Origin of the sequence: Amycolatopsis sp. NPDC004625, assembly GCF_040609695.1 — a bacterium.
In the GTDB taxonomy this organism is placed as follows: Bacteria; Actinomycetota; Actinomycetes; order Mycobacteriales; family Pseudonocardiaceae; genus Amycolatopsis.
Genome location: NZ_JBEXKX010000032.1, coordinates 1 through 57671, shown reverse-complemented (window position 1 = coordinate 57671; position 57671 = coordinate 1). Strand labels below are relative to the sequence as shown.

At 73.5% G+C, this 57671-nt stretch carries 45 protein-coding genes and 1 tRNA gene (1 of these 46 running past the window's edge); 28 read left to right on the top strand and 18 right to left on the bottom strand.

The features are described from left to right. The 6 genes from ABZW17_RS31030 to ABZW17_RS31005 form a co-directional block, all read left to right on the top strand. Window positions 1-1370, top strand: the 3' portion of a protein-coding gene (locus ABZW17_RS31030; RefSeq protein WP_354822181.1) for an MFS transporter. It extends 16 nt beyond the left edge of the window; the window shows 1370 of its 1386 coding nt (coding positions 17-1386); the start codon falls outside the window, past its left edge; it ends in the stop codon at window positions 1368-1370. A 92-nt stretch (window positions 1371-1462) separates the two neighbouring features. Then, entirely contained in the window at window positions 1463-3193 is a 1731-nt protein-coding gene (locus ABZW17_RS31025; RefSeq protein WP_354822178.1) for a fatty acyl-AMP ligase, read from the top strand. Next, window positions 3190-9411, top strand: a complete 6222-nt coding sequence (locus tag ABZW17_RS31020) for an SDR family NAD(P)-dependent oxidoreductase (protein WP_354822175.1) — start codon at window positions 3190-3192, stop codon at window positions 9409-9411. Before ABZW17_RS31025 ends, ABZW17_RS31020 begins: the two co-directional genes overlap by 4 nt. After that, window positions 9411-10988 (top strand): acyl-CoA carboxylase subunit beta, encoded by a 1578-nt coding sequence (locus tag ABZW17_RS31015; protein ID WP_354822172.1) that lies wholly within the window; start codon window positions 9411-9413, stop codon window positions 10986-10988. The genes ABZW17_RS31020 and ABZW17_RS31015 overlap by 1 nt, the downstream gene beginning before the upstream one ends. A gap of 9 nt (window positions 10989-10997) precedes the next feature. Then, complete coding sequence (locus tag ABZW17_RS31010; RefSeq protein ID WP_354822169.1) at window positions 10998-11972, top strand: alpha/beta hydrolase family protein; 975 nt, start codon at window positions 10998-11000, stop codon at window positions 11970-11972. A gap of 30 nt (window positions 11973-12002) precedes the next feature. Beyond that, a complete protein-coding gene (locus ABZW17_RS31005) occupies window positions 12003-13211 on the top strand; it encodes a lipase family protein (protein WP_354822166.1) in 1209 nt (402 codons plus the stop codon). A 52-nt stretch (window positions 13212-13263) separates the two neighbouring features. Here ABZW17_RS31005 and ABZW17_RS31000 read toward each other — a convergent pair whose 3' ends face one another. Both ABZW17_RS31000 and ABZW17_RS30995 read right to left on the bottom strand, forming a co-directional pair. Continuing rightward, window positions 13264-13923, bottom strand: coding sequence for a cutinase family protein (locus tag ABZW17_RS31000; RefSeq protein ID WP_354822163.1), 660 nt, complete (start codon window positions 13921-13923; stop codon window positions 13264-13266). Between the two features lie 178 nt (window positions 13924-14101). Next, window positions 14102-14779 carry a TetR/AcrR family transcriptional regulator gene (locus tag ABZW17_RS30995; protein WP_354822160.1) on the bottom strand — a complete coding sequence of 226 codons (678 nt, stop codon included), beginning with the start codon at window positions 14777-14779 and terminating at the stop codon, window positions 14102-14104. Window positions 14780-14920: 141 nt separating this feature from the next. Here ABZW17_RS30995 and ABZW17_RS30990 point away from each other — a divergent pair, with 141 nt between their 5' ends. The 8 genes from ABZW17_RS30990 to fgd all read left to right on the top strand — a co-directional run bounded on the left by ABZW17_RS30990 (window position 14921) and on the right by fgd (window position 22184). Next, window positions 14921-16114, top strand: coding sequence for a helix-turn-helix domain-containing protein (locus tag ABZW17_RS30990; protein WP_354822157.1), 1194 nt, complete (start codon window positions 14921-14923; stop codon window positions 16112-16114). Window positions 16115-16176: 62 nt separating this feature from the next. Next, the gene (locus ABZW17_RS30985; RefSeq protein WP_354822154.1) at window positions 16177-16941 is read left to right on the top strand and encodes an SDR family oxidoreductase; all 765 of its coding nucleotides are present in this window, start codon (window positions 16177-16179) and stop codon (window positions 16939-16941) included. After that, entirely contained in the window at window positions 16938-17807 is an 870-nt protein-coding gene (locus ABZW17_RS30980; protein WP_354822151.1) for an SDR family oxidoreductase, read from the top strand. The genes ABZW17_RS30985 and ABZW17_RS30980 overlap by 4 nt, the downstream gene beginning before the upstream one ends. After that, the gene (locus ABZW17_RS30975; protein WP_354822148.1) at window positions 17807-18547 is read left to right on the top strand and encodes an enoyl-CoA hydratase family protein; all 741 of its coding nucleotides are present in this window, start codon (window positions 17807-17809) and stop codon (window positions 18545-18547) included. The genes ABZW17_RS30980 and ABZW17_RS30975 overlap by 1 nt, the downstream gene beginning before the upstream one ends. Beyond that, window positions 18537-19400 (top strand): CoA-transferase, encoded by an 864-nt coding sequence (locus ABZW17_RS30970; RefSeq protein WP_354822145.1) that lies wholly within the window; start codon window positions 18537-18539, stop codon window positions 19398-19400. The genes ABZW17_RS30975 and ABZW17_RS30970 overlap by 11 nt, the downstream gene beginning before the upstream one ends. Beyond that, complete coding sequence (locus ABZW17_RS30965) at window positions 19397-20128, top strand: CoA-transferase (RefSeq protein WP_354822142.1); 732 nt, start codon at window positions 19397-19399, stop codon at window positions 20126-20128. Before ABZW17_RS30970 ends, ABZW17_RS30965 begins: the two co-directional genes overlap by 4 nt. Next, on the top strand, window positions 20125-21180 hold the full coding sequence (locus ABZW17_RS30960; protein ID WP_354822139.1) for a nitronate monooxygenase: 1056 nt from the start codon (window positions 20125-20127) through the stop codon (window positions 21178-21180). The genes ABZW17_RS30965 and ABZW17_RS30960 overlap by 4 nt, the downstream gene beginning before the upstream one ends. Continuing rightward, a complete protein-coding gene (gene fgd / locus ABZW17_RS30955) occupies window positions 21177-22184 on the top strand; it encodes a glucose-6-phosphate dehydrogenase (coenzyme-F420) (protein ID WP_354822136.1) in 1008 nt (335 codons plus the stop codon). Before ABZW17_RS30960 ends, fgd begins: the two co-directional genes overlap by 4 nt. A gap of 53 nt (window positions 22185-22237) precedes the next feature. On the opposite strand, the gene ABZW17_RS30950 is transcribed toward fgd, so the two are convergent. From ABZW17_RS30950 to ABZW17_RS30940, 3 genes are read right to left on the bottom strand one after another with little or no spacing between them, the layout of a single operon-like run. Next, a complete protein-coding gene (locus ABZW17_RS30950; protein ID WP_354822133.1) occupies window positions 22238-23392 on the bottom strand; it encodes an acetyl-CoA C-acetyltransferase in 1155 nt (384 codons plus the stop codon). A gap of 9 nt (window positions 23393-23401) precedes the next feature. Then, the gene (locus tag ABZW17_RS30945) at window positions 23402-24163 is read right to left on the bottom strand and encodes an SDR family oxidoreductase (protein ID WP_354822130.1); all 762 of its coding nucleotides are present in this window, start codon (window positions 24161-24163) and stop codon (window positions 23402-23404) included. After that, window positions 24160-25305 (bottom strand): acyl-CoA dehydrogenase family protein, encoded by a 1146-nt coding sequence (locus tag ABZW17_RS30940; RefSeq protein ID WP_354822127.1) that lies wholly within the window; start codon window positions 25303-25305, stop codon window positions 24160-24162. Before ABZW17_RS30940 ends, ABZW17_RS30945 begins: the two co-directional genes overlap by 4 nt. Window positions 25306-25387: 82 nt before the next feature. Here ABZW17_RS30940 and ABZW17_RS30935 point away from each other — a divergent pair, with 82 nt between their 5' ends. Genes ABZW17_RS30935 through ABZW17_RS30915 form a run of 5 tightly spaced genes read left to right on the top strand, consistent with a single transcriptional unit; the run spans window position 25388 to window position 30840 of the window. Then, window positions 25388-26920: a FadD3 family acyl-CoA ligase gene (locus tag ABZW17_RS30935; RefSeq protein ID WP_354822124.1), complete on the top strand. Its 1533-nt coding sequence runs from the start codon at window positions 25388-25390 to the stop codon at window positions 26918-26920. Further along, window positions 26917-27762: an enoyl-CoA hydratase gene (locus tag ABZW17_RS30930; protein WP_354822121.1), complete on the top strand. Its 846-nt coding sequence runs from the start codon at window positions 26917-26919 to the stop codon at window positions 27760-27762. The genes ABZW17_RS30935 and ABZW17_RS30930 overlap by 4 nt, the downstream gene beginning before the upstream one ends. Beyond that, on the top strand, window positions 27762-28892 hold the full coding sequence (locus tag ABZW17_RS30925; protein ID WP_354822118.1) for an acyl-CoA dehydrogenase family protein: 1131 nt from the start codon (window positions 27762-27764) through the stop codon (window positions 28890-28892). The genes ABZW17_RS30930 and ABZW17_RS30925 overlap by 1 nt, the downstream gene beginning before the upstream one ends. Further along, window positions 28889-29800 carry an acyl-CoA dehydrogenase family protein gene (locus ABZW17_RS30920; RefSeq protein WP_354822115.1) on the top strand — a complete coding sequence of 304 codons (912 nt, stop codon included), beginning with the start codon at window positions 28889-28891 and terminating at the stop codon, window positions 29798-29800. Before ABZW17_RS30925 ends, ABZW17_RS30920 begins: the two co-directional genes overlap by 4 nt. Then, window positions 29797-30840 (top strand): acyl-CoA dehydrogenase family protein, encoded by a 1044-nt coding sequence (locus ABZW17_RS30915; protein WP_354822112.1) that lies wholly within the window; start codon window positions 29797-29799, stop codon window positions 30838-30840. Before ABZW17_RS30920 ends, ABZW17_RS30915 begins: the two co-directional genes overlap by 4 nt. Window positions 30841-30892: 52 nt before the next feature. On the opposite strand, the gene ABZW17_RS30910 is transcribed toward ABZW17_RS30915, so the two are convergent. Further along, complete coding sequence (locus ABZW17_RS30910) at window positions 30893-31642, bottom strand: sigma-70 family RNA polymerase sigma factor (RefSeq protein WP_354822109.1); 750 nt, start codon at window positions 31640-31642, stop codon at window positions 30893-30895. 302 nt (window positions 31643-31944) lie between these two features. Between ABZW17_RS30910 and ABZW17_RS30905 the strand changes: the two genes are divergently transcribed. Together ABZW17_RS30905 and ABZW17_RS30900 are read left to right on the top strand one after the other, a co-directional pair. Next, complete coding sequence (locus tag ABZW17_RS30905) at window positions 31945-38256, top strand: PA14 domain-containing protein (protein ID WP_354822106.1); 6312 nt, start codon at window positions 31945-31947, stop codon at window positions 38254-38256. Continuing rightward, entirely contained in the window at window positions 38253-38567 is a 315-nt protein-coding gene (locus tag ABZW17_RS30900; protein ID WP_354822103.1) for a hypothetical protein, read from the top strand. Before ABZW17_RS30905 ends, ABZW17_RS30900 begins: the two co-directional genes overlap by 4 nt. Here the strand turns inward: ABZW17_RS30900 and ABZW17_RS30895 are convergent. Next, window positions 38547-38966 (bottom strand): VOC family protein, encoded by a 420-nt coding sequence (locus ABZW17_RS30895; protein ID WP_354822100.1) that lies wholly within the window; start codon window positions 38964-38966, stop codon window positions 38547-38549. The genes ABZW17_RS30900 and ABZW17_RS30895 overlap by 21 nt on opposite strands. A gap of 46 nt (window positions 38967-39012) precedes the next feature. Here ABZW17_RS30895 and ABZW17_RS30890 point away from each other — a divergent pair, with 46 nt between their 5' ends. Next, on the top strand, window positions 39013-39666 hold the full coding sequence (locus ABZW17_RS30890; protein ID WP_354822097.1) for a GntR family transcriptional regulator: 654 nt from the start codon (window positions 39013-39015) through the stop codon (window positions 39664-39666). On the opposite strand, the gene ABZW17_RS30885 is transcribed toward ABZW17_RS30890, so the two are convergent. Further along, the gene (locus ABZW17_RS30885; RefSeq protein ID WP_354822094.1) at window positions 39647-41275 is read right to left on the bottom strand and encodes a CocE/NonD family hydrolase; all 1629 of its coding nucleotides are present in this window, start codon (window positions 41273-41275) and stop codon (window positions 39647-39649) included. The genes ABZW17_RS30890 and ABZW17_RS30885 overlap by 20 nt on opposite strands. After that, window positions 41272-41880: a helix-turn-helix domain-containing protein gene (locus tag ABZW17_RS30880; RefSeq protein WP_354822091.1), complete on the bottom strand. Its 609-nt coding sequence runs from the start codon at window positions 41878-41880 to the stop codon at window positions 41272-41274. The genes ABZW17_RS30885 and ABZW17_RS30880 overlap by 4 nt, the downstream gene beginning before the upstream one ends. A 71-nt stretch (window positions 41881-41951) precedes the next feature. Between ABZW17_RS30880 and ABZW17_RS30875 the strand changes: the two genes are divergently transcribed. Continuing rightward, entirely contained in the window at window positions 41952-42965 is a 1014-nt protein-coding gene (locus tag ABZW17_RS30875) for an alcohol dehydrogenase catalytic domain-containing protein (RefSeq protein WP_354822088.1), read from the top strand. A gap of 4 nt (window positions 42966-42969) precedes the next feature. Here ABZW17_RS30875 and ABZW17_RS30870 read toward each other — a convergent pair whose 3' ends face one another. Then, window positions 42970-44517, bottom strand: coding sequence for an adenylate/guanylate cyclase domain-containing protein (locus ABZW17_RS30870; RefSeq protein WP_354822085.1), 1548 nt, complete (start codon window positions 44515-44517; stop codon window positions 42970-42972). A 106-nt stretch (window positions 44518-44623) separates the two neighbouring features. On the opposite strand from ABZW17_RS30870, the gene ABZW17_RS30865 reads away from it, so the two are divergent. Then, window positions 44624-45526 carry a diiron oxygenase gene (locus tag ABZW17_RS30865; RefSeq protein ID WP_354822082.1) on the top strand — a complete coding sequence of 301 codons (903 nt, stop codon included), beginning with the start codon at window positions 44624-44626 and terminating at the stop codon, window positions 45524-45526. A gap of 1 nt (window position 45527) precedes the next feature. Next, window positions 45528-46988: an FAD-dependent oxidoreductase gene (locus tag ABZW17_RS30860; RefSeq protein ID WP_354822079.1), complete on the top strand. Its 1461-nt coding sequence runs from the start codon at window positions 45528-45530 to the stop codon at window positions 46986-46988. 55 nt (window positions 46989-47043) lie between these two features. On the opposite strand, the gene ABZW17_RS30855 is transcribed toward ABZW17_RS30860, so the two are convergent. The 4 genes from ABZW17_RS30855 to ABZW17_RS30840 all read right to left on the bottom strand — a co-directional run bounded on the left by ABZW17_RS30855 (window position 47044) and on the right by ABZW17_RS30840 (window position 51019). Then, window positions 47044-49263, bottom strand: a complete 2220-nt coding sequence (locus ABZW17_RS30855; RefSeq protein WP_354822076.1) for a hypothetical protein — start codon at window positions 49261-49263, stop codon at window positions 47044-47046. A 29-nt stretch (window positions 49264-49292) separates the two neighbouring features. After that, window positions 49293-49364 (bottom strand) — tRNA-OTHER (locus ABZW17_RS30850). 72 nt (window positions 49365-49436) lie between these two features. After that, window positions 49437-50372: a sugar kinase gene (locus ABZW17_RS30845; protein WP_354822073.1), complete on the bottom strand. Its 936-nt coding sequence runs from the start codon at window positions 50370-50372 to the stop codon at window positions 49437-49439. Further along, window positions 50369-51019: a class II aldolase/adducin family protein gene (locus tag ABZW17_RS30840; protein ID WP_354822070.1), complete on the bottom strand. Its 651-nt coding sequence runs from the start codon at window positions 51017-51019 to the stop codon at window positions 50369-50371. Before ABZW17_RS30840 ends, ABZW17_RS30845 begins: the two co-directional genes overlap by 4 nt. Window positions 51020-51073: 54 nt before the next feature. On the opposite strand from ABZW17_RS30840, the gene ABZW17_RS30835 reads away from it, so the two are divergent. Continuing rightward, window positions 51074-51682: a TetR/AcrR family transcriptional regulator gene (locus tag ABZW17_RS30835; RefSeq protein ID WP_354822067.1), complete on the top strand. Its 609-nt coding sequence runs from the start codon at window positions 51074-51076 to the stop codon at window positions 51680-51682. Here the strand turns inward: ABZW17_RS30835 and ABZW17_RS30830 are convergent. The 3 genes from ABZW17_RS30830 to ABZW17_RS30820 are packed head-to-tail and all read right to left on the bottom strand — an operon-like array spanning window position 51636 to window position 53011. Beyond that, window positions 51636-52511 carry a class I SAM-dependent methyltransferase gene (locus ABZW17_RS30830; RefSeq protein WP_354822064.1) on the bottom strand — a complete coding sequence of 292 codons (876 nt, stop codon included), beginning with the start codon at window positions 52509-52511 and terminating at the stop codon, window positions 51636-51638. The two genes, ABZW17_RS30835 and ABZW17_RS30830, sit on opposite strands and share 47 nt — an antisense overlap. Window position 52512: 1 nt before the next feature. Then, window positions 52513-52857 carry a VOC family protein gene (locus ABZW17_RS30825; protein WP_354822061.1) on the bottom strand — a complete coding sequence of 115 codons (345 nt, stop codon included), beginning with the start codon at window positions 52855-52857 and terminating at the stop codon, window positions 52513-52515. A 1-nt stretch (window position 52858) separates the two neighbouring features. Continuing rightward, the gene (locus ABZW17_RS30820) at window positions 52859-53011 is read right to left on the bottom strand and encodes a CopG family transcriptional regulator (protein WP_354822058.1); all 153 of its coding nucleotides are present in this window, start codon (window positions 53009-53011) and stop codon (window positions 52859-52861) included. A 137-nt stretch (window positions 53012-53148) separates the two neighbouring features. Here ABZW17_RS30820 and ABZW17_RS30815 point away from each other — a divergent pair, with 137 nt between their 5' ends. Next, on the top strand, window positions 53149-55032 hold the full coding sequence (locus ABZW17_RS30815) for a ricin-type beta-trefoil lectin domain protein (RefSeq protein ID WP_354822055.1): 1884 nt from the start codon (window positions 53149-53151) through the stop codon (window positions 55030-55032). Here the strand turns inward: ABZW17_RS30815 and ABZW17_RS30810 are convergent. Then, window positions 55029-56060, bottom strand: coding sequence for a LacI family DNA-binding transcriptional regulator (locus ABZW17_RS30810; RefSeq protein WP_354822052.1), 1032 nt, complete (start codon window positions 56058-56060; stop codon window positions 55029-55031). The genes ABZW17_RS30815 and ABZW17_RS30810 overlap by 4 nt on opposite strands. A gap of 176 nt (window positions 56061-56236) precedes the next feature. Here ABZW17_RS30810 and ABZW17_RS30805 point away from each other — a divergent pair, with 176 nt between their 5' ends. After that, complete coding sequence (locus tag ABZW17_RS30805; RefSeq protein ID WP_354822049.1) at window positions 56237-57544, top strand: sugar ABC transporter substrate-binding protein; 1308 nt, start codon at window positions 56237-56239, stop codon at window positions 57542-57544. Window positions 57545-57671 lie beyond the last annotated feature (127 nt).

Genomic DNA, 57671 nt, shown 5'->3' with positions numbered 1-57671 from the left:
TGACCGTGCTCGCGCTCGGCGCGTTCGTGACGACGCTGGACAACACGATCGTCGCGGCGGGCGCGCCGTCGATCGGCCGCGACCTCGCCCTCGATCTCGGGGCGCTGCAGTGGGTCGCGCTCGGCTACATGCTGCCGTTCGCCGGGTTGCTGCTGGTCGCGGGCGCCCTGGTGGACCGCTGGGGCCGGCGCCGGACGCTGACGGCCGCGCTGCTCGCGTTCGGCGCCGGCGCCGCGGCCGGCGGCTTGGCCGGGACGCTGTGGCTGCTGGTCGCCGCCCGCGTGCTGCAGGGTGTCGCGGCCGCGTTCCTCGTGCCGGGCCTGCTGAGCCTGCTGCGCACGAACCTCGACGCGCGGGGCCGGACGCTCGGCGCGGCGGTGTGGACGGCGTGCCTGGCGGCGGCCCTGGCCCTCGGCCCGGCGCTCGGCGGGGCGCTGAGCGAATACCTCGGCTGGGGCTGGATCTTCTTCGTCAACCTGCCGTTCGTGGCGGCGATGCTCGTGCTGCTGCCTTCGACGGTCCCGCCCGGCCGGGCCGGCGGCACGCGCGCGCCGCCGCTCGGGGCGATGGCCCTGGTGACGGCGAGCCTGGTGCTGCTCACCACCGCACTGGCCGAACCGCGGTGGGCCCAGCCGTTGCTCGCCGCGGGTGCGCTGCTCGGCGCCGGGTTCGTCGTAAGGGAACGGCGGGCGCGGGAACGGCTGATCCCGGCCGCCCTGACCGGTAACAGGGTGTTCGCGGGCTCCCTCGGCCTGCAGCTGCTGTGGGGGCTGGGGATTTCCGGGATCTTCTTCTTCACGCCGTTGCTGCACCAGGAGTTCCTCGGGCTCGGGCCGGTCGGCGCCGGGCTGCCGCTGGTGCTGGTCGCGGTCGCGGTGGTGGCCGCGACACCGCTGGTCCCGGTGGCCGCCGCCCGGGCCGGTCCACACCGGACGGTCGCGGCCGGGCTTGCGGTGGTCGGCGCCGGGCTGCTCGCCCTCGCCGCGGTGAACCACCTGCCGCAACTGGGGCCGCGTGTGCCGGGCATGGTCCTGATCGGGGCGGGCTCGGCGTTCACCGTCCCGATGACGTCGCACGCGCTCGACGTCGTGGCGGAGCGGTATTCCGGCACCGCGTCGGGACTGCTCACCGCGGCCCGGGAACTCTCGAGCGCGCTCGGGGTCGCGCTGATCGGCGCGGTGCTGACGGCGGTGCGCGCGGCCCGGCTGGACTCCGGCGCGCCGGCCGGGTCCGCACTGGCCGGTGGCTACACCGCCGGGCTGCTCACCGCGGCCGGGCTGACGTTCGCCGGTGCCCTGCTGGCCACCCGCGTGCTGCGGGACCGGCCCGCCGTCATCTCGTCGCCGCATGACAAACGTGCGGTGCCGTAACCCGTTTCCCGATGAGCATCCCGGATCGATCCGTTGACAACCGCACGGGCGCGGCTATTCACTGCGCCGGTAAACGCTCTCTGCGAGGACGCATGGAAACCCTTTCCCACCCGGTTCCCGCCACCGCCGGTTCGTTCGCCACCCTGCTGGGTCAGTGGGCGCGCCGGCTCGGCGACCGGATCGCCGTGACCCACCTGGACCACCGCGACGGCGGGGACGGCCGGGCGGTCACGCTGACCTGGCGCGAGCTCGACGAGCGGGTCGAGGCCGCCGCCGCGCGACTGTCCGAAGTGGCCGGTCCCGGCGAGCGGGCGGCCGTGCTGGCCGGGCAGTCCGCCGACTACGTCGTCGCGTTCCTCGGCGCCCTCCGGGCCGGGCTGGTCGCGGTGCCGCTGTTCGCACCCGGGCTGCCCGGGCACGCGGGACGGCTGGCCGCGGCGCTCGCCGACTGCGGCCCGCGCGTCGTGCTGACCACGGCCGGGGAGTTCGACGACGTCACCCGGTTCCTCGCCGGGTCGCCGGTCGATCCGGTCGTGCTCGCCGTCGACACCGTGCCGCCGGCGGCCGGGACCCGCGACTGGCCCGAGCCCGATCCCGGCGCTCCGGCGTACCTGCAGTACACGTCGGGGTCGACGCGCTCGCCGGCCGGGGTCGTGCTGACGCACCGCAACGTGCTCGCCAACGCCCGCCAGGCGTGCGCGGCCTACGGCGCCGAGAGCGGGACGACGTCGGCGGTCAGCTGGCTGCCGCTGTTCCACGACATGGGGCTGATCCTCGGCATCGGCGCGCCGATGGCCGGCGGGCTGGAGGCGGTCCTGATGGACCCCCTGGCGTTCCTCGAACGGCCCGCGCGCTGGCTGCGTGCCCTGTCCGCGAGTCCCGGCGCGATCAGCGCGGCGCCCAACTTCGCCTACGCCTACTGCGCTTCCCGCGTTACGGAAGCCGAAAAGGCCTACCTGGAGCTGAGCCGGGTCGTGTCACTGATCAACGGCAGCGAACCGGTGCTGCCGGCCACGATCGCGAAGTTCCACGACGCCTTCGCGGAGTGCGGGCTGCGGCCGGAGGTGCACCGGTCGTCGTACGGCCTGGCGGAGGCGACCGTGCTGGTCTCGGTCACCGACGCCGGGACGGCGCCGCGGCAGGTCACGTTCGACCGGGCCCGGCTCGCGGCCGGGCACGCCGTGCCGGCCGATTCCGGTGCGTCCGCCACGACACTCGTCTCGTGCGGCCACCCGGCCGGGCAGCGGGTGCGGATCGCCGACCCGGTGACCGGCGAGCCCGCCGGGCCGGGTGAGGTCGGCGAAATCCGGGTGAGCGGCCCGAACGTCGGCCGCGGTTACTGGGGCCGCGCCGAAGCGTCGGTGGCGACCTTCGGCCTGCCCCCGCTCGATCCGGACACCGGCGAGGGCTGGCTGGCGACCGGCGACCTCGGCGTGCTCTTCGAGGGCGAGCTGTTCGTCACCGGCCGCCTGAAGGACCTCGTCGTCGTCGACGGCCGCAACCACTACCCGCAGGACATCGAGCAGACCGTCGAGGAGCACCCGGCCGTGCGGCCGCACTCGGCGGCGGCCTTCGCCGTCGACGCCGGGGACGGCGAAGCCGCGGTCGTCGTCCTGGAACGCGCGAAGGGCACGGAGGCCGACGTCACCGCGGCCACGGCGGCGCTGCGGGCGGCGGTCTCGGCCGGACACGGCCTGCGCCTGCACGACGTCGTCTTCCTGGCCCCGGGCGAAGTACCCCGGACCTCCAGCGGGAAGATCAGCAGAGCGCGGTGCCGGGAGTCCTATCTGGACGGTGCGCTCACCGCCCGGCGGCTCGGATGAGCGCGCCCGACGCGGCGGCGATCCGCGCCTGGCTGACCGCCCGGATCGGCGCCGTCGACCCCGGCCGGCCGTTGCACGAAACGGGAATGTCCTCACGGGACGCGACGACCCTGGCGGCCGACCTCGGCCGGTTCGTCGGCCGTCCGCTGGCCCCGACGCTGGTGTGGCGGTACCCGACGATCACCGCGCTCGCCGACCACCTGTCCGATGTGGACTCGACCGCGGCGTACGTGCCGCTGCCGGAGGACGGGGAACCGATCGCGGTCGTCGGCCTCGGCTGCCGCCTGCCGGGCGGGATCGAGTCCCCGGAGGCGTTCTGGCGGTTCCTCGACGCCGGCGGCGACGGCACCGGCGACGTTCCCGAAGGCCGCTGGGAGACGTTCGCCCCGGCCGAAGACCTCGCCGGGGTACCCGCGCGCGGCGGGTTCCTCGACGACGTCGCCGGGTTCGACGCGGCGTTCTTCGGCATCACCCCGGGCGAGGCCGAGGCGATGGACCCGCAGCAGCGGCTGCTGCTGGAGGTCGTGTGGGCGGCGCTGGAGCACGCCGGGATCCCGCCGTCCGCCCTGCGCGGCAGCCGGACGGGCGTGTTCGTCGGGCTGTCGGCCACCGAGTACGGCTCGCTGACGATGACCGACGTCGCGGGGGTCGACGTCTGGTCCGGCACGGGCGCGGCGGCGAGCATCGCCGCGAACCGGCTCTCGTACCTGCTCGACCTGCGCGGGCCCAGCCTCACCCTCGACACGGCGTGTTCGTCGTCGCTGGTCGCGGTGCACCAGGCGGTGCAGAGCCTGCGCCGCGGCGAGAGCGAGCTGGCGCTCGTGGGCGGCGTGAACGTGCTGCTGTCGCCCGGGATCACGGCCGGGTTCCAGCGCGCGGGCGTGCTCGCCGCGGACGGCCGGTGCAAGCCGTTCGACGCGGGCGCCGACGGGATCGTGCGCGGTGAAGGCTGTGGCGTGGTCGTGCTGAAGCCGTTGCGGGCGGCGCGCGGCGACCGCGTGCTGGCGGTGATCCGCGGCAGCGCGGTGAACTCCGACGGCCGGTCCAACGGCCTGACCGCCCCGAACCCGGACGCCCAGGTGGCGCTGCTGCGCGACGCGTACTCCGCGTCCGGCGTCGATCCATCCACTGTGGACTACGTCGAGGCGCACGGGACCGGCACGCCGCTGGGCGACCCGATCGAGGCGGGGGCCCTGGCCGCGGTGCTCGGGCCGCGCGAGCCGGGACGCCCGGTGCTGCTGGGGTCGGTGAAGAGCAACCTGGGCCACCTCGAAGGGGCGGCCGGGATCACCGGGCTGCTCAAGGTGGTCCTGGCGATGACCCACCGGCGGCTGCCGCCGAGCCGGCACTTCCGCGAGCCGAACCCGCACATCGACTTCACGGGGCTGCGGGTGGTCGACGCGGGCACGGAGTGGCCGCGGTACTCCGGGACCGCGCGGGCCGGGGTGTCGGCGTTCGGCTTCGGGGGCACCAACGCCCACGTCGTGCTCGAGGAGTGGCCGGCGGCGGCCTTCCCGCCGCGGGGCGGGACAGGCGGCCCGCAGGTGTTCGCGCTCTCGGCCCGGTCGGCGGAGGTGCTGCGGGCACGGGCGGCCGAGCTGGCGGACTGGCTGGCGGCGACCGAGGTGCCCCTCGACGCGGTGGCGGCGACGCTGGCGCACCGGCGCGAGCACCTGCCGGTGCGCGGGGCGGTGGTCGGCGAGAGCCGGGACGAGGTGGTCGAGGCCCTGCACGAGCTGGCGGCCGGGCGGGGAATCACCGGCGACGGCTCGGCAGGCCCGCTCGGCACGGCGGGGGCAGCTCACCGGGGAGGCGGCTCGGGCAGCGGAGACCCGGCCGGCGATCCGCTGGGCGATCCCGTCTTCGTGTTCTCCGGTTACGGCTCGCAGTGGTCCGGGATGGGCCGCGAGCTCCTCCGCTCCGAGCCCGCCTTCCGCGCCGAAATCGAGGCGCTCGACCCCGTCTTCCGGGCCGAAGCCGGGTTCTCCCTCCGCGATGCCCTTCAGCAGGACCTCCCCGGCCTCGCCGCCACGCAGCTCACCCTCTTCGGCGTGCAGCTCGCCCTCGCCGCCCTGTGGCGGGCGCACGGTGTCACCCCGGGTGCCGTGCTCGGGCACTCGCTGGGTGAGGTGGCCGCCGCCGTGGTGGCGGGGGCTCTCGATGTCGCCTCCGGGCTGCGGGTCATGGCCGCCCGGGCGCGGCTGCTCGCCGAGGTCGATGCGCGGGGTGGTGGGGCGATGGCCGTCGTCGAACTCTCCGCCGCCGAACTGGCGGACTTCGCGGACGTCACCATCGCCGTCTACGCCTCGCCCACCCAGTGCACCATCAGCGGCGCCGCCGACCGCGTCGAGGCCGTCGTCGCGCACGCCGAACGCCTCGGCCGGCTCGCCCGGCGGCTGGCGGTCGGCGGGGCCGGGCACTCCGCCGCCGTCGAGCCCGTGCTCGGCCGGTTCCGGGCCGCGCTCGCCGGGCTCACCGCCCGGGAACCGGACGTTCCCTGCTATAGCAGCGTCCTCGAAGACCCGCGGGAGACTCCGGCGTTCGACGTCGGGTACTGGGCGGCCAACCTGCGCCGCCCGGTGCGGTTCAGCCAGGCCGTCGCCGCCGCGGCCGGGGCCGGGCACGGCGTCTTCCTCGAAATCTCGCCGCACCCCGTCGCGCTCGCCGCGATCGAACAGGCCGGCGTGCTCGGCCTGCCCTCGGCGAGCCGCCGGGTCGACGAGCGGACGGCGTTCCTCACCAGCCTCGCCCGGCTGCACGTCCTCGGCCGGCCCGGCGCGCTGGCCGCCCGCCCGCAGACGCCGCCGGTCGAACTGCCCGGCCCGGTCTGGCGCCACGATCGCTTCTGGCCCCGCCGGACCGTCCGCACCGGCGGCGCGCACCCCCTGCTCGGCGTGCACGTCGAGGACCCGGGCGGCGGCCACCTGTGGCGCGGTGACGTCGGCACCGCGGCGCTGCCGTGGCTGGCCGGCCACACCGTGGCCGGGAAGCCGGTGTTCCCGGCCACCGGCTTCCTCGAACTGGCGCTCGCCGCCGCACCGGGCCACCACGTCCACGACCTCGAACTGCAGGAACTCCTCCCGCTCGGCGAGCACACCGAGGTGACGACCAGCCTGCGCGGGACGGAGCTGACCGTCCACACCAGAACCGCACCGGGGCACTGGGTCCGGCACGCCACCGCCCGGCTCGGCACCGGCGGCACGCCGTCGGCGCCGTTCGGGAACACCGGCGGCGAGCCGGTCGACGTCTACCGGGCCCTGGAAGACCTGGGCCAGTCCTACGGCCCGGCCTTCCGCGGCCTGCGCCGGGTGAGCGCCGTACCCGGCCGCGCGTCGGCGTCGATCGCGCTGCCCGCCGCCGACCACCCCGCTTACGTGCTGCACCCGGCCCTCGCCGACGCTTGCCTGCACGCGCTGGCCGCGGCCGTCGGCCGGGCGGACACGCTCCACCTCCCGCTCAGTGTGGGCGAGGTGGTCGTCGCCGGCGACCCGCGCCGCGGGGTCCGGGTGGACGCCGTCCTCACCGAATCGGGGGACGGCGTGCTCGGCAGCGTCCAGCTGGTCGACGCCGAGGACGTCGTCCTCGTCGAGTTCCGCGACGTCTACTGCCGCCGGTACCGCGACGCGGCGACCACACGGCTGCTGTACGAGGCCGCCTGGCAGCCGGTGGACCTGCCGCCCGCGCCGGACCGGGAGCACCGCTGGATCGTGCTGTCCGCCGACCGCCGGGGGTTCGCGGGCGACGACGTCCGGACGGCTCGGCTCGGCGACCGGGCCGAGCTGGCGAAGCTGCTGCGCGACGGCGAACCGACGGCGGTCGTCGCGCTGCTCGGCGGGGCGGCCGAGCCGGACCCGGAACGCGGCGCGCGGCTGGTCGAGACGGTGACCGGGATCGTCGCCGAACTGGCCGAGCTGCCGGTGGCACCACGGTTGTGGCTGGCCGGCGACGGCGATCTCGGCCCGGCTGCGCTGCGTGGGCTGGTGCGCGTGCTCGCCTTCGAGCACCCCGAACTGCGGGCGAGCCTGGTCGAGGGCGGTGCGGATCGGCTGGGGGACGAGATCCGCGCGGACGGGCCGGACGACGAGATCGCCTGGCGCGACGGCGTGCGGTATGCCCGGCGCCTGGCCCGCCCGGACCTCGGCGAACCGGTGCGGGAGCCGGTCCGCGACGGCGCCTACGTCATCACCGGCGGGCTCGGCGGCCTCGGCCTGGCCGCGGCGAAGTGGCTGGCCGAGCGGGGTGCGACGCGGCTGGTGCTCAACAGCCGGCACGCCGCCGATCCCGGCCTCGGCGACCTGGGTGTCGACGTCCGGGTGGTGCCGGGCGACATCGCCGCGCCGGGCACGGCCGAAACCCTGGTCGCGGTGGCCGTCGAAGGGGGCGTGCCGCTGCGCGGGGTGCTGCACGCCGCCGGTGTCCTGGCCGACGGCGCCGCGATCAGCCTCGACGCCGAGGCGCTCGACGCCGTCTGGCGGCCGAAGGCGCGGGGTGCCTGGCGGCTGCACGAAGCGACCGCCGGGCACGACCTCGACTGGTGGCTGGTGTACTCGTCGGCGGCCGCGCTGTTCGGGTCGCCGGGCCAGGCCGCCTACGCCACCGCGAACGCGTGGGCCGACGCGCTGGTCGCGTGGCGCCGGGCCCGGGGCCTGCCCGCGGCGACGATCGGCTGGGGCGCCTGGGGCGAGGTGGGCGCCGCGGCCGGCTCGGCCAACCCGGTGCTCGACCCGCTCGGCACCGGGGAAGCGTTGTCCGCGTTGGAGTTCGTGCTGGCGCGCGACCGCGCAGCGACCGGCGTCGCCCGGGTGGATTCCGGGACCGTGCTGGAACTGTTCCCGCGGCTGGGGGAGCGGCCGTTCTTCACGCTCTTCGCGCCGCAGGCAACACCGTCCACTTGGGACGGTATGGAAGCGCTGCGCGGAGCCGCTCCGGATGCCGCCCACGCCGCCATCGCCGACCACCTGGCCACGCTCGTCGGGGAGCTCCTGGGGCTGGGCGAGGTCGACCGGACCGTGCCGCTCACCCGGCTCGGGCTCGACTCCCTGTCGGCGATGCGGGCCCGCGGCGCGGTGGAACGCGACTTCGGGCTGCCGCTGCCGATCCCGCTGCTCCTGCGCGGGGCCAGCCTGGCGGAGCTCGCCGGGCACCTCGCCGAGCAGGCCGGGTTCGGGGCCGCGGTGCCGCCCGCACCGGCCGTCACCGGGCCGCGCGACCCCGCCGAACGCTGGGTCGCCCGGCACTGGCGGGCCGTGCTGGGCGGCCCGGAACCGGGCGTGCACGACGACTTCTTCGCCGTCGGCGGCGACGCGCAACGCGCCCGGCGGCTGGAGGCCGCGTTCGCCGAGCAGCTCACCGCCGTCCCCGGCGGCCTGTTCGCGATGCCCACCATCGCCGCGATGGCCGACCTGGTGCGTGCGGAACTCGAAGGCCATGGCGGTGGTCCGGTGCGGCTGCTGCGCGACGGCGTCGGCGAGCCGGTGTTCCTGTTCCACCCGGCGGGCGGGACGGCGAGCGTGTACCGCGAGCTCGTCCGGCTGCTGCCGGAAGGGCCGCCGGTGTACGGGTTCGAACGCCTCGACGACGAGGACACCGTCGAGGGCAAGGCAGCGCGGTACGCCGGTCTGGTCCGGGAGATCCGGCCGCACGGGCCGTACCGGCTGGGCGGCTGGTCGTTCGGCGGCTGCCTGGCGTACGAGACCGCGCGCCTGCTGGGCGGCGCCGAACTGGTGTTCCTGATCGACACCATCCTGCCGCTGCCCGCCCCGGGCAACCCGGAAGAGCTGCTGCTGGACCGGTTCGACCGGTTCGCCGGGCACATCTCGCGCACCTACGGCGTGCCGTTCGCGGTGCCTCGCGCCGAGCTGGCCGGACTGGACGAGGACGCCCAGATCCGCTGGGTCTTCACCACCTTGACCGAACTCGTGCCGGACCTGGGGGCCGGCGTCCTGCGGCACCAGTACGAGTCCTATGTGGACGCCCGGGTGGCCGAACGCTACCGGCCGGCGCCCTACCACGGGCGCGTGGTGCTGCTGCGCGCGCAGGAACCGCACCCGCTCACCACGGCGCTGGACCCGCGGTACCTGCGCACCGACGACACCCTCGGCTGGGACGAACACTGCAGCAGGCTCGAAGTCGTGCGCGTCTCCGGCGACCACGTTTCGATGATCGATCCGCCGCACGTGGCGGTGCTGGCCGAGCGGCTCGGGGCGGTGGTGCGCTGATGGACGAGCTGACCCCGACCACGGCGTTCCGGATCGCCGACCTCGCCGCGCGGCAGGACGAAGCCGTGCGGATCGCCGAAAAACGGGCGGTGGACCGGCAGCACGCCAAGGGCAAGTTGACCGCGCGCGAGCGGATCGGGCTGCTGCTGGACGCCGGGTCCTTCGTGGAGCTCGACCAGTTCGCCCGGCACCGGTGCGCCGAGTTCGGGATGGACGCCAACCGCCCGTGGGGCGACGGCGTCGTCACCGGGCACGGCGCCGTCGACGGGCGGCAGGTCTGCGTCTTTTCCCAGGACTTCAGCGTCTTCGGCGGCAGCCTGGGCGAGGCATCGGGCGAGAAGGTGCTGAAACTGATGGACCTGGCCATGACGATCGGCTGCCCGGTCGTCGGGATCAACGACTCCGGCGGCGCGCGGATCCAGGAAGGGGTCGTCTCGCTGGCGTACTACGCCGAACTCGGCCGCCGCAACGCCCACGCCTCCGGCGTCATCCCGCAGATCTCGATGATCATGGGCCCGTGCGCGGGCGGTGCGGTGTACGCGCCGGCGATCACCGACTTCACCGTGATGGTCGACACGACGTCGCACATGTTCGTCACCGGCCCGGACGTCGTGCACGCCGTCACCGGCGAACGCGTCACCGCGCAGGAACTCGGCGGTGCGGCCGTGCAGGCCGAAGTGGCCGGCAACGCCCACCACCGGGCCGTCGACGAAGAGGACGCCGTCGAGTGGGTGCAGACGCTGCTCGGCTACCTGCCTTCGAACAACCTCGACACCGGACCCGAGTACGCCGACGACACCAGTTCCGTGCTCACCCCCGCCGACCTCGCGCTCGACCGGCTCGTGCCCGACTCGCCCCACCAGACCTACGACATGGCCGAGCTGATCGCCGCGCTGGTCGACGACGGCGAGTTCACCGAGGTGCACAGCGCCTTCGCGGCCAACATGATCTGCGCGTTCGGCCGGATCCAGGGGCGCTCGGTCGGCGTCGTGGCGAACCAGCCGCGGCACCAGGCCGGCGTGCTCGACATCGACGCGTCGGAGAAGGCCGCGCGGTTCGTGCGCTTCTGCGACGCCTTCGGCATCCCGCTGCTCACCCTCGCCGACGTCCCCGGCTACCTCCCGGGCCGCGACCAGGAGCGCGGCGGGATCATCCGCCGCGGCGCCAAGCTGATCTACGCCTATTCCGAGGCGACCGTGCCGAAGGTGACCGTGGTCGTGCGCAAGGCCTACGGCGGCGGCTACGCGGTGATGGGCTCCAAGCACCTCGGCGCCGACGTCTCGATGGCCTGGCCGACCGCCGAAATCGCGGTGATGGGCGCGGAGGGCGCGGTGCGCGTGCTCTACCGGCGCGAACTGGCCGCCCTGCCACCCGACGAGCGGGCGGCGGCGCACCGCCGGCTCACCGAGGAGTACCGCAAGCGCCACGGCGGCCCGTACCTGGCCGCCGAACGCGGCTACGTCGACCAGGTCGTCGCGCCGTCGCAGACCCGCCTGCAGGTGGCGCGGGCGCTGCGGACCCTGCGCACCAAGCGGCAGACCCTCCCGGCCAGGAAACACGGAAACATCCCCCTCTGAGGAGTCCCCATGAAGCGGATCGCCCTGCTGGCGCTGTCCGTCGTCCTGCTGGTCACCGGGGCCGGTGTGACGCCCGCCCAGGCGAGCCCGGCCGTGGCCGACGACGGCGCGAAGGTCGTCCAGGAGACCTGGCTCGACGCCCGGACCGTCGACCTGCAGATCAGCTCGCCCGCCCTCGGCACCACCGGGATGGTGCGGGTGATCGTTCCGTCCGGCTGGGCCGCGCAGCCCGCGCGGACCTGGCCCGTGCTGTACCTGCTGCACGGCTGCTGCGAGCCGGTCGACTACCGCTCGTGGGACCAGTTCACCGACGTCAAGGCGTTCACCGCGGCCAAGGACGCGCTGGTCGTGATGCCGACGGACGGTCCGGCGGGGATGTACGCGAAGTGGTGGAACTTCGGGCTGAAGAGCACTCCCGACTGGGACACCTTCCACACCGCCGAGGTGCGCCAGATCATCGAACGCGGCTACCGCGGCGGCCCACGCCGGGCGATCGCCGGGCTGTCGATCGGCGGGTACGGCGCCATGGCGTACGCGTTCAAGCACCCCGGGATGTTCGGCGCGGCCGCGTCCTACAGCGGCATCCCCAACACGCTGTACCCGGGCATCCCGGTGTGGATCATCGGCATCCTGGCCCGGGCCGGCATCTTCAACTACCTGAACCTCTGGGGTGATTCGTTCGGGATGCAGCCGATCTGGTCGGCGAGCAACCCCTACGACCACGTCGACGCGCTGCGCGGCACCGCGCTCTACATCTCCTGCGGGAACGGGCAGACCGGGCCGCTGGACCCACCCGGGCAGGCCGACATCCTGGAGCCCTCGGCGCTGCTGTCGTCGCGCAGTTTCACCGACCGGCTGCAGGCGGCCGGCATCCCGGCGACCGTCGACTACTACGGGCCTGGCACGCACAGCTGGCCGTACTGGCAGCGGGCCCTGCACCAGTCCTGGCCGGTCCTGGCCGGCGCGCTCGGCCTCCCGGCCTGAGCGGATTCCCTTTCCCCGATGGAGGTTGTGGTGAAGCACGCCCGTGTCGGCGCCGTGGTTTCGGCGCTCCTGACCTGCTGCCTGGTGGCGCTGGGGGTGGCCGCGGCGAGCCCGCCCGCCGGCGCGGCGCCGCTGCTGCCCGGACCGTTCGACGACTCCTTCTACACCCCGCCGTCGCCCCTGCCGGCCGGGAACCCGGGTGACGTCATCCGCTGGCGGCCCGCGGTGCCGCTGCTGAACGCGCTCAACGCCGACGCCTGGCAGGTCATGTACCTGTCGACGAACGCGCTCGGGAACCGGGACGCGGTGACCGGGACCATCCTGGTGCCGAAGGGCGTCGACCCGGCCAGGGCGCCGATCGTCGGCTACGCCGTCGGCACCCAGGGCCCGGCGTTCAAGTGCACGGCGTCCAAGGCGATGGAGCGCGGCACGCTCTACGACCAGCCGGCCATCAACGACTCGCTGTCGAGCGGGTACGCGGTCGCGGTGACCGACTACGAGGGGTACTCGCCGACGACCGTGCCCACCTACATCACCGGGCAGTCCATGGGGCCGGCCGTGATCGACTCGGTGCGGGCGGCGCAGGACCTGCCGTCGGCGCGGCTTTCCCGGAGCGCCAAGGTGATCTTCCAGGGCTACTCCCAGGGCGGCGGCGGTTCGATGTGGGCGGGGGAGAAGCAGCCTTCCTACGCGCCCGAGCTGAACGTCGTCGGCGTCGTCGCGGGCGGGGTCCCGGCCGACCTGACCGAGGTCGCGAAGGGCCTTGACGGCTACATCGGGTTCGGCTTCCTGGCCTTCGCCGCGGTCGGGCTCGACGCCGCCTACCCGGACCTGAAGCTCGACTCGTTCCTCAACGACACCGGCCGTCAGCAGCTGACCGACGCGAAGAAGAACGCGTGCACCGCGGAACTGCTGCTGAACTATTCGTTCAAGAAGATCGGCGACTACACGACGACCGACCCGCTGGGCACGCCGCAGTGGCAGGCGCGGCTGGCGCAGAACAAGCTGGGCGCCCACCCGCCGCGGGTGCCGGTGTTCCAGTACCACGCGAGCACCGACGAGATCGTCAACACCCCGCAGGCGGAGACGCTGCACCGGGCGTACTGCGCGGCCGGGGTGCGCGAGCAGTGGACGACCTACCTCGCCGAGCACGCCAGCGGAATCCTGGCCGGGAACGCGGACGCACACCAGTGGATCGTGAAGCGTTTCAACGGCGAAGCCGCGCCGTCGAACTGCTGAGGGAACCGGAGCAGGCCACATCGGGTCACCCCCGATGTGGCCTGCCCGGGGGTCAGACCTTGCTCGCGACGAAAGCGGCCGCGTCGTTCGCCTGGTTGCCGTAGCTGAGGTGGGCCAGGATGTTGAAGCCGCCGGCCTGGCAGATCGGGTCGCCGTCGGCGCAGTAGTCCTTGGTGCGCCCGGCGTAGGTGCCGGTGACCGACCGGCCGATCGCGCGGATCGGGTTGCCGAACAACACGATCGCCGCGATCCGGGGCGCCAGGTCCGCCGGGATGGTGGCGACGATCGGGCCGCCGACGACGGCGCCGTCGCTGCTGATGCCGATCGAGTTGTCCACGACGTTGGCGCCCTGCGAGTAGCCGGCCAGGACGAACCGCTGACCGGGGCAGGCGGCGGCCTGGGCGCGCACGTGGGCGACCAGGTCGGTGTTGCCGCGTTGCACCGACGCGGGCTCGCCGAGGTCGGCCGGGTAGTCGACGCGGTAGCCGCTCACCGAACGCGGGCGCAGCCGGTTCTGCACGGCCTGGAAGACCGGGTCGCCGACGATGAGGCCGAGCGTGCCGGGTTCGCCGGTGCCGCGGGCCACCGCCACGTCGATGTCGGTGCACGCGGCGGCGGACGCCGCCGGTGCGGCCGCCACGGTGAGCCCGGCGGCGGCGAAGCCGGCCGCGGCGACGGCGGAAAGCAGACGGTGCTGGGGGACGCGAATCATGACTGTTCACACCTCGTTGGGGGAAAAGGGCGTCGGCAAGCGCTTTCCGATTCAGGCGGAAAGGGGACGACGCTGGTGGTGGAGGCAGCGTCGCAGCGCTTGCCGGCGTCCGGCAAGAGGTGGTCCCGATTCGGCCCGGGAATTGTTCTCCCGGTGACAAACAGTCCTCAGTGGACGCTCAGGTGGCGCGCGGCCCGGCGGTCCGCGGGCGGTCGACGTTCTCCAGCAGCGCGGGATCCAGGCCGCGCAACGCGGCCATCACGAACCCGGTGGCCAGTTCGCCCGCGGCGATCGGGTCGAGCCCGGGGGCGTGGGAGACGTGCATCGCGGCCCGCCCGACGAGGCCGACCATCATCGCCGCGAGGAGGTCCGCGCTCGGGCCGACCGGACGGCCGTGGGAAACCAGGTGGTCGCGGATCTGGCCGAGCACGAGGGTGGCGACGGTGTCGGCCAGGACGCGGCGTTCGTCCGACATCTCGTCGACGGCGGAGTCGAACAGCAGCCGGAAGCTTTCCGGCTGGGCACCGGCGTAGCTGAACATGGCCATCACCGCGCGGCGGACGCGGTCTTCCAGCGGGCGCGGGTTCGCCGTTTCGTAAACCTGCACGACCCACGTGCGCAACGCGGCGGCTTCCCGGCTGACGGTGGCGCGGAAAAGGGCCGCTTTGTCGCCGAAATGCGCGTAGAGGGTCGGCTTGGTGGAATCGGCGCGCTCCGCGATCAGTCCCATCGTGGCCTGGGCGTACCCCCGTTCGGCGAACACCGCGCGGGCGGCGTCGAGCAGTTCGTCGTCGGTGGGCCGGGCGGCCGGGCTGCGGCGGGTGCTGGATCGATCAGGAGGGCTGGGCCGGCTCATGGAGGTGTACTGTACGGTCCCCCTGCTTTACTGTCAGGTAAAGCGCGCTCCGTGATATCCGGGGCTTCGCCCCGGGCCGGGGGCTCCGCCACCCGGACCCCCGAAAGAGTTGCGATCGCCGTCCCCGGTGGAGGAACCCTGGTGTCCCGCGACAGTGCTCGGCAAAGCGTCCCGGCTCCCCGGGACGCCGGCGAAGAGGTTCTCCGGCGGAAAGAGCTGGCCGCGCTGATGCGCCCGGCGTTGCCGGCCCTGGCCGACGGGATCGTCCGCGAAGTACTGCGGGCGGTCCCGGTCTACGCCCGGCCGGGTGACGGCGCCTACGGCCGCGTGACCCGGCACGGCGTCGAGTGCACCGTCGCGCTCTTCGTGGACCTCGTGGAGGATCCGCAGGCCCCGCGCGAGCGGCTGTTCGAGACGTGCCGCCGGCTCGGCGCGGGCGAGGCGCGCGAAGGCCGGAGCCTCGACGACCTGCAGGCGGCCTACCGCGTGGGCACCCGCGTCGGCTGGCGCTGGATCATGCGGCTGGGCCGGCGGCACCGGCTGTCGTCGGCGATCATGGCGCAGCTGGCCGAGATGCTGTTCGGGTACGCCGACGAGCTCGCCCGGATGTCGAGCCGGGGTCACCGCGAAGCGCGGGCGGAGATCGAAGGCACCCGGGCCGGCCTGCGACGGCGGCTGCTGCGGCTGCTGACCGGCCCGGGCGCGGTCCCGGACGCGGTGCTCGCCGAGCTCGCGTCGGCGGCGGGCTGGCCGGTGCCGCGCGAGGTGGCGGCGGTCGCCGCCGAGCGGACGGTCGGCACCGCGTGGGGCCCCGACGTCCTCGCCGACCTCGACCCGCCCCAGCCGTACCTGCTGCTGCCCGCCCCGGTGGCCGCGCGGACCCTGACCCGGCTCGGCACGCGCGTCGCGGTCGGGCCGCCGGTCGGCCTCGGCGCGGCGGCGCACTCCCTGCGCTGGGCGCGCACCGCCCTGCGCCTGGTCGCGGACGGCGCCCTCCCGGACGCGCCGGTCACGTGGTGCACCGACCACCTGACGGACCTGTGGCTGCTGTCCGACGGGCCGCTGGCCGAGCAGGTCGCCCTCCGCCAGCTCGCCCCGCTGGACCAGTTCCCGGACCGCACGCGCCGCCGCCTGGGCGAGACGCTGCTGTCGTGGCTGCAGAACGGCGGGAACTCCGAGAAGATCGCGGTGGACCTTTCGGTGCACCCCCAGACGGTCCGCTACCGCGTGCGCCAGCTGGAACAGGCCTTCGGTGACCGCCTCGACGACCCGGACGCGCGGTTCGCCATGCAGGCGGCGCTGCGGGCGTCGGGGTTCCGTTCGTCCGGAGCCTGACACCGGCTGCCTTGTCCCAAGCGAGAACATGTTCTAGTTTTGGGGCGGAAGGTGGTGGGCCCGTGAAGACCGATCTCGGGTTGGCCGGCGCCGTGGTGCTGGTCACCGGCGGCGTCCGGGGCGTGGGCAGGGGGATCAGCGCGGTGTTCCTGGCCCAGGGCGCGCACGTCGTCACCTGCGCCCGGCGCGCGGCGGCGACCGACGCCGAGTTCGTCGCCTGCGACGTCCGGGACGAAGAACAGGTTTCGGCTCTGGTCGACGGGATCGTGTCCCGGCACGGGCGCCTGGACGTCGTCGTCAACAACGCCGGCGGGGCGCCGTACGTGTCCGCGGCGGAGGGGTCGCCGCGGTTGCACGAGAAGGTCGTGCAGCTGAACCTGCTGGCGCCGCTGCTGGTCTCGCAGTACGCGAACGCGGTGATGCAGCGGCAGGATTCCGGCGGGTCGATCGTGATGATCTCCAGCGTCAGCGGCACCCGCCCCTCGCCGGGAACGGCGGCCTACGGCGCCGCGAAGGCCGGGCTGGACAACCTGACCGCGAGCCTGGCGGTGGAGTGGGCGCCGAAGGTGCGGGTCAACGCCCTGGACGTCGGGATGGTGCGGACCGAGCAGTCGCACCTGCACTACGGGAGCGAGGCGGCGGTCGAGGCGGTCGGGAAGACCGTGCCGCTCGGGCGGCTGGCCGAGCCGGAGGAGATCGGGGCGTGTGCCGCGTTCTTGGCTTCGCCGCTGGCTTCTTACGTGTCGGGGGCGACGTTGCGGGTGCACGGCGGGGGAGAGGTACCGGCCTTCCTGGCCGCGGCGGATGTCAATCGGGAGGATGCGTGAGCGGGTTGTGCCAGGGCCGGGTGGTCGTCGTGACGGGCGCGGGCCGGGGGATCGGGCGGGCGCACGCACTGGCGTTCGCGGCCGAAGGCGCGTCGGTGGTGGTGAACGACGTGGACGCCGACGCGGCCGCGGAAGTCGTCGATGCCGTCGGAGAACAGGCGGTGGCGAACTCGTCCGACGTGGCCGAGTGGGACGGTGCTCGTGCGCTGATCGGGACGGCGCTGGAGCGGTTCGGCCGCTTGGACGTGCTGGTCAACAACGCCGGGTTCCTCCGCGACCGGATGCTGGTCAACCTGGGCGAGGACGAGTGGGACGCGGTCGTCCGGGTGCACCTCAAGGGCCATTTCGCGCCGCTGCGGCACGCGGCGGAGCACTGGCGGGCCGAAGCGAAGGCCGGGCGCGCCCCGCAGGCCCGGGTGATCAACACGAGTTCCGGCGCGGGCCTGCTGGGCAGCGTGGGGCAGGGCAACTACTCGGCGGCGAAGGCGGGGATCGCCGGGCTGACGGTGGTGGCCGCAGCCGAGCTCGCCCGCTACGGCATCACGGTGAACGCGATCGCCCCGGCCGCGCGGACGCGGATGACCGAGGGGGTGTTCGCGTCGATGGCCCGTCCGGACGAAGGGTTCGACGCGATGGCGCCGGAGAACGTCTCGCCGCTGGTCGTTTGGCTGGGCAGCGAGGAGTCCGGGCACGTGACCGGCCGGGTGTTCGAGGTCGAAGGCGGCAAGGTGGCCCTGGCGCAGGCGTGGCGGCACGGCCCGGCGGTGGACAAGGGCGAGCGGTGGGAGCCGGCCGAGCTCGGTCCGGTCGTGAAGGAACTGCTCGAGCAGGCGCCCGAGCCCGAACCCGTCTACGGAGCGAGCTGATGGGCATCCTGACCAAACGCGACGGCCCCATCGAGGTCGTCACGGTCGACTTCCCGCCGGTGAACGCGCTGCCGGTGCAGGGCTGGTTCGACCTGGCCGAGGCGATCACCCAGGCCGGGCGCGACCCGGACGTGCACGTGGTGATCCTGCGTGCCGAGGGCCGCGGGTTCAACGCGGGCGTGGACATCAAGGAGATCCAGCGCACCGCCGGGTACGACGCCCTGGTCGGCGCGAACCGCGGCTGCTACGCGGCTTTCGGCGCGGTTTACGACTGCGAGGTGCCGGTGGTCGCGGCGGTGCACGGGTTCTGCCTCGGCGGCGGCATCGGCCTGGCCGGCAACGCCGACGTGATCGTGGCGTCGGACGACGCGACCTTCGGTGTCCCGGAAGTGGAACGCGGCGCGTTGGGCGCGGCGACGCACCTGGCCCGGCTGGTGCCGCAGCACCTGATGCGCACCTTGTACTTCACCGCCCGCAAGATCACCGCGGCCGAACTGCACACTCACGGCTCGGTCTACCGGGTCGTCCCGCGCGCCGGACTCGACGAGGCCGCGCTCGAAATCGCCCGGGACATCGCGGCCAAGGACCCGCGGGTGATCCGGGCGGCCAAGGAAGCCCTGAACGGCATCGACACCCAGCAGGTGCACCGCAGCTACCGGTTCGAGCAGGGGTTCACCTTCGAGCTGAACCTGCTGGGTGCGTCCGACGAGGCTCGCGAGGAGTTCTTGAATGGCCGATAAGCGCACGACCCTCGACGAGGTGGCGGCCGAGCTGAAGGACGGCATGACGATCGGCATCGGCGGCTGGGGGTCCCGCCGCAAGCCGATGGCCCTGGTCCGGGCGATCCTGCGGACCCCGGTGAAGAACCTCACCGTCGTCTCCTACGGCGGCCCGGACGTGGGCCTGCTGTGCGCGGCGGGCAAGGTCGAACGGGTGGTGTTCGGGTTCGTCACCCTGGATTCGATCCCGTACGACCCGTGGTTCGGCCGCGCCCGCGAGACCGGCGCGATCGAGGTGACCGAGTACGACGAGGGCATGTTCGGCACGGCGCTCTCGGCGGCGATGCAGCGGCTGCCGTTCCTGCCGACGCGGGCGGGGCTGGGCTCGGAAGTGATGCGCGCCAACCCGGCCTTGAGGACCGTGCGCTCGCCGTACGACGACGGCGAGGAGCTCGTCGCGGTCCCCGCCCAGCGGCTGGACGTGGCGCTGGTGCACCTCAACCGCGCCGACGCCCGCGGCAACGCCCAGTACCTCGGCCCGGACCCGTACTTCGACGAGCTGTTCGCCCTGGCCGCGGACAAGTGTTTCGTCTCGGCGGAAAAGATCGTGGACACCGCCGAGCTGACGGCCGGCGGGCCGGTCCAGTCGCTGCTGCTCACCCGCGGCGCGGTCGACGGGGTCGTCGAAGCTCCGCGGGGTGCGCATTTCACCACGGCGGTGCCGGACTACGGCCGGGACGAGCGCTTCCAACGGCACTATGCGGCGTGCGCGAAGGACCTGGACGCGTGGCCGGGGTTCGCCGACCGGTTCCTGTCGGGTGCCGAGGACCGGTATCTGTCCGAAGTGGACAAGTTCGAGGCGGAGGCGGCATGAGCGCGACCCGGGCCGAGATCGCCGTGGTGGCGGTGGCCGAGCTGTTCCGCGGCGACGGCGAAATCCTGGTCAGCCCGATGGGCCTGATCCCGCAGATCGGCGCGAAACTCGCCCGGCTGACGTTCGAACCCGACCTGCTGATGTCCGACGGCGAAGCCCGGCTCGTGACGCCGGACGGGGTGGTCGAGGGCTGGCAGCCGTTCCGCAAGATGCTGGACACGATCGTCCCGCACGGACGCCGGCACGTCGTCATGGGCGCCAACCAGATCGACCGGTACGGCAACCAGAACATCTCCGCCATCGGCGACCACGCCCGCCCGACGAAGCAGCTGCTCGGTGTCCGGGGCGCGCCGGGCAACACGATCAACCACCGGACGAGCTACTGGGTGCCGCGGCACTCCACCCGGGTCTTCGTGGACACCGTGGACGTCGTGTCGGGCGTCGGCTACGACAACGCGGCCAAGGCCGGGCCGTCGGCGCAGCGCTACCACGACGTCCACCGGGTGGTCTCGAACCTCGGCGTGTTCGATTTCGGCGGCCCGGACCACACCATGCGCGCGGTGTCGCTGCACCCGGGCGTCACCCGCGACGAGGTCACCGCGGCGACGACGTTCGAACTCGACTTCACCGGCACCGGCACCACCCGCGAACCGACCGACGGGGAACTGCGGCTCGTCCGCGAGGTCGTCGACCCGAAAAGCCTGCGGGACAAGGAAGTGCCGGCGTGAAGACCGCCTTCACCCGGCTGGCCGGCGTCGAGCACCCGGTCGTGCAGACCGGGATGGGCTGGGTCGCCGGGCCGCGGCTGGTCTCGGCGACCGCCGAAGCCGGCGCCCTCGGCATCCTCGCGTCCGCCACGATGACGTTCGGCGAGCTGGAAGCCGCTGTCGCCGAGGTCAAGAAGCGGACGGAGAAGCCGTTCGGGGTGAACCTGCGCGCCGACGCCGTGGACGCCGGGGACCGCGTCGACCTGCTCATCCGCGAGGGTGTCAAGGTGGCGTCGTTCGCGCTCGCGCCGCGGAAGGAGATGATCGCGAAGCTGCGGGACCACGGTGTCGTCGTGATCCCGTCGATCGGCGCCGCCCGGCACGCCGAGAAGGTCGCCGCCTGGGGCGCGGACGCCGTCATCGTCCAGGGCGGCGAAGGCGGCGGGCACACCGGGGGCGTGGCGACCACGCTGCTGCTGCCGAGCGTGCTGGACGCGGTCGACATCCCGGTCGTTGCGGCCGGCGGGTTCTTCGACGGCCGCGGCCTGGCGGCGGCGTTGGCCTACGGCGCCGCGGGCGTCGCGATGGGCACCCGGTTCCTGCTGAGCAAGGAGAGCACGGTCCCCGACGAGGTCAAGCGCCTCTACCTCGAGCAGGGACTCACCGGGACGGTCGTCACCCGGCGCGTCGACGGCCTGCCGCACCGCGTCCTGCGCACCGAACTGGTCGACCGGCTCGAACGCACCGGCCGCGTCCGCGGCCTCGCCCAGGCCGCCCGCAACGCCCTGCGCTTCCGGAATATCACCGGCCTGTCCCCGGTTGCGATGCTCCGAGAGGGCTTCGCGATGAAGCACGGCAACGATCTGACGTGGAGCCAGCTGGTCATGGCGGCCAACACCCCGATGCTGTTGCGGGCGGGACTGGTCGACGGCCGGACGGACGCGGGAGTGCTAGCGTCGGGACAGGTGGTGGGCATGATCCACGACCTGCCCACGGTGGCGCAGATCGTCGAGGGCGCGGTGGCCGAGGCGGGTGAGATCCTGCGGCGGCTCGGCCGGGAAACGGGAGGATGACGGTGGTGAAGGTCGGGTACAAGGCGTCCGCGGAGCAGTTCGGGCCGCGGGACCTGGTCGAGTACGCGGTGCGCGCCGAAGAGGTCGGCCTGGACTCGGTGTGGGTGTCCGATCACTTCCTGCCGTGGCGGCACGAGGGCGGGCACGCGCCGTGGGCGCTGGCCTGGATGCCGGCCGTGGCGGAGCGGACCAGCCGGGTGCAGATCGGGACGAGCGTGCTGACTCCGACGTTCCGGTACAACCCGGCGGTGATCGCCCAGGCGTTCGCGACGATGTCGCTGCTGTCGAACGGCCGGGTGATCCTGGGGGTCGGGACCGGTGAGGCGTTGAACGAGATCGCCGTGTCGGGGCGGGAGTGGCCGGAGTTCAAGGAGCGCTTCGCCCGGCTGCGGGAGTCGATCAAGCTGATCCGCGAGCTGTGGACCAGCGACAACGTGAACTTCAAGGGTGACTACTACGAGCTGGTGGACGCCAAGATCTACGACCGGCCGGAGCGACCGGTGCCGGTGTACGTCGCTGCCGGTGGGCCGGTGGTGGCCAAGTACGCGGGCCGGGCCGGCGATGGGTTCATCTGCACCTCGGGCAAGGGCATGGATCTGTACACCGAGAAGCTGATGCCGGCGGTGAAGGAAGGCGCGGAGGCGGCGGAGAAGACCGTCGAGGACGTCGACCGGACCATCGAGATCAAGCTGTCGTACGACCGCGACCACGAGAAGGCGCTGGAGAACACGCGGTTCTGGGCGCCGCTGTCGTTGTCGGCGGAGCAGAAGCACACGGTGTCTTCGGCGGAGGAGATGGAGCGGCTGGCCGACGAGCTGCCGATCGAGCAGGTCGCCAAGCGCTGGATCGTCGCCTCCGACCCGGACGAGGCCGTCGCCCAGATCAAGCCGTACCTGGACGCGGGCCTCAACCACCTGGTCTTCCACGGCCCGGGCCACGACCAGGAGCGGTTCCTGACCCAGTTCTCCGAGGACGTCCTGCCGAAGCTGCGCGCCCTCGGCTGATCATCGGCGCAGGTGTCGTGAGTGGTAAGGCGCGTTAGAACGCGCCTTACCACTCACGAGAGGCGTTCGATGATGGTGACGTTGGCGGTGCCGCCGCCTTCGCACATCGTCTGCAGCCCGTAACGCCCGCCGCGGCGCTCCAGCTCGTGCAGGAGCGTCGCGAGGAGCTTGGTGCCGGTGGCCCCGATCGGGTGGCCGAGGGCGATCCCGCCCCCGTTCACGTTCACCCGGCCGGGGTCCGCGCCGGTTTCGTCCAGCCACGCCAGCACGACGCTCGCGAACGCCTCGTTGACCTCGAACAGGTCGATGTCGTCGACGGTGAGCCCGGCGTTGCGCAGCGCGTGCGCCGTCGCCGGGATCGGGCCGGTCAGCATCCACACCGGGTCCGCCGCGCGCACCGACAGGTGGTGGATGCGGGCTCGCGGTGTCAGGCCGTGCTCCTCGACGAACGCCGACGACGCCAGCAGGGCCGCGCTCGCGCCGTCGGAGATCTGGCTGGCCACCGCCGCGGTCAGCCGCGAACCCTCGCTCAGCGGCTTCAGGCCGCGCATCCGCTCCGGACTGGTGTCCCGGCGCGGCCCCTCGTCGTGCTCGAAGTCCTCCACCGGGACGATCTCGGCGTCGAAACGGCCCTCGTCGATCGCGGCCACGGCCCGCTGGTGGCTGCGCAGCGCGTACTCCTCCATGGCCGCGCGGCTGATGTCCCAGTGCTCGGCGATCATGTCGGCGCTGCGGAACTGCGAGACCTCGACGCTGCCGTAGCGTTCCTGCCAGCCCTTCGAGCCGGAAAACGGGTCGTCGAAGCCGTACTCGCGCCCGGCCAGCATGGCGGCGCCGATCGGGATCCGGCTCATGTTCTGCACGCCGCCGGCCAGCACCAGGTCCTGCGTGCCGGACATGACGGCCTGGGCGGCGAAGTGCACGGCCTGCTGGCTCGACCCGCACTGCCGGTCGATGGTCACGCCGGGGACGTGGTCGGGGAACCCGGCGGCCAGCCACGCGGTGCGGGCGATGTTGCCGGCCTGCGGGCCGAGGGTGTCCGTGCAGCCGAAGATGACGTCGTCGACGAAGTCCGGGTCGACCCGGGCGCGTTCGACGACCGCCTTGATGACGTGCGCGCCCAGGTCGGCGGAGTGCCACCCGGACAGCGCGCCGCCGCGGCGTCCCACCGGCGTGCGGACCGCGTCGAGGAGGAAGGCTTCGGGCACAGGGGCTCCCTAGGGGTGCTGGCTGCTGACGGAGACGACTTCGCCGGTGAGGTAGCCGGCGTAGTCGCTGGCGAGGAAGACCATGACGTTGGCGACCTCCCAGGGTTCGGCGGCGCGGCCGAACGCTTCCTTCTTGGTGAGGTCTTCGAGGAGTTCGTCGCTGGTGACCTTGGCGAGGAACGGGTGCATCGCCAGGCTCGGCGCGACGGCGTTGATCCGGACGCCGTGCTCGGCCGCGTCCAGGGCCGAACAGCGGGTCAGCGCCATCACCCCGGCCTTGGCGGCGGCGTAGTGGGCCTGGCCGGCCTGGGCGCGCCAGCCGACCACCGAGGCGTTGTTGACGATCGCCCCGCCGCCGCCTTGGGCGACGAACTGCCCGAGGGCGGCACGGGTGCAGCGGAACGTCCCGGTGAGGGTGATGTCGAGAACACGCGACCACTCGTCGTCGGTCATGTCGAGGACCGATTTCGTGCCGCCGAGCCCGGCGTTGTTGACCATCACGTCCAGGCGGCCGAAGTGCTCGACCGTGCCGTCGACGAGCGCCTGGACCTGGTCTTCCCGGGTGACGTCGCAGGGGATGGCGTGGACGTCGCCGAGTTCGGCGGCCTTCTCTTTCAGCCGCCGCTCGTGCCAGTCGCTGATGACGACCTGGGCGCCTTCTTCGAGGCAGCGTTTCGCGACGGCGGACCCGATGCCGGTGCCCGCGGCGGCGGTGACGACGACGACCTTGCCCCGCAGGAGATCGTGGCCGGGTGGGTACTGGGGGATCACGGACGCGCCTCCCGGGGTAGGCCGAGGACGCGCTCGGCGATGATGGTGCGCTCGATTTCGTCGGAACCGCCGTAGATGGTGTCGGCGCGGGTGAACAGGAACAGCCGCTGCCACTCGTCCAGCTCGTCGCCCTCGGCCACCAGGGACCGGGCGCCGCGGGCGCGCATCGCGAGTTCGCCGAGCCCGCGGTGCCACTGCGCCCACAGCAGCTTGCCGACGGCAACCTCGGGTCCCGCGGCCTCGCCGAGGGTGCGCAGGGCATGGGCCCGCAGCACACGCAGGCCGATGCGGGCGCGGGTGAGGTCGGCGCGCAGGAGCGGGTCGTCGTAGGTGCCGAGGCGTTTCGCTTCGGCCGTGATGTCGTCGAGTTCGCGCCGGAACCCGATCTGCTGGCCCAGCGTCGAGACCCCGCGCTCGAAACCCAGCGTGGCCATCGCGATCTTCCAGCCCTCGCCGGGTGCCCCGACGACGTGCGAGGCGGGGGTCCGGGCGTCGTCGAAGAAGACTTCGTTGAACTCGGAGGTGCCGGTGAGCTGCTGGATCGGCCGGATCGTCACGCCCTCCTGGCGCAGGGGCACGAGGAGGTAGGACAGGCCGTGGTGCCGCTGCGATCCGGGTTCGGTGCGGGCCACCACGAAGCACCAGTCGGCCACGTGGGCGAGGGAGGTCCAGATCTTCTGGCCGTTGATCACCCAGTCGCCGTCACGCAGCTCCGCGGACGTGGCGACGGCGGCGAGGTCGGAGCCGGCGCCGGGTTCGGAGTAACCCTGGCACCACAGTTCCCCGGCCGCGACGATCTCCGGCAGGAACCGGGCCTGCTGTTCGGGGGTGCCGAAGGCGATCAGCGTCGGCCCGAGCAGCTGCTCGCCGATGTGGTTGACCCGCGCCGGGGCCCCGGAGGCGGCGTATTCCTCGTGGAACGCGACCTGGTCCGCCAGGGACAGGCCGCGGCCGCCGTGCTCGACCGGCCAGCCGACGCACGTCCAGCCCGCCGCGGCGAGCCGGCGTTCCCAGGCCAGGCGCAGCTCGAACTCCTCGTGCTCCCGCCCCGGCCCGCCGAGCCCCCGCAGCCGGGCGAACTCGCCGGTCAGGTTGTCCGCGAGCCAGCCCGCGACCTCGCGGCGGAATCGCGTCGGTTCCACGCACGCCTCCTTGCTCACCCGCCGGTCCGGCACCTAGGGTAATGAGAACACGTTCTACTTTGCCGGTCCAGAGGAGGGTGTGGTGGGACAGACCACGATCCCGGCCGTCGTCCGCGACGCCGCCGCGAAGTTCGGCTCCGCCGAGGCGCTGGTCGACGGGCCCGTGCGGCTCGGCTACGACCAGCTTCTGGAACGTGTTCGAACCGTCGCGCGGGCCTTCGCGGCCTCCGGCGTCGAAGCGGGGGACCGGGTCGCGATCGCGCTGCCCAACACCCACCACTGGGTCACCGCGGCGCTGGGCGCGCTCTACGCGGGCGCGACCCTGATCCCGGTCAACACCCGCTTCACCGCCACCGAAACCGTCGACCTGCTCGTCCGCGGCCGGGCCCGCGCCCTCGTCGTGGCCGCGGACTTCCTCGGCACCGACCGCCACGCCGCGATCCGGGCGACCGGCGCCGAGCTGCCGGAGCTCCACACCGTCGTCCGGGTGTCCCTGGAGCAGCCGCACCGGCCGGTCGAGGGCACCCTGGGCTGGGACGAGTTCCTCGCCCGGGCCGCCCGGGTTTCCGCGGCCGACGCCGAGGCGCGGGCGGACGCCGTCCGGCCCGGCGACGTCAGCGACATCCTGTTCACCTCGGGCACCAGCGGCCGCTCGAAGGGCGTGCTGTCGGCCCACCGCCAGGCCGTCGACGTCGCCGCGGCGTGGGCGGACTGCGGCCGGGTCACCGCCGAGGACCGGTACCTGGTGATCAACCCGTTCTTCCACAGCTTCGGCTACAAGGCCGGGATCCTCGTCGGCCTGCTGACCGGCGCGGCGATCGTGCCGCAGGCGGTGTTCGACGTGCGCGCGGCGCTGCGGGCCATCGAGCGGGAGCGGATCTCCGTGCTGCCGGGCGCCCCGACGGTCTTCACGTCCCTGCTGCACGAACCGCGCAAGGGCGACCTGTCGTCGCTGCGGCTCGCGGTGACCGGCGCGGCCACCGTGCCCGCTTCGCTCGTGCGCCGGATGCGGTCCGAGCTCGGGTTCGAAACCGTCCTCACCGCCTACGGCCTCACCGAAGCCGTGGTGGTGACGATGTGCCGCCCGGGCGACCCCGCGGAGCTCGTCGCGAGCACGTCCGGCCGGGCGGCCGCGGGGTTCGAGGTGGCGATCCACGGCACGCCGGGCGAGATCGTGGTCCGCGGGCCGAACGTGATGCTCGGCTACCTCGACGACCCCGAGGCGACGGCGAAGGCCGTGGACGAGGACGGCTGGCTGCACACCGGGGACGTCGGCGAGCTCGACGCCGCCGGGAACCTCACCATCACCGGCCGGCTCAAGGACATGTACATCTGCGGCGGCTTCAACGTCTACCCGGCCGAAGTCGAGCACGCCCTGACCGAACTGCCCGGCGTGCGCGACGCGGCGGTGATCGGGGTTCCGGACGCGCGGCTGGGCGAGGTCGGCAAGGCGTTCGTCGTCGGGACCGGGCTGACCGAGGAGACGGTCGTCGCCTTCTGCCGCGAGCGGCTGGCCAACTACAAGACCCCCAAGTTCGTCGAGTTCCGGGACGAGCTGCCGCGCAACGCTTCCGGCAAAGTGCTGAAGCGGCTGCTGAGCGAGGAGACGGCATGAGTGAACCGGTGGTCCGCTACGAGCGGCGCGGGCCGGTCGCGGTGGTGACGATGAACCGCCCGGAGTACCGCAACGCGCAGAATTCGGCGATGACCTACGCCCTCGACGACGCCTTCACCGACGCGGTGAACGACCCCGAGGTCAAGGTGATCGTCCTGGCGGGCGAAGGAAAGCACTTCTCGGCGGGGCACGACATCGGCACACCCGGCCGCGATGTGGACGTCCCCTTCGACCGGCGGGCGGTGATGTGGTGGGACCACACCGATCGCGCCGGCGGTGACCAGCGGTTCGCCCGCGAGTCCGAGGTGTACCTCGGGATGTGCCGCCGGTGGCGGGAAATCCCGAAGCCGATGATCGCCAGCGTCCAGGGTGCGTGCATCGCCGGCGGGCTGATGCTGGCCTGGGTGTGCGACCTCGTCGTGGCTTCCGAGGACGCGTTCTTCGCCGATCCGGTGGTGCGGATGGGGATTCCGGGCGTGGAGTACTTCGCGCACCCGTGGGTGCTCGGTCCTCGCGTGGCGAAGGAGGTGCTGTTCACCGGAGACCGCTTCACCGCCGCGCAGGCGAAGGAATGGGGGATGATCAACCGGATCGTCCCCCGCGCGGAGCTGGCGCAGCACACCTTCGAACTGGCGGAGAAGATCGCGGGGATGCCGCAGTTCGGGCTGGCGCTGGCCAAGAAGGCGGTCAACCAGGCCGAAGACCTGATGGGGCTGCGGTCCGGAATGGACTCCGTCTTCGGGCTGCACCACCTGGCGCACGCCCACAACGCGGAAACCTCGGAAGACTCGCTCGGCGGCCAGTCCGCGCGGTCCATGCGCGACGCGGGCAAGGGGACGTGATGGACCTCGACATCGACGACGCCTCCGCCGCTTTCCGCGACGAGGCACGGGACTGGCTCGCCGCCCACGTGCGTTCGCTGCCCTCGATGGACACCGCGGAAGGGTTCGCGGCACACCGCGAATGGGAAGCGGAACTGGCCGAGGCGCGCTGGTCGGTCGTTTCGTGGCCGCGGGAGTACCACGGCCGGGACGCCTCGATGCTGCAGTGGCTGCTGTTCGAGGAGGAGTACTACGCCTCGGGCGCGCCGGGCCGGGTGTCGCAGAACGGCATCTTCATGCTGGGGCCGACGTTGTTCGCCCACGGCACGCCGGAGCAGCGTGCCCGGATCCTGCCCGCGATGGCGACGGGCGAGCAGGTGTGGGCGCAGGCGTGGTCGGAGCCGGAGGCGGGCAGCGACATCGCCGCGTTGCGCAGCACGGCGGTGCCTGCCGACGGCGGCTGGCTGCTGTCGGGGCAGAAGACCTGGAGTTCCCGGGCCACCTTCGCCGACCGGGCGTTCGGGCTGTTCCGGACCGATCCGGACGCCCGGCGCCACCACGGTCTGACCTACTTCATGGCCGACCTGCGCGCGGAGGGCGTGACCGTCCGGCCGATTCCGCAGCTGGACGGCGAACCCGGCTTCGCGGAGATCTTCTTCGACGACGTGTTCGTCCCCGACGAGGACGTGATCGGCGAGGTCGGCCAGGGCTGGCGCGTCGCGATGACGACGGCCAACAACGAGCGTGGCCTGTCGTTGCGCAGCCCCGGCCGGTTCCTCGCCGCGGCGGATCGCCTGGTCGGCCTGTGGCGGGAGAACGGCGAGCCACTGTCCACACGGGACAGGGTGGCCGACGCCTGGATCGGCGCCCGCGCCTACCAGCTCTACACGTTCGGGACGGTGAGCCGCCTGCAGGACGGCGGTGAGCTGGGCCCGGAGTCCAGTGTGAACAAGCTGTTCTGGTCGCGGCTGGACGTCGAACTCCACGAGACTGCCCTGGACGTGCTGGGGCCGGCGGCGGAAACCGACCGGGCGTGGGTGGACGGCTACCTGTTCTCCCTCGCCGGGCCGATCTACGGCGGCACCGACCAGATCCAGCGCAACACGATCGCCGAACGGCTGCTGAAACTCCCGAGGGAGGCCCGCCGATGAGGTTCCAGCTCTCGCCGGAGCAGCGGCAGTTCGCCGCGACGCTGCACGAGCTGCTCGGCGGGGCGGACACGGCCAGCACCGCCCGGGCCTGGGCGGCGGGGGAGCACGACCGCGGCCTGAAGCTCTGGCGCGCGCTCGCCGACGTCGGCGTCTTCGCGCTGCTGGTCGACGAGGACCACGGCGGCCTCGGCGCGTCGCCGGTCGACGTCGTGGTCGCCTTCGAGGCCCTCGGTTACCACGCCGTGCCGGGCCCGCTCGTCGAGTCGGCGGCGGTCGCCCCGGCGCTGCTGACCGGCGACCGGCGCACCGCCCTCGCCGGAGGCGACCTGCTGGCCACCGTCGTCGCCCCGCCGGAAGTGCCGCTGGCGCTGGACGCCGACGTCGCCGGCGTGGTGCTGGACCTCACCGGCGCGGAGCTCACCGGAGGCGAGCCGGTGCGCTCGATCGACCCGCCGCGGCGGCTGTTCCGGGTGCCCGGTGCGCGGGCGGCCGAGGGCCCCGCGTTCGACCTCGGGGTGCTGGCCGTCGCCGCCCAGCTTCTCGGGGCGGGGCAATGGCTTCTGGACACATCGGTGGCCTACGCGCGGCAGCGCCGCCAGTACGGCCGGGCGATCGGCGAGTACCAGGCGGTCAAGCACCTGCTCGCCGACGTCGTCACCCGGCTCGAACTCGCCCGCCCGCTCCTGCACGGCGCCGCGGTGGCCGGGGAGACGCTCGCCCGCGACGTCTCCGCGGCGAAGGTCATGGCCGCCGACGCCGCGTACCTGGCCGCGCGGACCGCGCTGCAGGTGCACGGCGCCATCGGCTACACCGCCGAACACGACCTCGGGCTCCGGCTGACCAAGGTGCGGGCGCTGGCCGGGGCCTGGGGCACCGGGTCGTTCCACCGGGCGCGGGTGCTGCGATGACCGATCCCCTGGACACCGAGGAAGCCCGGGCGTTGCGGGACGCGGTGCGCGCGCTGCTCACCCGCCGCTCGGGGCCGGCGGCGGTGCGGTCCGCGATGGCGTCGCCGCTGGGGTACGACGACAAGCTGTGGTCGACGCTCTGCGAGCAGATCGGCGTCGCCGCACTGGCGATCCCGGAACCCTACGGCGGCGCGGGCGCCGGCCTCGCCGAGGCGTGCGTCGTGCTGGCCGAACTCGGCCGCACGCTCACCCCCGCGCCGATGCTGGGCTCGGCGCTGCTGTGCGGCGAGGCCCTTTTACGCACGGGCAACGACGAAGCGTGCGAACGGCTCCTGCCGGGCATCGCCGCGGGCACGACCCTGGCCGCCCTGGCCTGGTCGGGCGCCGACGGCCGGTGGGCCCCGGCCCTGACGGCCTCGGCCGCGGGCCTCGACGGCCGCGCTTGCTACGTCCTGGACGGCGACACCGCCGACGTCCTGCTCGCCGTGGCCCGCACGGACGACGGGATCGGCCTGTTCGAAGTCCCGGTCGAGGGCGTCCACCGGGAGCGCGTGACGACCCTGGACCCGACCCGCCGGCTCGCTTCCGTGGCGTGCGCGGCGACCCCGGCCCGGCGGCTCGACACCGGCGGGTACGACGCGCAGGCAAGCCGGCTGCGGGACACGGCGGTGGTCGCGGTCGCGGCGGAGCAGGTCGGGGCGGCGGCACGGGCGTTGGAGCTGACGGTCGAGTACACGAAGCAACGCCGCCAGTTCGGCCGCGCGATCGGGTCGTTCCAGGCGCTGAAGCACCGGATGGCCGACGTGCACGTCCACGTGGAGGCGGCCCGCTCGGCGCTGTACGCGGCCTTGGCGGACGGAGATCCCGAAGCGGTGCTGACGGCGAAAGTGGTGTGCGGCGAGGCATTCGCCCACGCGGCGGCGGAGATGGTGCAGCTCCACGGCGGCATCGCGATCACCTGGGAGCACGACGCGCACTTGTACTTCAAGCGCGCTCATGGGTCGGCTTTGCTCTTCGGCGAACCGGAACTCGGCCGGTGAGGTGCGCGGCGGGGGCCGGGTGGTTCGCGGGGCCTCGCGGTCCGGCCGGAACTCAGCCGGTGAGCCGGGCCGCCGAGCCGGGGAGCTCGCGGTTGGCTTCGTCCAAGCCGCGAGCGACGGCGCGGCACGCGCGGCAGGTGGCGATGTGGTCGGCGATCGCGTTCGCCCGGCGCGCCGGTAGTGCGCCGCGCACCCACGCTCCCATGCGGCGGCGGGGTTCCCGGCAGATCGGCTCCTCCGCTTCGGGCACCTGCACCTGCAGGTAGGCCTGCCGCAGCCCCTCGCGCGCCCGCATCGCGAGCGCGGCCACGCTGTTGGGGGACAACCCCAGCAGCGGGGCGACCTCCGTCGGCGTGCCACCCTCGGCCGCGGTTCGCCACAGGACCGTCCGCCAGCGGCCCGGCAGCGTGCGGTAGGCCGACCACACCAGCCCGACGTTCGACCGGTGCAGGGCGAGCTCGTCGGCTCCGCCGGTGCCGAGGCCGGTGTCGGGGACCGTGGCCCGCAGCTCGACCCGGGCGTGCTGGCTGCTCCACCGCGAAACCAGGTGGCGCATCGTGACGACGAGGTAGGGCCGCAGCTCGCCGTGCGGTCCGCGGCCCGCCCGCACCACCGCCAGCACCCGGGCGAACGTCTCGGCCACCAGGTCGTCGCGCTCGGCGGGCTGCCGCACCCACGCCGCGGCGGCCCGGCGCAGCGGCTCCGCGTGCCGCCGGAAGAGGCTCCCGGCGGCCTCGGGATCGCCGCCCCGGAGCGCGGCGAGCAGCACGGCGTCGGGCCGCTCGTCGTCGGCTGGCTGCATCGGCCCTCCCGGGTCTCGGCGTGGCACGTCGTCCGGGAGTACCCGCTGGGCGCGCGATAGGTGCCGGTGGACCCGATCGGGTGACCGCGCCCGGGGCGATGACCAGCGCTTTTACCCGACCGAAGATCGACAGGCAACTGTGCCGTTGATCTCAGCCGATCGTGTAACGACGGCGTGAGGTTTTCACGATGCAGGCTTCGGACGCGGGCGGACCCCCGCGTCCGGACCCGTGGCGGCAGCAGGCCCCGCGGGCCGATGGGGTGACCGCGGCGCGCTGCCGGGTCGCAGGGGAGGAACCGATCGTGCGCTTGTCGCGTGCCGTGCCGCCGGTGCGGTGGATCCGGGCCGTCGTGCTCTTCTTGGTGCTGACGCTGGCCTTCGGCAGCGTGGAGGCGGTCGCCGCCCCGCTGCGCCCGCCGGCGCCGGTCGACCCCCGCGACGTCGGGCTTTTGTCGTCGGCGGCACCGGCACCGGTCGTGCCGCAGGCCCCCTCGAAGGCGGACTTCTCGGCGCAGAGCCGGCTGGACGGCGGCGCCGGGACGCACTTCGACCCGCAGCGCTCGACGCCGGTGGCCCGGACGATGTTCACCACCGAGTACGTCAACGCCGACGGCACGCGCTCGGTGCGGCAGTCGAACCAGCCGATGAACGTGCCGGACGCCGCCGGGAACTGGCAGCCGGTCCTGACCACCCTCGCCACCGACCCGGTGACCCGGCGCGCCGACGCCGACCGCCACCCGCTGAGCCCCTCGCTGGCCACCAAGGCCGACGACGCCGCGGTGCTGCAGGTCGAGTCGGGCGGGCACACCGCCGGCCTGGCCCTGGACCGCGCCGCCCCGGCGACCGCCGCCGTCGAGGGCGACTCGGTCAGCTACCCCGAGGTGGCCGCCGGCACCGACCTGGACTACGAGGTCACGCCGGGTGCGGTGAAGGAGACCATCAAGCTCAAGCGGCCGCCGTCCGACGGGCGCTCGTCGTGGCGGTTCAAGCTCACCACCGGCGACCTGACGCCGAAGCTGGAACGCAGCGGCGCGGTCACCCTGGCCGACAAGAACGGCGTCGCGAAGATCGTGCTGCCGCCGATCGAGACCTGGGACTCCGCGGGCCACGGCGAGACGGCTCCGGCGATGACCGGCGGGACCTACACCCTCGAGCGGGCCGGCGCGGACTGGTGGCTGACCGTCGCGGTCGACCCGAACTGGCTGCGCGACCCGAAGCGGGTCTACCCGGTGTTCGTCGACCCGACCTTCACCTACGGCGTCACCGAGTCGCACTCCTACCGCTCGGACGGCACCAACTGCGACGCCTGCGGCCTGCGGATCGGCAACAGCCAGGCCAAGGGCGACACCTACAACCGCAGCGTCTTCCACATGGACTACTCGCCGCTGTTCGGCAAGACGGTCGTCGGCGCGCGGATGGACCTGACCCGCAACACGAGCGTGGCCGGCTCGCTGAAGACGTGGAACGCGAACCTCTACCACGCGTCGGCGTTCAACTTCAACGGCGTCGGCGGCTACATGACCAGCGCGCTGGTGGGTGACGTCGGCAGCTTCGTCGGCGAAGGCCTGACCGGGTTCATCCGCGACCGGGTCAACGCCCGCGACGGCTCGGTCTTCTTCATGATGATCGGCGCCGAGAACGCCGGCACCTGGACCTACAAGAACCTCAACGCCACCCTCACCGTCGACACCGGGTCCCCGGCGCCCGCGCCCACGCTGGTCGCCCCGGCCGACGGCACGGTGTCGACCTCCCTGACGCCGACGCTGGCGGTCAACCCGGTCACCGACCCCGACGGCGAGGCCGTCAAGTACTGCTTCCGCATCGCCACCGGCGCCGACGCCAAGTCCGGCGTCGTCGTCGAGTCCGGCTGCCTGCCCACGCCGTCGTGGCCGGTCCCGGCCGGGATCCTGCAGGACGGCGTCGCCTACACCTGGCAGGCGATGACCTACAGCGGCAGCACCACGATCACCCCGTCGTGGGTCGGGCACTTCAAGATCGACCAGCGCATCGGCGACCACGGCCCGGCCCCGACCGACGACGTCGGCCCGGTGACGGTGAACCTGGCCAACGGCAACGTCGCCACCGGCGAGCAGGCCCCGACGTTCACCACCGTCGGCGGCAACGCCGGGCTGAGCTTCGGCTACAACTCCCAGCAGCGGGACAGCAAGGGCCTCAAGGCGTCCTACTTCGCCGACCTGTCGCACAACGGGCTGATCAGCGACGCCCAGCAGCCGGTGCTGGTGCGCACCGAACCGCAGGTCAACGTCGGCTGGGGCACCGACTCGCCGTTCGCGCCCGCGTTGCCCGCGGACTGGTTCGTCGCCCGCTGGGAAGGCTTCTTCCAGGCGCCGGCCACCGGCACCTACCAGTTCGCCGGCGTCCACGACGACGGCGCGGTGGTCTGGCTCAACGGCACCAAGGTCTACGACGCCGGCACCCCGAGCGACGTCAACTGGACCCAGTCCACCGGCGTCGCCCTGACCGCCGGGCAGCGGGTGCCGATCAAGGTCGAAAACGCCGAGGCGACCGGCGCGGCGACGATGCGGCTGTTCGTCCGCACCACCGACACCACCACCGTCGCCCCGCAGATCGTGCCCGCGGACTGGCTGTTCACCAGCGACCTGCCGGCCCTGCCGCAGGGGTGGGGGCTGTCGGCCGATCCGGACGGTGACGGCGGCAGCTACACCGAAGCCAAGGTCACCGACCAGAACATCGTGCTCACCGACGCCTCCGGCGCCAAGCACACCTGGACGAAGAAGAGCACCGGCGGCTACACCCCGCCCTCCGGCGAGGACGGCGTCCTCGCGCTCGACACCGCCGGCAAGGTGACGCTGACCGACGGCGGGGACGTGTCCGTCTTCCGCGCCGACGGCAAGCTCGAAAGCCAGTCCGCCAGCACGGATTCGCGCAAACCCGCCGCACTGCAGTACAGCTACGACGGCACGCCGTCGCGGCTGCGCGAAATCAAGGACCCGGTCTCCGGCCGGTCGCACGTGCTGCACTACAACCGGGCCGGCGACGACTGCTACGGCGGCGTGACCCCGCCGCCCGGCGCCCAGGCGCTGCCGCCGTCGCAGATGCTGTGCCGCGTCAGCTACTGGGACGGCACCGAAACCCGGCTCTGGTACGTCGGCGGTCAGCTGGGCCGGATCGAAGACCCGGGCTCGGAAATCACCGACTACGGCTACAACCCCGCGGGCCTGCTGGGCGGCGTGCGCTCCAGCCTGGCCAACGACTGGATCGCCGCCGACCCGGCCAACCGCAAGGCCGCCGAAGGCGACCTCACGACGTTCATCACCTACGACACCGGCGCCAAGCCGAAGGTGACCAACGTCAGCTCGGCCGTGCCCGCCCTCGGGCAGCCCCGCGAAGGCAGCACCTACCGCTACGACCCGGCCGGCCGCGTGACCTTCGTGGACACCGCGGGGCTGTCGCCCGCGACCGGGTTCTCCCGGAAGGTCACCTACGACGACGCCGACCGCACGGTGTCCACAACGGACAGTGCCGGCCGGGTTTCGACGCAGGAGTGGGGGCCGAGGGACCTCCCGCTGTCCACCACGGACCCGGCGGGCCGCAAGTCCACCACGGTGTACGACTACGCCGACCGCCCGGTCGACTCCTACGGCCCGGCGCCCGCGTCCTGCTTCACCGGGCAGCTGCCGAGCGGGACGTGCCCGGGCGGCATGGCCCACGGCCACAACGGGTACGACGAGGGTGTCGACGGCCTGGCCGTGTCCTGGTACGACAACGACCGGCTGGCCGGCGCACCCCGGGCGTACACCACCGGCCTGGGCACCGCCGACGGCTCGTTCGTCAAGAACTGGGCCGGCACGGCGCCGGCCGGCCTGCCCGCGGACCACTTCTCGCTGCGGGCCACCGGCGACATCGTGTTCCCCGCCGCCGGGGACTACACCCTGCGGCTGCTCGCCGACGACGGCGTGCGCGTCTGGGTCGACGACCAGCTGGTGATCGACGACTGGATCAACACCACGGCGAAGTGGCGCCAGGGCGTCGTGCACGCCGACGCGGCCGGGCAGGCCAAGCGGATCCGCGTCGACTACTACGAGTTCGACCTGACGGCCCAGCTGGAACTGCACTGGACCACCCCGGGCGGCACCCAGCAGCCGGTTCCCGGCACGCAGCTGAAGCCGCACTACGGGCTCAAGACGTCGTCGACGGCCTCGGAGTCCGACGGCGTCGCCGACAAGACCGGCACGACCAAGTTCGGCGAGAACGGCCTCGACCCGGTCTACGGGCTGGCCACGTCGGGCCTGGCCAACCCGGGCGGGCTGAAGGTCGCCGGCTCGGTGTCGTACGAGGCGCCCGGCGCCGGGTACCTGCGCCGGACCGGCAAGACCATGCCCACCGGCGCGAAGACCGGCTACACCTACTACGGCGACACCGAAACCCGGGTGAACCCGTGCGCCCCCGGCGGCGCCGCGGTGAACCAGGGCGGCATGGCGAAGCTGACCACGTCGACGACCCCGGCGGCGGGTCCGGCGCGGGTCGACGAGCAGGTCTACGACGCGTCCGGCCGGGTGGTCGCCGAGGCGACCGGCGGCGACTGGACGTGCACCACCTACGACAGCCGGGACCGGCCGCTGCAGGAGAAGGTGCCGGCGAGCAAGGACGCGCCGGCGCGGACGGTGACGCACGACTACGCGGTCGGCGGCGACCCGCTCACCTCGTCGGTCACCGACGACAAGGGCACCGTCACCACGGTCAGCGACCTGCTCGGCCGCGTCGTGGCCTACACCGACGTCAACGGCGTGCGCACCGGCACGGGCTACGACCAGGCCGGCCGGGTCACCTCGTCGACGGTGACGCCGCCCGACGCGGCCGACGCGCCGCGCACGGTGTCGTTCACCTACGACGACGCCGGGCGCGTGCAGACCCAGAAGCTCGACGGCCAGGTCCTGGCGACGGTCGGCTACGACACCGCCGGCGAGGTCTCGTCGGTCACCTACGGCAACGGCACGTCGCTGGCGTCGGTGACCAAGGACAACGGCGCCCGGCCGCTGTCGCTGGGCTGGAAGACCAGTGACGGCAAGGACATCGTCTCCCGGGTCGGCCGCACGACGGCCGGCACGATCGTCGACGAGTCCCTGGCCGGGACCGACGCGCGGCCGAACGCGCCGAACTACGTCTACGACGGCGTCGGGCGGCTCACCGAGGCGTACGTCGCCGGGCACCACTACACCTACGACTACACCTCGGCGGCGCCGGCGACCTGTCCCGCCGGCACGCAGGCCGACGCCGGGCTGAACACGAACCGGGTGCGGCTGCTCGACGAAACCGCGGGCGGCACCGCGGAAACCCGGTACTGCTACGACGCGGCCGACCGGCTGCTGGCCACGCAGGGCGCGACGGCCCTGTCCGGCTTCGCCTACGACGCGGACGGCAACACGACCGGCTGGACCGGGGCCGACGGCAGCACCACCACGCTGACCTGGGACGGGTCCGACCGCAACACCGGCGCGAAGACGACCGGGCCGAACCCGGCGCTCAACGCCGACATCGCCTACACCCGCGATGCCACGAACCGCATCGTGCGCCGCGACCCGCGTGACTGCGACGCCAACACCGTCGTGCGCTACGGCTACACCGGCGACGGCGACTCCGCGGACCTGACCCTGAACGGGACCGGCCGGCTGACCTCGCTGTCGCTGTCCCTGCCCGGCGGCGTGCTCTACACGTCGAAGGCCGGCTCGGACGGCGCGTTCACGCCGTCGTTCGACCACCCGTCGGTCCGCGGCGACCTGGTGCTGACCACCGACGCGGCCGGGCACCAGGCCGGCGACCTGCGCACCTTCGACCCGTACGGCCAGCCGCTGACCGCGGCCGGTGCGGTCGACCCGCAGAACGTCCCGGACAACTCGCCCGGCTCGCTGGACTACGGCTGGCTGGGCCAGCACCAGCGCGCCTACGAGCACACCGGCGCGTTGTCAGTGGTGCAGATGGGCGCCCGCCCGTACAGCCCGCTGCTCGGCCGGTTCCTGGCGGCCGACCCGGTCGAGGGCGGTTCGGCCAACGACTACGACTACGTGGTCGGCGACCCGATCAACACGACCGACCTCGACGGCACGATGTGGGGCTGGCTCAAGGCCGCGGTCAACGTCGTGACGAAGGTCGCCGAGGTCGCCTCGTGGGTCCCCGGCCCGATCGGCGCGATCGCCAGCGGCGTCGCGGCCGTCGGCAACGCGGTCCAGGGCAACTGGGGCGCGGCCGCGGCCTACGCACTGGGCGCGGTGACGGGCGGCCTGGGCACGGCGGCGATCAAGACGTTCAAGGCGGTGTCCGCGGTCGCCGGCAAGGTGTCGTCGATGGCCCGGGCGGTGCGCACGGTGGCCAAGACGAAGTTCGCGCCGAACCTGTTCCGCAACAAGTTCGTCGGCGTGGGCAGCAGGCTGTTCGGCAACAAGACGATCCAGGGCGGCCGCCAGGGCCTGCTGAACCGCCAGGGATCGCGGATCCGGATCGGCTGGAGCATCTCCGGGCTGAAGCACCTGGGCATCAAGAAGGCCGGCCTGAGCACCTTCCGGATCGGGATCGGCAAGCGCCACTATGATCTTTTCCACGGTCACATCAGCTTCAAGGGGAAGTGGACGGGATGAGCAGGTGGCGGCGGGAGCAGCCGGTCCTCGCGGGTTTCCGCGAGGAGTGGGCGGACGCCCTGACCCGCGCCGGCGTCCCGGCGGGCTCGGTCGGCATCGAGATCGAGCCCGCCGCGGAGCCCGGCCCGGACGTGGCGTGGAACTGGTGGCTTTCCTTTTCCCTCGGCGAGTTCGCGGTCGACGCGATCGTGGCCGAGGGGCTGGGGGAGCTGGCGTTCGAGGACGAGTCGGGGCGGTTCGAGGACGTCGTCGCGCCGGGTGAGGTGGCGGGTTACCTCCTCGAGCGCGTCTCACACCGCGAAAACCTGTGAGTCGTCGGCGAAAGCCTTGAACTCCAGGGCGTTGCCGGCCGGGTCGAGGAGGAACATCGTCCACTGCTCGCCCGGCCGGCCCTCGAAGCGGACGTACGGCTCGATCACGAACTCCGCGCCCGCCGCGCGCAGGCGGTCGGCGAGGGCGTGGAACTGCGGGATCGGCAGGATCAGGCCGAAGTGCGGCACCGGGACGTCGTGGCCGTCGACGGGGTTGTGGATGCGCTTCGGGGCCGCCGGGGACAGGTGCGTCACGAACTGGTGGCCGTGCAGGTTCCAGTCGGTCCACGTCTCCGCGCTGCGGCCCTGGGCGAGGCCGAGGACCTCGCCGTAGAAGCGGCGGGCGGCGGCCAGGTCGTCCACCGGCATCGCCAGGTGGAAGCGGGGGATGTCCGTCATCGGGGTTCCTTTCGCCGAGCTCTTGTCTGAATGTTAACATTACGACATGAGCAGAGTGGTTCCCGCCCGCCGCCGGGGGCTGGCCGACGAGGTCGCCGACCGGGTCCGTGACGCCATCTTCGACGGCGGGTACGCCCTCGGCAGCCAGCTGCGCGAGGTGGAGCTGGCGGAGGCGCTGGGCGTCAGCCGCGGGCCGGTGCGGGAGGCGCTGCTGCGGCTCGAACGCGAGGGTCTCGTCCGCAGCGAGTGGCACCGGGGCACCACCGTGACCGCACTGTCCGATGTGGACGTCGCCGAGCTCGACAGCCTGCGGGCGGCCCTCGACGGGCTCGCCGTCGGCCTGGTCGTCGACCGGGCCCCGGAGACGGCCCTGGACGCGATCGACGCCGTGGTGCGGCGGATGGAACGGGCGGCGGGCGAGCACGAAATGGTCCGCTGCGACCTCGAATTCCACGACGCGGTCTACGCCGCCGCCGGCCACCGGCGGCTGACCGAGGCGTGGCAGGCCATCCGCTCGCAGGTGCACCTGTTCCTGCTGACCCGGATCGGCGTCGCCACCGACGGCTACCTCGCCGGCATCCCCGCCGAACACCGCGAGCTGGTGGCGGCCTTGCGGGCCCGGGACCGGGAGACGGCCGTCGCGCGGTTCGCCGAGCACCGCCGCCAGGCCTTCGACGTCCTCAGTGGACGGACGGGGTAGCCACCGGGAGCACGATCGCCGACGGGTGCCCGGGCCCGTGGTGGACCTCCTGGTCCGCCGCGAGCAGCGTCACCGCGGTGGCGTGCGGCTCACCCGTGCCCGGATTCCGGGCGTAGCGCGGGAAAGCCCCGCTGGAAACCTGGACGCGGATCCGGTGCCCGCGCCGGAACCGGTGCGCCGTCGGCCACATCCGGACCGTCACCGCGGTCAGGCCGTCGACGTCCCGGAGGCTGGTGAGCCCGTCGCAGACGTTCACCGAACGGCCGTCCGGGTCCACGTCGCAGAGGCGGACGAAGACGTCGGCGAACCGCAGGCTCGAGCGGAACCAGAGCTCCGCGTGCACGTCCCCGATGACTTCGACGGCTTCGCCGAGCGTGGCCGTCGTGTAGGTGAGGACGTCCGCGCGGGCCTCCAGCGCCGCGTTGTCCACGCGGCCCGCGTCGGGGGCCATGCGGACGCCGCCCGCCGCGGGGGTCGGGTCCGCCGGGTCGTAGCGGTAGCGGTCCGGCGGGGCCTCGCCGGGTTCGCCGAGCGCGAGCCCGCCGCCCGGCTGAAGGTGGAACCTTTGCGGCGCATAGCCTTCCGGTGGCCACGAGGCGAAGTCGCGCCAGGCTTCCTCGCCCATGACGAACAGCCGGACTGGTGCTCGCTCCGGCGGTTGCTCGCCGCGTGCGTGCGCGAGGCCGAATTCCAAGGTCTCCCGCAGCGTTTCGCCCGTGCCGGCGAGCAGGTCGGTGCGTCCCGCGTGGGTCCACGGCCCGACCGTCAGCCGCGGGCGGCGGCCCGCCTCCTGCAGCGTGCGGAAGTCGCGCAGCTGGCCCGGCAGGAAGATGTCGTACCAGCCGGCGATCGAGCTGACCGGGACGGCGACGTCCGCGACGCGGTCCCGGTGGCCGATTTCCGCCCAGCGCGGGTGCGTTTCCGGGTGGGCGAGGATGTCCTGGATGTAGTCCGAGCGGTGGCCGATCGCGACGACGTCGGCCTGGGCGAGGGGGAGCGTCGCGTACGCCTGCTCAAGTTTCTTCGCCTGGCGGCGCTGGCGGAACACCGCGAACCGGCGCTCCTGGACCGCCACCTGGACGCCCCACCCGAACGGCGTCTCCAGCGAAAGGCCGTCCTCGCGCAGGAACTCCAGCGTCAGCCCGGACTCCGTGACCTGCGGGATCATCGCCTTGACCTGCGGTGGGACGCGGTCGGCCACCGCCCACTGCACGTACCCGAGGTAGCTGGGGCCGACGAGCACGATCGCGTCGCCGGCCCAGGGCTGCCGCACGAGCCAATCGAGCGTCGCGACGCCGTCTTCGCGCTCCTGCCGCAGCGGGTCGAAGACGCCGCCGGAGCCGAAGCCGCCGCGGGTGCTCTGGATCAGCACCTGGAACCCGCGCTCGGCCAGCGGCCGCGCCAGGATCGCCCCGAAGGCGCCCCGGCGGCCGTACGGTGTGCGCACCAGCGCCGTCGGAAGGCCGTCCGGTGCGTGGCGCGGCGCCCACCGGTCGGCCAGCAGTTCGACGCCGTCGGGCATCGGGACCCGCAGGTCGCGCCGGACGACGAGGCGCCGGGTGGCCGGCGCGGGCAGCTTCAGCAGGTGTTGTACGAGACGGCTGATCACCGGCCGGCCTCCTTCGTGATCATCGCGGTGACGACCGAGTGCGTCCGCTGCAGCCGGCCGGCGAACTCCGCCGGGTCGAGCGGGTCCGGCCCGTCGACGACCCACGCGTTGACGACCGCCCCGGCCCCGCCGGTCAGGAACGTGGCCAGGTCCTCGAGCCCGCCGGCATCGAGGCGGCCGCCGAAGGCGCGGCCGAGGTTCTCCCGGTTGAACGGCAGGAACAGGCCGGTCAGCGCCTTGTTCAGGGCGAACGCGGACGCGCTGGTCAGCAGCGCCCGGTAGAAACGCCGGTACCGCGCGAAGTGCCGCCCCAAGGCGAGCAGCGACGCGTGTTCGCCGTCGGGGGTCGCCAGGTCGGCGAGCTCGCCGAGCAGTTCGCGCCGGACGAGGTCGAGCGCGGCCTCCAGCAGCAGCGCGTCGCGGTCGCCGAACTGCTGGTACAGCACCTGGCGGCTGACGTCGGCGGCCTCGGCGATCTCGGAGACGGTGACGGCCGTCGAGTCGCGTTCGGACACGAGCTCGACCGCGGCCCGCATCAGGGCGGCCCGCGACCGCCGCACCCGCCGGTCCTTGGCGGGTACCTCGGTCGTCCAGTCGCTGCTCACCCCGACGATAATGGACAGCTGTCAAGAAAATAGCAAGTGTTCGGAAACCGGCCGCGTGCGAGGATGCCGCCATGTCTTCGACGATGCGGGCCTTCGTGCTCACCGGCCCGCGGGAGTGCTCGGTGCGGGAGGTACCCGTCCCGCAGGCCGCCGCGGGCGAGGTCGTCGTCGACGTCGAGCGGGCCGGGGTGTGCGGCACCGACGTCGAGTTCTTCACCGGCGAAATGGCCTACCTGCACCAGGGGCACGCCGCGTATCCGATGCGGCTGGGCCACGAGTGGGCGGGCACGGTTTCGGCCGTCGGCGACGGCGTCGACCCCGGCTGGCTCGGCCGGCGGGTCATGGGCGACACGATGCTCGGCGACCGGACGTGCCGCCGCTGCCGCAAGGGCCACCAGCACACCTGCGAAAACCGGCAGGAGGTCGGCATCCGCGGCGGCCGGGCCGGCGCGCTGGCGGAACGGCTCGCCGTGCCCGCGTGGTCGCTGCACGCGCTGCCCGACGAGGTCGACGCCGTGCTCGGTGCCCTGGTCGAGCCCGGCGGCAACGCCCTGCGCGCGGCCCGCGCGGCCGGCACCGGCGAGGGCGACCGGGCGCTGGTCCTCGGGCCGGGGACGATCGGGCTGCTCACCGCCCTGTTCCTGCGGGCGGCGGGCGCCGAGGTGCACGTCCTGGGCGTCGACGACGGCGTGTTCGCCCGCAGTCTCGGGTTCGCGCACGTGTGGACCCGCGAGACGCTGCCGGATCTGCCGTTCGACGCGGTGGTCGACGCGACCGGTGCTCCCGGCTCGCCCGCGCTCGCCGTGGACCTCGTCGAACCCGCGGGCCGCGTCGTCTACATCGGACTGTCCGGCCGGCCCAGCGAGCTCGACACGCGCGCGCTGGTGCTGAAGGACGTCACGGCGGTCGGGGTGCTGTCCGCCTCGCCGGGGCTGGCCGACACGATCGCCGCGTACGCGAGCGGAGCCGTCGACCCGCGTCCGCTCGTGGCGGCGACGGTCGGTCTCGACCGGGCCGGCGCGGTGCTCGCGGGGGAGCGGATCGGCGGCGCGGGCCCGAAGGTCCACATCGACCCGCGGCGCTGACCGCTCAGGCCGGGCGCGGCGAAGCGAGGGTCGTGGGGCGGTTGCGCCCGCGCAGGGTGACGTCCTCGGTCGCGGTCCACCGGGCCGCTTCTTCCGCGGCGGCGGCCTCGACGGCCGTCCACGAAGCCAGGAGGCGGCCCGGCGCGTTCTTCGCCAGCTCGGTGAGCCGGGCGGCTTCGTTGACCGGGTCGCCGATCACGGTGTACTCGAACCGGCGCGGGTCGCCGACGTTGCCCGCGACCGCGTCGCCGGTCGCCACGCCGATGCCGGCCGGGCCGTCCGGCACCTCGGCCGCCAGCCGGGCCGCGATCGCGCGGCCGGCGGCCAGGGCGCAGGTGGCGTGCTCGCCGAGCGGCGACGGCGCGCCGAAGACGGCCAGCGCCGCGTCGCCGACGAACTTGTTGACCAGCCCGTGGTGCCGGTCGACCTCGTCGACCACCACCGCGAAGAACCGGTTGAGCAGCCCGACGACCTCCTCCGGCGGCCGGCTCGCGGCCAGCGCCGTCGACCCGACGAGGTCGACGAACAGCACCGACACCGTGCGGACCGTGCCGCCCAGTTCGGTGGCCGTGCGCATGGCCGCGACCGCGACGTCGTGCCCGACGTGCCGGCCGAACAGGTCGCGCAGCCGCTCCCGTTCGGCCAGCCCGGCCGCCATCCCGTTGAACCCGGCCTGCAGCAGGCCGAGCTCGGAGCCGTCGTAGACCGGGATCCGGGCGGCGAAGTCGCCGGCCCGGACGCGGTCGAGCGCGTCCCGGACCGAGGAGATCGGGTTCACCACCGCGCGGGCGGTGAACACCGTGACCAGCAGCCCGAAGCACAGCACGACCAGCCCGAGCGCGATGACCGACACGGCGAGCCGGGTCGTGGACACGTCGCCGCGCACCCAGGCCAGGATCGCGGCGAGCACCAGCCCGGCCACCGGCACGCCGGTGCCCAGGCACCAGAACAGCAGCATCCGCAGGTTGACGCCGCCGGTGACCGGCCGCGGCGGCGTGGTGCCCGCCAGGGCCAGCGCCGCGTACGGCCGCAGGGCGAACTCGCCGAAGAGGTAGGCGATCGCGCAGACGACGACGGCGGCGAAGGCGACGACGAGGAACTCGGTGAGCACCACCTTCGGCTGCACGAGCGCCGCGAGCCCGCCGAAGAGCAGGGTCGCGATGCCCCAGAGCGCGGCCTGGACGTAGGTCAGGCGCAGCGGGACGCGCAGGCTCGCGGCGCGCTCGGCGTCGGTCGGGCGGCGCCCCTCGGCGGCCCAGCGCAGCGTGCGGAGGGCGCCGCGGGTGCCCCAGAGTGTGCCGGCGACGACCGCCGAAACGACGTACACGGGTACTGCGACCGCGGTGACGCGGACGAGGTCGCCGGACATCCCGGGGGCCGGCATGAGCAGCGCCGCGAGCCCGACGACGACCAGCGCGCCGATCACGTTGGTGGCGATCAACGCGGCCGTGAGCAGGCTCTGGACGCGCCGGCGCAGCGCGGCGACGTCCTGGTCCAGCGGGCCGAGCAGGCCGGAACCGTACGGTACCGCGGAGGAGTCACCGGAGGTCACGAGATGAGTGTACAGTTGTTCACTGAACTGCTCGCAGACGGCCGCCGAAGTATGTGTTACGGTTGGTAACAGTGAACTTCGGTAACACCTGACGAGGAGGTCGGTCGTGACGAGCACCAGTGAATCCGGCGTGTCGGACCGGGAGACCGTGGCGCGGCGGCTGCTCGACTCGTCGGAGCAGCTGTCCTACGACCCCGTCAAGGAGGTCGACTGGGAGACGCCGCTGGACACGGGCTACCACGGCGCGAGCCCGGAGTGGAGCACGCTCTACGGGACCTCCTACTGGGCGGACATGACGCCGGAGCAGCAGCGCGAGCTGACCCGCCACGAGGCGGCGTCGGTCGCGAGCACCGGGATCTGGTTCGAAATGATCCTGCAGCAGATGGTGTTGCGCGACTTCTACGCCAAGGACCCGACCGACCCGGCGTTCCAGTGGGCGCTGACCGAGATCGCCGACGAGTGCCGCCACTCGATCATGTTCGCCCGCGGCGCGGCGAAGCTGCGCGCGCCCGCGTACCGGCCGCGCCGGTTCGTCGTCGAGCTGGGCCGGGTCTTCAAGGCCACGGCGACCGGCGAAGCGGCGTACGCGGCGATCCTCGTCGCCGAAGAGGTCCTCGACGTCATGCAGCGCGACTGGATGCGCGACGAGCGCGTGGTCCCGTTCGTGCGGACCATCAACAACATCCACGTCGTGGAGGAGTCGCGGCACATGAAGTTCGCCCGCGAGGAGACCCGCGAGCGGCTCGAGGGCGCCGGGTGGCTGCGGCGGCAGATCAACGCGTTCGTCGTCGCGGTCGCGTCGTACTTCATCGTCACGAGCATGGTGAACGCCAAGGTGTACGAGAACGCGGGCCTGGACGGCAAGCGGGCGCGGCGCGAGGCGAAGGCGAACGAGCACCACAAGTCCATGCTGCGCTCCAGCTGTTCCGGGCTGATGGAGTTCCTGCACTCGGCCGGCCTGCTGACCAGGCCGTCGCTGTGGTTCTACAAGCGCGCGAACCTGATCTGACATGGCGTTCGCGATCACCCAGACCTGCTGCGCCGACGCGACCTGCGTGTCGGTCTGCCCGGTCAACTGCATCCACCCGACGCCGGACGAGCCGGACTTCGGGCGCACGGACATGCTCTACATCGACCCGGCCACCTGCATCGACTGCGGCGCGTGCGCCGACGCCTGCCCGGTCGACGCGATCTTCCCGGCCGGCGACCTGACCGGGCCCCTGCGGGTGTACGAGGAGCTCAACGCGGAGTACTACGCGGGCCGGGACGTGCTGGCGGAGGTCTCGGCGGCGCCGAACTTCCACCGCTGGGCGCCGCCGGCGTTCGAGCGGGTGCTGCCGAGCGACTTCGCGCCGCCGGACGTCGCCGTCGTCGGCACCGGGCCGGCCGGGATGTACGCGGTGGAAGACCTGTTGCTGCACACGAACGCCCGGGTGACGCTGGTCGACCGGCTGCCGGTGGCCGGCGGCCTGATCCGCTACGGCGTGGCGCCGGACCACCCGTCGACGAAGAAGATCGGCGAGACGTTCGCCCGGTTCCACGACCACCCGCGGCTCCGCCTGCGTCTCGGCGTTCCGGCGGGGGCGGAACTGGCCGACCGGCACGACGCGGTGATCTTCGCGGTCGGGGCCACCGAGGCGCGCGCCCTGGGCGTCCCGGGCGAGGACCTGCCCGGCAGCCTCCCGGCCGCGACGGTCGTCGGCTGGTACAACGGCCACCCGGACGTCGAGCCGGACGCCGTCGACCTGTCGGCGGAGCGGGTGGTCGTGGTGGGCACCGGCAACGTCGCGCTGGACATCGCCCGCATCCTGACGGCGGACCCGGCGGAGCTGACGGCCACGTCGATCGCCCCCGAGGCGCTGGCACGGCTGCGGTCGGCCAAGGTCCGCGAGGTGGTGGTCCTGGCCCGCCGCGGCCCGGAGACCGCGGCGTACACGCGTCCCGAGCTGCTGGCTTTGGCGGCCCGCGGCACCCTGGTGGTGGACACGCACGACTCCCGCATCGCCGCGGCGATCGACGGCGCGGAGGGAAAGGCGGCGTGGCTGCGGGGAGTGCGGCGCGAGCGGGTGGACTGGTCGGTGCCGCCGCCGGAGGGCCGCCGGGTGGTTTTGCGGTTCCATTCGGCGCCGGTGGCGTTCCGCGGGGACACGGAGGTTCGTGCGGTGCTCACCTCGGGCGAGGTGGAGATCCCGGCGGGCCGGGTGATCCGGGCGGCGGGCTTCCGCGGGGCGCCGGTGCCGGGGCTGCCGTTCGACGACGAGTCGGGGACGGTGCCGAACTCGGCTGGGCGGGTCGAAGGGCGGCCGGGGGTCTACGTGGCGGGGTGGATCAAGCGCGGGCCGTCGGGCGGCATCGGGGCGAACAAGGCGTGCGCCCGGGAGACGGTGGGCGCGTTGCTGGAGGACGCGGTGGCCGGGCGGCTGCCGGTGCGGCGGAGGGGAGTGGCGGCGCGGCTGCGCGGCCGGGCTTGAGCGCGAAAAGCCCGGTGGGGCAACGGGTGCGGCCCGGCACCTGCCGGGCCGCGCGCTACCCCTCCGAACGGCACCAGTGCGGGCCGGTCGTGCAGCCGAGCAACCGCCGTCCCGTTCCGCCCGCCACGAATCCTTCCGCCGTGAACCGGCCGCCCTCGACCACGTGCGCCAAGCCCGCCACCGCCGGGGCGAAGCGGTGGTCCGGACCCACCAGCTCGCGCACCCGCGCCACCGCTGCCCGCTGCTGTTCCTCGCTGCAGAAACTCAAGAAGAAGATCCCCTGCCGCCAGGCGTAGGCGATGTTCTTCAGCAGCTGCCCCTGCGCGTACGGGTTGCTCGTGCGCACCGCCAGCCGGCGCACCACCCAGGCGAACCCCTCGCCGGCCAGCTCCGGCGCCGCCGAGCGCAACCGGCTTCGCAGGCCCAAAGTCTCCACCAGCACCGCCAGGTTGTGCGTCGTGAGGATCTGGCTCTGCTCGATCACCGTGCCGTTGGCCGCCACCGACCAGCCCCGCTTGCCCGCCCTCGCCTCGCACGCCGCCGCGAAGTCGGCCGCCGTCCGCGGGCGCAGGCCCCAGCGGGGGCGCGGGGGAGCCGGCCACGCGGCCGGCAGGTCGTAGTACCGCGCGTACAACGTGCCCGCCATGACCCGGCTGGTGACCACCGCCGCCGTGCGCCACTTCGCGGTGAACGTGCCCGTGAAGATGTCCGCCGCCAGCTCCTCCAGCAGCGGCATCGGGCAGTCCGCCTGCTTCGCCAGCGCGCCGAGCTCGCGCACCAGCGTGTTCGGCAGGATCGCCTGCGGGAACGAGCCGAGCGCCAGCAGGACCGTCTGCGTCAGCGTCTGGCGCGCCGCCGCGGTGGGACGCCGGGCCCGCAACGGTTCCAGCGCCCTGATCCACGGCAGTTCCTCGAACCGGACCTGGTGCTGCAGGTCCAGCAGCAGCAGGCTGCGCCGGCGGCGGAAGGCCGCGTACGTCTGCGCGTACAACGCCGCCAGCCGTTCGTCCTCGACGTTCGCCGCCATCAGCTGCGCCGTGATCTGCGGCAGCACCGTCGCCAGGACGTCGCCCGAGGTGATGATGCCGCGCGCGACCAGTTCCTCCACCGGGGCCTCCACCGCCCGGGCCGCCTTCGCGACCAGGTGCGGCGGGAAGTCGCCGTCGAGCGGATCCGGCGAAGGCAGGCCGCCGTCGCCGGGGTACGCGTCGAGCCGTCCGGCCAGGACCGCCGCGAGCTCGGCGTGCGTCGGGCGCGCGGCGACCGCCGCCTGGACGCTCCGCAGCGCGGCCCGGCGCTCCGAACCCGGCTCGCCGTGCTTGGTCACCGTGTTGGCCAGGGCGCGGCGGATCCAGCCGACGTCGCGGCCGGTGAGGGCCGCGCTGTCGTACTCGCAGGCGAGCAGTGCGCGGTGCAGCCGGGCGAAGTTGCCCTTCGGGTGCGTGTGGGCGGTGGACGCCGTGTGCCGCGCGCGAGCCGTCGCGTGGTCCGCGAGCCACTGCGCCCGGCGCGCCGCCCAGTCTTGCGGCCAGGTCCGGCACGGCCAGCCGCCGGTGACGCCCGCCGCGGTCAGCCGCGGCAGCTCGCCCTCGACCGTTTCCGCCCAGAGCGCCACCAGCCGGTCGAACAGCGGGTGCCACACCCGCAACGTCTCCAGCATCGCCGCGATCGCGGGCCCGGTGGTCACCGCCCGCAGGTTCTCGCGGACCTCGCCGACCGTGCTCAGCCGCACCAGCGCCCCGGTCGGCCGGGGCGCCGCGCCGGGCCGCGGGGCCAGGCGCAGCCGGTGCAGCAGCGGCCGCAGCTCGGCCAGCAGGTCGAGCGCGGCTTCGGCGTGCCCGTGGTCGAGCAGCCAGGCGAGAACCGGCAGCGCCGCGTCCTCCGGGAATTCGACGCGGTAGGACTCGGTGGCCAGCGCGGCCCGCAGCGCGGCGAGCCCGGTGTCGGTGAGGTACCACAGGTTCAGCCGCTCGCGGTCGGCCGCGCCTGGTGCGGCGGCGAGCTCCTCCGGGCGCGGCGGGACCTCGGCGAGGTACCGGCCGGTGGCGAACCCGCCGTGCGCGACCTCGAGGGTCACCCACGCCGGGGTGTCCGCCACCGGGGTCCGCGAGCCGATTTCCAGGGTCCCGTCGGCCATGCCGGCGAGGACTTCCCGCCACCGCCCGGCCTTGGCGCGGGCGCGACCGCGGACCGCGGCGTCCGATGTGGACGCTGTGGTCCGCAGCGCCCGTTCGAGCTGCCCGTAGGCGTACCCGGGCGACACCTCCGGCGTCATGTGTGGAACTCCCCCTGGTGAAGAACGAGACTTGGAGGCAGGTCTCGAACCTGCGCCCTCCCGGAGACAGCCGGGTGTTCTGCCTGCTGAACTACTCCAAGCTGCGGGGGAACCCGAGGTTTCCCCGCAGCGCAAGGATAAGGGGCCGCGGGGGAGCGGCGCGAGCGAATTCCTCAGGCGAGCACCGGCGTGGCCGCGGCGAACGCGTCCGCGGCCGCCAGGTCGAACTCGCCGTGGTCGCTGCCGAGGCCCTGTGCCACCAGGCCCGCCGCCGCGCAGCCGAGCACGGCGGCTTCCCGCGGGGACCGGCCCAGGCCGGCACCGCGGAGGAAGCCGGCCGAAAACGCGTCGCCGCAGCCGGTCGTGTCGACCACCGGGACCGCGAACGCCGGCACGGCGAACGTCTCCGCCGCCGTCACCACCAAGGCGCCCTGCGCCTCCCGCGTAACCGCCACGCAGCCGACGCCGCGGGCGAGCAGCGCCCGGGCACCGTCTTCGAGCGTGGCGGCGCCGGTCAGGCCGAGCACCTGCTCCTCGTTGGGCAGCAGGTAATCCAAAGAGGACAGTGCGGGCGCCAGCCAGGCGAGCACGCCGGGGTCGCCGGGGGCGAGCAGGTCCGCGGAGGTGATCACGCCGGCCGCGCGCGCCGGGGCGAGGATTTCCGCCGCCTTCTCGCCGCCCATCAGCTCGGGGCCGCCCAGGTGCAGGTGGGTCGCGCGGGCGATCTCCGCGTGCGGGGCGTCCGACGGCTCGTACGTCAGGTTCGCGCCCGGCACGTGGAAGGCGGGCCGGCTGCCGTCGGAGCGGATCGGCAGCACCGACGCCGACGTCTGGACGCCTTCGCGGCGCAGCACCAGGGACGTGTCGACGCCGTGGCGGGCGAGCATCGCCAGCAGCAGGTCGCCGACCGGGTCGGTGCCGACGGCGCCGGCGGTGCGGACCGCCGCGCCCAGCTTGGCCAGCGTGACCGCGGTGCCGGCGGCCGTGCCCGCCGGCCCGAAGCGGATCTGCTCCACCAGCGCCGCGCCCTGGCCCGCCGGGATCGCGTCGACCGGCCGGACCTGCACGTCGAACACGTGCGCTCCCAAGGTGATCACCGTCTGCGTCACCGGCCGTACCCCCGGCTGAGGGCCGCGGCGACGACGGCCTCCTGTTGCCCGGGGTCCAGGCCGCGCGGCGCGCCGAGGGTCGCGGCCCGCACGTACAGTCCGCACGCCCACTCCAGCAGCAGCGCGTTGTCGACCGCGGCTTCGAGGGTCGGGCCGTGGGTGACCGCGCCGTGGTTGGCCAGCAGCGCGGCGGACCTGCCCTCGAGCGCCGCGAGGGTTTCCGCGGCCAGTTCCGCGGTCCCGAACACGGCGAACGGCGCGACCCGGATCGCGCCGCCGAGGGCGAGCTGCTGGTAGTGCACGCACGGCAGCTCGTCGAGCACCAGGGACACCGCGGTCGCCTGCGGCGAGTGGGTGTGCACCACCGCGCCCGCGCCGTAGCGGCGGTAGACCCCCAGGTGCAGCTCCAGTTCCGAGGTCGGGCTGCGGTCGCCGGCGACGACGGCGCCGCCGGAGTCCACCACGACGACGTCGTCGGCCGTGGCCCGGCCGAGCACCACCCCGGTCGCGGTCACCGCCACGTACTCGCCCACCCGGACGCTGACGTTGCCCGCGCTGCCGATGAGCAGGCCCTCGCCCGCGAGGCCGTGACAGGCCCGCGCCACCGACCGCCGCGCCTCGTCGAGCGCTGAACTCGCGATTGCCATGCGCCGAGGCTAGGATAAACCCGAAACAAAGTCACGTTCAGGTTTGGGGAGCGGATGACCGAGAGCCGGCTGCGCCGCGTGCCGCGCCAGGCGCGTTCGCGGGAGAAGCTGGCCAGGGTGCTCGCGGCCGCCGACCGCCTGCTCGCCGAAGACGGCGTCGAAGCCCTGACGACGACCCGGGTCGCCGCCGAGGCCGGCGTCTCGGTGGGCGCGCTGTACCAGTACCTGCCCGACCGCGACGCCATCACCGAGGCCCTCGCCGAGCTCTACCTCGGCCGCCTGGAAACCCTCATGGACTCGTTCGCCGAGCAGGCGGCGGGGGAGACCTGGGCCGACCCCGTCGGCCTCCTCGTCGACGCCTTCGCCGGGCTGTACCGCGCGGAACCCGGGTTCCGGGCGCTGTGGTTCGGCCGCGGCCTCACCGACGGCACCCGGGAAGCCGACCGCGCGCACAAGCGCGTGATGGCCACCGGCGTGCACCGGGTGCTCGTCGCGCAGCACCTCCTGCGCGACGACTACGAGGCCGCGGTCGCGTGCCGGACGGCGTTCCTCGCCGCGGACGCGGTGCTCCAGGAGGTGTTCCGCGGCGACGGTGCCCCCGAGCTGCTGGAGCCGGTCAAGACGATGCTGCGGGCCTACCTGGGGCACCTGTCCCGGCCGTAGCGACGAGGAACTCTTCGCCCGGCACAACGCGAAGGCCGTCCGATCGGTCCGCGAAGTAGCGCTCGTTCAGCTCGGCCCCCGGCACGTGGACGGCGTCGCGGAACCCGGCGTCCCGGGCCGTCGCCAGCAGTTCCGCGGGGGCGAAGGTGCTGACGAACGGCGTGCCCGCCGCCCGCGCCCGGTCCGCCGTGGCGCGGTGGCGCGCGCGTTCGTCCTCGTCGAGCAGCTCGGGCGGCAGCAGGAACGTCATGGCCAACGTGGACCCCGGCGCGAACCCGGCGACCCGGCGCAGCGTGGCCGCGTTCGCCTCCTTGCTGAGGTACATGCTGACGCCGGTGGAGGCGACCACGGCCGGCTCGTCCGGCGCGAACCCCGCGGCCGCGAGCCGATCCCACCACGACGTCGTCTCGAAGTCGACCGGCACCAGGTGCAGCCACTCCGGGACACCCAGGCCGAGGTCGTCCAGGCGGGCGCGTTTCCACTCCTGCGGCCCCGGCTGGTCCACTTCGAACACCCGCAGCCGCGCCGCGAGGTCCGGACGGCGCTGGGCGAAGGTGTCCAGCCCGGCCCCGAGGATCACGTACTGGCCGACCCCCGCCGCGGCCCGCTCGGCGACCAGGTCCTCGACGAACCGGGCCCGCGCGACCATGCCGGCCCGGTAGCGGCCGGCGGTCGCCGGGTCCATGTCGTCGCGGTGCCGCCAGCCTTCGCCCGGATCGGCCAGCCGCAGCCCGAGCTCGTCGGTGAACACGTGCGGCGGCGGATCGACTTCGACGTGCAGCGCCCGCCACAGGGCGGTCCGCACCGCCGTGCTGTCCGGCGCGGCCACCTCAGGCCTTCCCGGGCGCCGACAGCGTCCACGTCCGCCCGTCGGGGTCGCGCACGGTCATTTCCCTGGTCCCGTAATGGGTTTCCTCGAACGGGGTGACGACCTCGACGATGTCGTCGGCCCGGAAGGTGTCCGCGTCCGGGACCTTGAACACGACCTGCGTCCGCGGCTCCCGGCTTTCGGGGACCTCGGCGATGAACAGCCAGGGGCCGTCGCCGTTGCGCAGCTGCCCGGAGTTGTGGTCGGTCGCGAAGTCGATTTCGTAGCCCAGCGCCTGGAAGAACTTCGCCGCCCGGCCCCAGTTGTGCGTCTCCAGGAAGATCGCCTCGACGCCTTCGGTCGTCATGTCAGTGCTCCTCTTCGGTTTCGAGGTAGGCGCGCAGCGCGTCGGCGACGAGCGCCGAGAGCGACCGCTCGGTCTCGATGGCCCGGTGCTTGACCTGCCGGATCAGGCCGATCGGCAGGTACACGTTGAACTGCTTGACGTCGTCATCGCCCACGGGCTCAGGCTAGCATGCTAGCAAGCTAGACGGTCAACTCCCGCCGTCCGCCCCTTGACGCGGCCCCGCCGGACGTCAACAATCCAGGCGACATTGTTAGCGCTAACAATTCTCGACGACGAAGTCGGAGCGATGCCATGAAGCTGCGCCACGGACTGACCGCGCTCCTGTTGCTCGCCGGAGTCGTCCCGGGGGTGGGCGCCGCCGCGGCGAGCCCGGCCGTCGCCGAGGTGGCCGTTCCGCCGCCGGCGATGGGCTGGGCGTCGTGGAACACCTTCGCCGCCAAGATCGACTACACGACGATCAAAGCCCAGGCCGACGCGCTCGTTTCGGCCGGGCTGAAGGACGCCGGCTACCGCTACGTCAACATCGACGAAGGGTGGTGGCAGGGCACCCGCGACAGCGCCGGGAACATCACCGTGGACACCGCCGAGTGGCCGGGCGGCATGGCCGCGATCGCGGACTACCTGCACAGCAAGGGGTTGAAGGCCGGGATCTACACCGACGCCGGCCGCGACGGCTGCGGCTACTACTTCCCGACCGGGCGGCCCGCCGCGCCCGGGAGCGGCAGCGAAGGCCACTACCTGCAGGACATGCTGCAGTTCCAGCGCTGGGGCTTCGACTTCGTCAAGGTCGACTGGTGCGGCGGCGACGCCGAGGGCCTCGACCCGCAGCGCACGTACCGGGCGATCAGCGACGCCAACCAGGCGGCGACCGCGCAGACCGGGCGCGCGCTCACGCTGTCGATCTGCAACTGGGGCAAGAAGAACCCGTGGAACTGGGGCGCCGGCACCGCCCCGATGTGGCGCACCAGCACGGACATCATCTACTACGGCCAGACGGCGAACCTCGGCCAGGTGCTGACCAACTTCGACCAGGCGCAGCACCCGGTTTCGCAGCACACGGGCTACGTCAACGACCCCGACATGCTCACCGTCGGCATGCCGGGCCTGACCGACGCGCAGGCACGCACCGAGATGAGCCTGTGGTCGGTCTCGGGCGCGCCGCTGCTGGCGGGCAACAACCTGGCGACGATGAGCGCGGCGACGAAGGCGATCCTGGCGAACCGCGAGGTCATCGCCGTCGACCAGGACCCGCGCGGCCTGCAGGGGGTCAAGGTCGCCGAGGACGCCGCCGGGCTGCAGGTCTATTCGAAGGTCCTCAGTGGATCCGGGAAGCGCGCGGTGGTGCTGCTGAACCGCACGTCGGCGGCGGCGGCGATGAGCGTCCGGTGGGCCGACCTCGGCCTGACCCCGGCCGCGGCGCGCGTCCGGAACGTCTGGGGCGCCGCCGACAACGGCAGCTTCGCCACCGGCTACAGCGTCACGGTCCCCGCGGGCGACTCCGTGCTGCTGACCGTCCAGGGCACCGACGCCGCGGCCGCGCACGGCACGACGATCACCGCGGCCGCCACGGGATTGGCCGTCGCCACCTTCACCTACAGCGCGACCACCACGCAGACCCCGGCCCTCGCGGTGAACGGCCAGCAGCCGACCGTCGTCGCGTTCCCGGTGACCGGGGGAGCGGCGAAGACCGTCTCGGCGGTGGTCTCGCTGGGCAAGGGGACGAACTCCCTGGCGTTCTCGGGCACCCCGCCGCAGGTCACCGATGTCGCCGTCCTCCCCCTCCCGGGGACCGCCGGGGTCGAGGTGGCCGGCGCGCAGTCGGGCCGCTGTGCCGACGTCGACGACAACGGCATCGCCAACGGGATCCAGGCGCAGCTGTGGGATTGTGCCGGAGGCCCGAACCAGACCTGGGTGCCGTCACGCGGGCAGCTCGTCGTCAACGGCACCAAGTGCCTCGACGCCTACGACAGCGGGACGGCCAACGGCACCGCGGTCGTCGTCTGGGACTGCAACGGCCAGCGCAACCAGCAGTGGACGTTCACCGCGAACGGGACCATCACGAACGCGGTGTCCGGGCTGTGCCTGGACGCGAGCGGCGCGGCCACCGCGAACGGTACGAAACTCATCCTCTGGACCTGCAGCGGCGGCGCCAACCAGCAGTGGACCCGGCGCTAGGCGGTCGAATCCCGGATCACCAGCCGGCACGGCCGGGTGTGCCGGCCGGGGGAGGGCTCGCCGTTGATCGCCGCCAGCAGCATCCCGGCGGCGGTCCGGCCGAGCGCCTCCAGCTCCATGTCGACGCTGGTCAGCGGCGGCTGGCAGGCCAGGGCCATGACGTCCCAGTTGTCGAAGCCGACCACCGCGACGTCGCCGGGCACGCGGCGGCCGGCCGCCTGCAGCGCGTCGGCGGCGCCGCGGGCGATCTGGTCGCTGCCGCAGAACACCGCGTCGAAGGCGGTGTCCGAGCCCAGCAGCATCCGCACCGCCTGCCGGCCCCACGCCTCGCTCCACTCGCCGAACATCGGCGCTCCGGCGAGGTCGAGCCCGGCTTCGGCGAGGCGTCCGGCGGCGGCGGACGCGCGCACGGTCGCCGAGTGGTGCCGCTCGGGGCCGGTGAGGTGGGCGATGCGGCGCCGCCCGGTGGCCAGCAGGTGCTCGACGGCCGTGCGCGCGCCGCCCGCCTCGTCCGGGACGACGGAACAGTCGTGCGGGTCGGTCGAGCTGATGAAGGCGTACACCACCGGGATCGGCAGGTCCGCGCCGATCGGCGGCCGGGCCTGGGTCCGGCGGCCGGTCACGATGATGCCGTCGACCCGGCGCGAGAGCAGCGTGCGCAGGTAGTACTGCTCGCGGATCGGGTCGTCGCGGGCGTCGCAGAGGAACACCGACATCTCGCCGGCGCCGAGGGCGTCCTCGGCGCCCATCAGCAGCGGGATGCTGAACCGGCCGATCGTGTCGGTGGTGATCATGCCGACGGTGTAGGTGCGCCCCGAGTTGAGCGTCACCGCCGCCCGGTTGGGCTGGAACCCGAGCTGCTCGGCCGCGGCCAGCACCCGCTGCCGGGTTTCCGCGCGGAGCGACCCGCGGCCGTTGAGCGCCTTCGACGCCGTGCCGGCCGAGACGCCGGCCAGCAGCGCGACCTCGCTGATCGTGGCCGGCTTGGCCAGCGCGCCGGGAGTTTCCGAAAGTTTCCGCGGGGGCATGGTGGCACAGTACCTCCGCCGTCGCCGGAGGCCCACTGCAACCCGGCGCTACTACGGCAAACGGCCCTTGACGCCCTGCGGGAACAGTCCTAGCTTGAGTCGGCAACCGGTTTCTGAAAGTTTCCCGGTTGCTTCTCCGGCACCGTAGGCGGCGGCCTCCCGATAGGAGAGAGTCGATGACTTCGCACATCCGGTCCAGGGCACGGTGGGGGCGTGCCGCGGCCGCCGTCACCGGCGTGCTCGTCCTCGCGGCCTGCCAGAGCGGCCCGTCCGGGGCGGCGGCGGGGGACACCGCGAGCGTGGACGACGGCACCACGATCACCATGTGGACCCGCTCGCCGACGGCCACCTTCAGCCAGACGCTGATCGACGCCTACAACGCGAGCCACAAGAACAAGGTGAAGCTGACCGTCTTCCCGGCCGACTCCTACCAGCAGAAGGTCGGCACCGCCGCGGGCGCGAAGCAGCTGCCGGACCTGCTGGCCGCCGACGTCGTCTACGCGCCGAACTACGCCTCCAAAGGCCTGTTCCTCGACCTGACCGCCCGCGTCACGCAACTGCCGTTCAGCGGCAGCCTCGCCGCGGCCCACATGAAGGCGGCCACCGCCGGCGGCAAGCACTACGCGGTGCCGCACGACATCGACCTGTCCGCGGTGTTCTACAACAAGGTCCTGTTCACCAAGGCCGGGCTCGACCCGGCGAAGCCACCGTCCACATTGGACGAGATTGCCGCCGACGCGCGCAGGATCGCCGCGCTCGGCGGGGACACCAAGGGCTACTTCTTCGGCGGCGCGTGCCCGGGCTGCCAGCTGTTCACCAGCTGGCCGATGATCTGGGCCTCGGGCGGCACGGTGCTCAACGAACAGGGCACCGCGGCCACGCTCGACAGCCCCCAGGCGGCGAAGGTCTACTCCTGGCTGCGGCAGCTCTACACCGACGGCGTCGTGCCGGCGTCGGCGAAGAACGAGTCCGGGCCCACCTGGACGCAGTCCTTCCTCGACGGCAAGATCGGCATCCAGCCGATGGGCGCGACCGCGTTGCAGGGCATGAAGGAAGGCCCGGACCTGCAGGTCGGCGTGGCCCCGATCCCCGGGCTGGCCGGTGGCAGCTCGTCGTTCGTCGGCGGGGACGTGCTCGGCATCGGCAGCACCAGCACGCACGCCGCGGCCGCGTGGGACTTCATCGCCTGGACGCTGTCCGACCAGGCGCAGGTCGACGTCGTCGCGAAGAGCAAGAACATCACCGTCCGGTCCGACCTCGCCGACAACACCTACGCCAAGCAGGATCCCCGGCTCGGCGTGTTCAACCGGCTGGCGAGCCAGGGCCAGACGCCGATCTCGGTCAACTTCGGCAAGACGTTCAACGACACCAACGGTCCTTGGACGGCGACGGTGATCGACGCGGTCTTCGGCGGCGGTGACGCGGGCGCGGCCCTCAAGCAGCACAACGCGGCCGTCACCGAATCGCTGTCCGGCGGCAGCTGACCATGGTCTCCCTCCTGTCCCCCCGGGTGGGGGGGGGGGGGGCGACCGCGCCGGCGCCCCCCCCCCCCCGCGCGGGGGGCCCCGCGCGGGGGGCGCGGGGGGTGGGGTGTGCGGGCCCCCGGGGGCG

What these genes read in the sequence shown, in the direction of transcription:
- ABZW17_RS30855 (WP_354822076.1), bottom strand. Translation starts at nt 49,263, where the DNA reads ATGACGCCGGAGGTGTCGCCCGGGTACGCCTACGGGCAGCTCGAACGG.
- ABZW17_RS30970 (WP_354822145.1), top strand. Translation starts at nt 18,537, where the DNA reads ATGGCCGATAAGCGCACGACCCTCGACGAGGTGGCGGCCGAGCTGAAG.
- ABZW17_RS30910 (WP_354822109.1), bottom strand. Translation starts at nt 31,642, where the DNA reads ATGCAGCCAGCCGACGACGAGCGGCCCGACGCCGTGCTGCTCGCCGCG.
- ABZW17_RS31020 (WP_354822175.1), top strand. Translation starts at nt 3,190, where the DNA reads ATGAGCGCGCCCGACGCGGCGGCGATCCGCGCCTGGCTGACCGCCCGG.
- fgd (WP_354822136.1), top strand. Translation starts at nt 21,177, where the DNA reads ATGACGGTGGTGAAGGTCGGGTACAAGGCGTCCGCGGAGCAGTTCGGG.
- ABZW17_RS30815 (WP_354822055.1), top strand. Translation starts at nt 53,149, where the DNA reads ATGAAGCTGCGCCACGGACTGACCGCGCTCCTGTTGCTCGCCGGAGTC.
- ABZW17_RS30925 (WP_354822118.1), top strand. Translation starts at nt 27,762, where the DNA reads ATGGACCTCGACATCGACGACGCCTCCGCCGCTTTCCGCGACGAGGCA.
- ABZW17_RS30975 (WP_354822148.1), top strand. Translation starts at nt 17,807, where the DNA reads ATGGGCATCCTGACCAAACGCGACGGCCCCATCGAGGTCGTCACGGTC.
- ABZW17_RS30840 (WP_354822070.1), bottom strand. Translation starts at nt 51,019, where the DNA reads ATGGCAATCGCGAGTTCAGCGCTCGACGAGGCGCGGCGGTCGGTGGCG.
- ABZW17_RS30965 (WP_354822142.1), top strand. Translation starts at nt 19,397, where the DNA reads ATGAGCGCGACCCGGGCCGAGATCGCCGTGGTGGCGGTGGCCGAGCTG.
- ABZW17_RS30900 (WP_354822103.1), top strand. Translation starts at nt 38,253, where the DNA reads ATGAGCAGGTGGCGGCGGGAGCAGCCGGTCCTCGCGGGTTTCCGCGAG.
- ABZW17_RS30825 (WP_354822061.1), bottom strand. Translation starts at nt 52,857, where the DNA reads ATGACGACCGAAGGCGTCGAGGCGATCTTCCTGGAGACGCACAACTGG.
- ABZW17_RS30895 (WP_354822100.1), bottom strand. Translation starts at nt 38,966, where the DNA reads ATGACGGACATCCCCCGCTTCCACCTGGCGATGCCGGTGGACGACCTG.
- ABZW17_RS30835 (WP_354822067.1), top strand. Translation starts at nt 51,074, where the DNA reads ATGACCGAGAGCCGGCTGCGCCGCGTGCCGCGCCAGGCGCGTTCGCGG.
- ABZW17_RS31015 (WP_354822172.1), top strand. Translation starts at nt 9,411, where the DNA reads ATGGACGAGCTGACCCCGACCACGGCGTTCCGGATCGCCGACCTCGCC.
- ABZW17_RS30920 (WP_354822115.1), top strand. Translation starts at nt 28,889, where the DNA reads ATGAGGTTCCAGCTCTCGCCGGAGCAGCGGCAGTTCGCCGCGACGCTG.
- ABZW17_RS31000 (WP_354822163.1), bottom strand. Translation starts at nt 13,923, where the DNA reads ATGATTCGCGTCCCCCAGCACCGTCTGCTTTCCGCCGTCGCCGCGGCC.
- ABZW17_RS30915 (WP_354822112.1), top strand. Translation starts at nt 29,797, where the DNA reads ATGACCGATCCCCTGGACACCGAGGAAGCCCGGGCGTTGCGGGACGCG.
- ABZW17_RS31025 (WP_354822178.1), top strand. Translation starts at nt 1,463, where the DNA reads ATGGAAACCCTTTCCCACCCGGTTCCCGCCACCGCCGGTTCGTTCGCC.
- ABZW17_RS30995 (WP_354822160.1), bottom strand. Translation starts at nt 14,779, where the DNA reads ATGAGCCGGCCCAGCCCTCCTGATCGATCCAGCACCCGCCGCAGCCCG.
- ABZW17_RS30810 (WP_354822052.1), bottom strand. Translation starts at nt 56,060, where the DNA reads ATGCCCCCGCGGAAACTTTCGGAAACTCCCGGCGCGCTGGCCAAGCCG.
- ABZW17_RS30805 (WP_354822049.1), top strand. Translation starts at nt 56,237, where the DNA reads ATGACTTCGCACATCCGGTCCAGGGCACGGTGGGGGCGTGCCGCGGCC.
- ABZW17_RS30875 (WP_354822088.1), top strand. Translation starts at nt 41,952, where the DNA reads ATGTCTTCGACGATGCGGGCCTTCGTGCTCACCGGCCCGCGGGAGTGC.
- ABZW17_RS31010 (WP_354822169.1), top strand. Translation starts at nt 10,998, where the DNA reads ATGAAGCGGATCGCCCTGCTGGCGCTGTCCGTCGTCCTGCTGGTCACC.
- ABZW17_RS30890 (WP_354822097.1), top strand. Translation starts at nt 39,013, where the DNA reads ATGAGCAGAGTGGTTCCCGCCCGCCGCCGGGGGCTGGCCGACGAGGTC.
- ABZW17_RS30930 (WP_354822121.1), top strand. Translation starts at nt 26,917, where the DNA reads ATGAGTGAACCGGTGGTCCGCTACGAGCGGCGCGGGCCGGTCGCGGTG.
- ABZW17_RS30860 (WP_354822079.1), top strand. Translation starts at nt 45,528, where the DNA reads ATGGCGTTCGCGATCACCCAGACCTGCTGCGCCGACGCGACCTGCGTG.